The 55,681-nt window shown below is 63.8% G+C and carries 57 protein-coding genes and 1 riboswitch (1 of these 58 cut by a window edge); of the genes, 38 read left to right on the forward strand and 19 right to left on the reverse strand.

The window, feature by feature from the left end; all coding sequences use genetic code 11:
• A partial coding sequence (locus AB4Z38_RS15640; RefSeq protein ID WP_441430550.1) for an FAD-dependent monooxygenase occupies positions 1-485 on the reverse strand: 485 nt, incomplete at its 3' end.
• 197 nt (positions 486-682) lie between these two features.
• Here AB4Z38_RS15640 and AB4Z38_RS15645 point away from each other — a divergent pair.
• The 7 genes from AB4Z38_RS15645 (at position 683) to AB4Z38_RS15675 (ending at position 7,802) form a co-directional block, all read left to right on the forward strand.
• Positions 683-2,140: a fumarylacetoacetate hydrolase family protein gene (locus tag AB4Z38_RS15645; RefSeq protein WP_441430551.1), complete on the forward strand. Its 1,458-nt coding sequence runs from the start codon at positions 683-685 to the stop codon at positions 2,138-2,140.
• Positions 2,133-2,807, forward strand: coding sequence for a GntR family transcriptional regulator (locus AB4Z38_RS15650; RefSeq protein ID WP_441430552.1), 675 nt, complete (start codon positions 2,133-2,135; stop codon positions 2,805-2,807). The genes AB4Z38_RS15645 and AB4Z38_RS15650 overlap by 8 nt, the downstream gene beginning before the upstream one ends.
• A gap of 55 nt (positions 2,808-2,862) precedes the next feature.
• Positions 2,863-4,377, forward strand: coding sequence for a 5-carboxymethyl-2-hydroxymuconate semialdehyde dehydrogenase (gene hpaE / locus AB4Z38_RS15655; protein WP_441430553.1), 1,515 nt, complete (start codon positions 2,863-2,865; stop codon positions 4,375-4,377).
• A 118-nt stretch (positions 4,378-4,495) separates the two neighbouring features.
• The gene (gene hpaD, locus AB4Z38_RS15660; RefSeq protein ID WP_441430554.1) at positions 4,496-5,584 is read left to right on the forward strand and encodes a 3,4-dihydroxyphenylacetate 2,3-dioxygenase; all 1,089 of its coding nucleotides are present in this window, start codon (positions 4,496-4,498) and stop codon (positions 5,582-5,584) included.
• 53 nt (positions 5,585-5,637) lie between these two features.
• Complete coding sequence (gene hpaH / locus AB4Z38_RS15665) at positions 5,638-6,423, forward strand: 2-oxo-hept-4-ene-1,7-dioate hydratase (RefSeq protein WP_441430555.1); 786 nt, start codon at positions 5,638-5,640, stop codon at positions 6,421-6,423.
• Positions 6,408-7,256, forward strand: a complete 849-nt coding sequence (locus tag AB4Z38_RS15670; RefSeq protein ID WP_441430556.1) for an HpcH/HpaI aldolase family protein — start codon at positions 6,408-6,410, stop codon at positions 7,254-7,256. The genes hpaH and AB4Z38_RS15670 overlap by 16 nt, the downstream gene beginning before the upstream one ends.
• A gap of 117 nt (positions 7,257-7,373) precedes the next feature.
• Positions 7,374-7,802, forward strand: coding sequence for a hypothetical protein (locus AB4Z38_RS15675; RefSeq protein WP_441430557.1), 429 nt, complete (start codon positions 7,374-7,376; stop codon positions 7,800-7,802).
• Positions 7,803-7,817: 15 nt separating this feature from the next.
• On the opposite strand, the gene AB4Z38_RS15680 is transcribed toward AB4Z38_RS15675, so the two are convergent.
• Positions 7,818-8,354 (reverse strand): hypothetical protein, encoded by a 537-nt coding sequence (locus AB4Z38_RS15680; RefSeq protein WP_441430558.1) that lies wholly within the window; start codon positions 8,352-8,354, stop codon positions 7,818-7,820.
• Positions 8,355-8,649: 295 nt separating this feature from the next.
• Here AB4Z38_RS15680 and AB4Z38_RS15685 point away from each other — a divergent pair, with 295 nt between their 5' ends.
• Together AB4Z38_RS15685 and AB4Z38_RS15690 are read left to right on the forward strand one after the other, a co-directional pair.
• Positions 8,650-9,858, forward strand: a complete 1,209-nt coding sequence (locus tag AB4Z38_RS15685; RefSeq protein WP_441430559.1) for an aspartate transaminase — start codon at positions 8,650-8,652, stop codon at positions 9,856-9,858.
• 45 nt (positions 9,859-9,903) lie between these two features.
• Positions 9,904-10,578 (forward strand): 4-carboxy-4-hydroxy-2-oxoadipate aldolase/oxaloacetate decarboxylase, encoded by a 675-nt coding sequence (locus tag AB4Z38_RS15690; protein WP_441430560.1) that lies wholly within the window; start codon positions 9,904-9,906, stop codon positions 10,576-10,578.
• A gap of 184 nt (positions 10,579-10,762) precedes the next feature.
• On the opposite strand, the gene AB4Z38_RS15695 is transcribed toward AB4Z38_RS15690, so the two are convergent.
• Positions 10,763-10,984, reverse strand: a complete 222-nt coding sequence (locus AB4Z38_RS15695) for a hypothetical protein (protein ID WP_441430561.1) — start codon at positions 10,982-10,984, stop codon at positions 10,763-10,765.
• Between the two features lie 134 nt (positions 10,985-11,118).
• Positions 11,119-12,051: a LysR substrate-binding domain-containing protein gene (locus AB4Z38_RS15700; RefSeq protein WP_441430562.1), complete on the reverse strand. Its 933-nt coding sequence runs from the start codon at positions 12,049-12,051 to the stop codon at positions 11,119-11,121.
• A gap of 510 nt (positions 12,052-12,561) precedes the next feature.
• On the opposite strand from AB4Z38_RS15700, the gene AB4Z38_RS15705 reads away from it, so the two are divergent.
• Genes AB4Z38_RS15705 through AB4Z38_RS15725 form a run of 5 tightly spaced genes read left to right on the forward strand, consistent with a single transcriptional unit; the run spans position 12,562 to position 17,288 of the window.
• The gene (locus tag AB4Z38_RS15705; protein ID WP_441430563.1) at positions 12,562-13,350 is read left to right on the forward strand and encodes a LamB/YcsF family protein; all 789 of its coding nucleotides are present in this window, start codon (positions 12,562-12,564) and stop codon (positions 13,348-13,350) included.
• A 1-nt stretch (position 13,351) separates the two neighbouring features.
• Positions 13,352-14,074: a 5-oxoprolinase subunit B family protein gene (locus AB4Z38_RS15710; protein ID WP_441430564.1), complete on the forward strand. Its 723-nt coding sequence runs from the start codon at positions 13,352-13,354 to the stop codon at positions 14,072-14,074.
• Positions 14,071-15,084: a biotin-dependent carboxyltransferase family protein gene (locus tag AB4Z38_RS15715; RefSeq protein ID WP_441430565.1), complete on the forward strand. Its 1,014-nt coding sequence runs from the start codon at positions 14,071-14,073 to the stop codon at positions 15,082-15,084. Before AB4Z38_RS15710 ends, AB4Z38_RS15715 begins: the two co-directional genes overlap by 4 nt.
• 57 nt (positions 15,085-15,141) lie before the next feature.
• Positions 15,142-16,482 carry an MFS transporter gene (locus AB4Z38_RS15720; protein ID WP_441430566.1) on the forward strand — a complete coding sequence of 447 codons (1,341 nt, stop codon included), beginning with the start codon at positions 15,142-15,144 and terminating at the stop codon, positions 16,480-16,482.
• 56 nt (positions 16,483-16,538) lie between these two features.
• Complete coding sequence (locus tag AB4Z38_RS15725) at positions 16,539-17,288, forward strand: SDR family oxidoreductase (RefSeq protein WP_078107213.1); 750 nt, start codon at positions 16,539-16,541, stop codon at positions 17,286-17,288.
• Positions 17,289-17,496: 208 nt separating this feature from the next.
• Here AB4Z38_RS15725 and AB4Z38_RS15730 read toward each other — a convergent pair whose 3' ends face one another.
• A complete protein-coding gene (locus AB4Z38_RS15730) occupies positions 17,497-17,931 on the reverse strand; it encodes an acyl-CoA thioesterase (RefSeq protein ID WP_084784486.1) in 435 nt (144 codons plus the stop codon).
• 226 nt (positions 17,932-18,157) lie between these two features.
• On the opposite strand from AB4Z38_RS15730, the gene AB4Z38_RS15735 reads away from it, so the two are divergent.
• Positions 18,158-19,051 (forward strand): cytochrome c oxidase assembly protein, encoded by an 894-nt coding sequence (locus AB4Z38_RS15735; RefSeq protein ID WP_441430567.1) that lies wholly within the window; start codon positions 18,158-18,160, stop codon positions 19,049-19,051.
• 40 nt (positions 19,052-19,091) lie between these two features.
• On the opposite strand, the gene AB4Z38_RS15740 is transcribed toward AB4Z38_RS15735, so the two are convergent.
• From AB4Z38_RS15740 to purB, 3 genes are all read right to left on the reverse strand, one after another.
• Positions 19,092-19,595, reverse strand: a complete 504-nt coding sequence (locus AB4Z38_RS15740) for a GNAT family N-acetyltransferase (RefSeq protein ID WP_441430568.1) — start codon at positions 19,593-19,595, stop codon at positions 19,092-19,094.
• 124 nt (positions 19,596-19,719) lie between these two features.
• The gene (locus AB4Z38_RS15745) at positions 19,720-20,379 is read right to left on the reverse strand and encodes a histidine phosphatase family protein (RefSeq protein ID WP_441430569.1); all 660 of its coding nucleotides are present in this window, start codon (positions 20,377-20,379) and stop codon (positions 19,720-19,722) included.
• A 56-nt stretch (positions 20,380-20,435) separates the two neighbouring features.
• The gene (gene purB, locus AB4Z38_RS15750; protein WP_441430570.1) at positions 20,436-21,878 is read right to left on the reverse strand and encodes an adenylosuccinate lyase; all 1,443 of its coding nucleotides are present in this window, start codon (positions 21,876-21,878) and stop codon (positions 20,436-20,438) included.
• 192 nt (positions 21,879-22,070) lie between these two features.
• Between purB and AB4Z38_RS15755 the strand changes: the two genes are divergently transcribed.
• Positions 22,071-22,379: a hypothetical protein gene (locus AB4Z38_RS15755; RefSeq protein ID WP_441430571.1), complete on the forward strand. Its 309-nt coding sequence runs from the start codon at positions 22,071-22,073 to the stop codon at positions 22,377-22,379.
• A gap of 68 nt (positions 22,380-22,447) precedes the next feature.
• Positions 22,448-23,749: a hypothetical protein gene (locus tag AB4Z38_RS15760; protein ID WP_441430572.1), complete on the forward strand. Its 1,302-nt coding sequence runs from the start codon at positions 22,448-22,450 to the stop codon at positions 23,747-23,749.
• 33 nt (positions 23,750-23,782) lie between these two features.
• On the opposite strand, the gene AB4Z38_RS15765 is transcribed toward AB4Z38_RS15760, so the two are convergent.
• Complete coding sequence (locus AB4Z38_RS15765; RefSeq protein WP_059388735.1) at positions 23,783-24,208, reverse strand: phage holin family protein; 426 nt, start codon at positions 24,206-24,208, stop codon at positions 23,783-23,785.
• Positions 24,209-24,314: 106 nt separating this feature from the next.
• Here AB4Z38_RS15765 and AB4Z38_RS15770 point away from each other — a divergent pair, with 106 nt between their 5' ends.
• The 4 genes from AB4Z38_RS15770 (at position 24,315) to AB4Z38_RS15785 (ending at position 29,374) form a co-directional block, all read left to right on the forward strand.
• The gene (locus AB4Z38_RS15770) at positions 24,315-25,433 is read left to right on the forward strand and encodes a histidinol-phosphate transaminase (protein ID WP_441430573.1); all 1,119 of its coding nucleotides are present in this window, start codon (positions 24,315-24,317) and stop codon (positions 25,431-25,433) included.
• A gap of 144 nt (positions 25,434-25,577) precedes the next feature.
• Positions 25,578-26,786, forward strand: a complete 1,209-nt coding sequence (pdhA, locus tag AB4Z38_RS15775) for a pyruvate dehydrogenase (acetyl-transferring) E1 component subunit alpha (RefSeq protein WP_441430574.1) — start codon at positions 25,578-25,580, stop codon at positions 26,784-26,786.
• A complete protein-coding gene (locus tag AB4Z38_RS15780; RefSeq protein WP_284982589.1) occupies positions 26,786-27,766 on the forward strand; it encodes an alpha-ketoacid dehydrogenase subunit beta in 981 nt (326 codons plus the stop codon). Before pdhA ends, AB4Z38_RS15780 begins: the two co-directional genes overlap by 1 nt.
• Before the next feature lie 57 nt (positions 27,767-27,823).
• Complete coding sequence (locus AB4Z38_RS15785) at positions 27,824-29,374, forward strand: dihydrolipoamide acetyltransferase family protein (protein WP_441430575.1); 1,551 nt, start codon at positions 27,824-27,826, stop codon at positions 29,372-29,374.
• A 48-nt stretch (positions 29,375-29,422) separates the two neighbouring features.
• Here the strand turns inward: AB4Z38_RS15785 and AB4Z38_RS15790 are convergent, their stop codons facing one another.
• The 3 genes from AB4Z38_RS15790 to AB4Z38_RS15800 form a co-directional block, all read right to left on the reverse strand.
• A complete protein-coding gene (locus tag AB4Z38_RS15790; protein ID WP_441430576.1) occupies positions 29,423-29,761 on the reverse strand; it encodes a hypothetical protein in 339 nt (112 codons plus the stop codon).
• Positions 29,762-29,916: 155 nt separating this feature from the next.
• A complete protein-coding gene (locus AB4Z38_RS15795) occupies positions 29,917-30,345 on the reverse strand; it encodes a universal stress protein (RefSeq protein WP_441430577.1) in 429 nt (142 codons plus the stop codon).
• Positions 30,342-31,649: an aminotransferase-like domain-containing protein gene (locus tag AB4Z38_RS15800; protein ID WP_441430578.1), complete on the reverse strand. Its 1,308-nt coding sequence runs from the start codon at positions 31,647-31,649 to the stop codon at positions 30,342-30,344. Before AB4Z38_RS15800 ends, AB4Z38_RS15795 begins: the two co-directional genes overlap by 4 nt.
• A gap of 114 nt (positions 31,650-31,763) precedes the next feature.
• On the opposite strand from AB4Z38_RS15800, the gene AB4Z38_RS15805 reads away from it, so the two are divergent.
• Positions 31,764-32,591 carry an isocitrate lyase/PEP mutase family protein gene (locus AB4Z38_RS15805; protein WP_441430579.1) on the forward strand — a complete coding sequence of 276 codons (828 nt, stop codon included), beginning with the start codon at positions 31,764-31,766 and terminating at the stop codon, positions 32,589-32,591.
• Between the two features lie 9 nt (positions 32,592-32,600).
• On the opposite strand, the gene AB4Z38_RS15810 is transcribed toward AB4Z38_RS15805, so the two are convergent.
• The 3 genes from AB4Z38_RS15810 to AB4Z38_RS15820 form a co-directional block, all read right to left on the reverse strand.
• Positions 32,601-33,335 carry a GerMN domain-containing protein gene (locus tag AB4Z38_RS15810; protein ID WP_441430580.1) on the reverse strand — a complete coding sequence of 245 codons (735 nt, stop codon included), beginning with the start codon at positions 33,333-33,335 and terminating at the stop codon, positions 32,601-32,603.
• 140 nt (positions 33,336-33,475) lie between these two features.
• Complete coding sequence (locus AB4Z38_RS15815) at positions 33,476-33,874, reverse strand: DUF1801 domain-containing protein (protein ID WP_441430581.1); 399 nt, start codon at positions 33,872-33,874, stop codon at positions 33,476-33,478.
• Positions 33,875-33,964: 90 nt separating this feature from the next.
• Positions 33,965-34,531, reverse strand: a complete 567-nt coding sequence (locus tag AB4Z38_RS15820; RefSeq protein WP_441430582.1) for an NAD(P)H-dependent oxidoreductase — start codon at positions 34,529-34,531, stop codon at positions 33,965-33,967.
• Positions 34,532-34,654: 123 nt separating this feature from the next.
• Between AB4Z38_RS15820 and AB4Z38_RS15825 the strand changes: the two genes are divergently transcribed.
• The 5 genes from AB4Z38_RS15825 to AB4Z38_RS15845 all read left to right on the forward strand — a co-directional run bounded on the left by AB4Z38_RS15825 (position 34,655) and on the right by AB4Z38_RS15845 (position 38,676).
• Positions 34,655-35,266, forward strand: a complete 612-nt coding sequence (locus tag AB4Z38_RS15825) for a TetR/AcrR family transcriptional regulator (RefSeq protein ID WP_441430583.1) — start codon at positions 34,655-34,657, stop codon at positions 35,264-35,266.
• Positions 35,267-35,308: 42 nt separating this feature from the next.
• Positions 35,309-36,355, forward strand: coding sequence for a Gfo/Idh/MocA family protein (locus AB4Z38_RS15830; protein ID WP_441430584.1), 1,047 nt, complete (start codon positions 35,309-35,311; stop codon positions 36,353-36,355).
• 203 nt (positions 36,356-36,558) lie between these two features.
• On the forward strand, positions 36,559-37,230 hold the full coding sequence (locus tag AB4Z38_RS15835; protein WP_441430585.1) for a hypothetical protein: 672 nt from the start codon (positions 36,559-36,561) through the stop codon (positions 37,228-37,230).
• Positions 37,231-37,363: 133 nt separating this feature from the next.
• Positions 37,364-37,915 (forward strand): RNA polymerase sigma factor, encoded by a 552-nt coding sequence (locus tag AB4Z38_RS15840; RefSeq protein WP_441430625.1) that lies wholly within the window; start codon positions 37,364-37,366, stop codon positions 37,913-37,915.
• Positions 37,912-38,676: a hypothetical protein gene (locus AB4Z38_RS15845; protein ID WP_441430586.1), complete on the forward strand. Its 765-nt coding sequence runs from the start codon at positions 37,912-37,914 to the stop codon at positions 38,674-38,676. The genes AB4Z38_RS15840 and AB4Z38_RS15845 overlap by 4 nt, the downstream gene beginning before the upstream one ends.
• 73 nt (positions 38,677-38,749) lie before the next feature.
• On the opposite strand, the gene ald is transcribed toward AB4Z38_RS15845, so the two are convergent.
• Positions 38,750-39,868, reverse strand: coding sequence for an alanine dehydrogenase (ald, locus tag AB4Z38_RS15850; protein ID WP_441430587.1), 1,119 nt, complete (start codon positions 39,866-39,868; stop codon positions 38,750-38,752).
• 220 nt (positions 39,869-40,088) lie between these two features.
• On the opposite strand from ald, the gene AB4Z38_RS15855 reads away from it, so the two are divergent.
• Complete coding sequence (locus AB4Z38_RS15855; protein WP_441430588.1) at positions 40,089-41,303, forward strand: PucR family transcriptional regulator; 1,215 nt, start codon at positions 40,089-40,091, stop codon at positions 41,301-41,303.
• A gap of 159 nt (positions 41,304-41,462) precedes the next feature.
• Here AB4Z38_RS15855 and AB4Z38_RS15860 read toward each other — a convergent pair whose 3' ends face one another.
• A complete protein-coding gene (locus AB4Z38_RS15860; protein ID WP_441430589.1) occupies positions 41,463-42,542 on the reverse strand; it encodes a hypothetical protein in 1,080 nt (359 codons plus the stop codon).
• A gap of 2 nt (positions 42,543-42,544) precedes the next feature.
• Positions 42,545-42,695: riboswitch (cyclic di-AMP (ydaO/yuaA leader) on the reverse strand.
• A 117-nt stretch (positions 42,696-42,812) separates the two neighbouring features.
• On the reverse strand, positions 42,813-43,904 hold the full coding sequence (locus AB4Z38_RS15865; protein WP_441430590.1) for a flavin-containing monooxygenase: 1,092 nt from the start codon (positions 43,902-43,904) through the stop codon (positions 42,813-42,815).
• A 40-nt stretch (positions 43,905-43,944) separates the two neighbouring features.
• On the opposite strand from AB4Z38_RS15865, the gene AB4Z38_RS15870 reads away from it, so the two are divergent.
• On the forward strand, positions 43,945-44,565 hold the full coding sequence (locus AB4Z38_RS15870) for a TetR/AcrR family transcriptional regulator (RefSeq protein WP_441430591.1): 621 nt from the start codon (positions 43,945-43,947) through the stop codon (positions 44,563-44,565).
• Positions 44,566-44,572: 7 nt separating this feature from the next.
• On the opposite strand, the gene AB4Z38_RS15875 is transcribed toward AB4Z38_RS15870, so the two are convergent.
• Entirely contained in the window at positions 44,573-44,971 is a 399-nt protein-coding gene (locus AB4Z38_RS15875; protein ID WP_441430592.1) for a helix-turn-helix domain-containing protein, read from the reverse strand.
• A 60-nt stretch (positions 44,972-45,031) separates the two neighbouring features.
• Here AB4Z38_RS15875 and AB4Z38_RS15880 point away from each other — a divergent pair, with 60 nt between their 5' ends.
• The 9 genes from AB4Z38_RS15880 to AB4Z38_RS15920 all read left to right on the forward strand — a co-directional run.
• Positions 45,032-45,799 (forward strand): TetR/AcrR family transcriptional regulator, encoded by a 768-nt coding sequence (locus tag AB4Z38_RS15880; protein WP_441430593.1) that lies wholly within the window; start codon positions 45,032-45,034, stop codon positions 45,797-45,799.
• Positions 45,800-45,907: 108 nt separating this feature from the next.
• Positions 45,908-47,173 carry an acyl-CoA dehydrogenase family protein gene (locus AB4Z38_RS15885; RefSeq protein ID WP_441430594.1) on the forward strand — a complete coding sequence of 422 codons (1,266 nt, stop codon included), beginning with the start codon at positions 45,908-45,910 and terminating at the stop codon, positions 47,171-47,173.
• Positions 47,174-47,416: 243 nt separating this feature from the next.
• Positions 47,417-48,493 carry a LacI family DNA-binding transcriptional regulator gene (locus tag AB4Z38_RS15890; RefSeq protein WP_441430595.1) on the forward strand — a complete coding sequence of 359 codons (1,077 nt, stop codon included), beginning with the start codon at positions 47,417-47,419 and terminating at the stop codon, positions 48,491-48,493.
• Positions 48,494-48,566: 73 nt separating this feature from the next.
• Positions 48,567-50,243, forward strand: a complete 1,677-nt coding sequence (locus AB4Z38_RS15895; RefSeq protein ID WP_441430596.1) for an ABC transporter substrate-binding protein — start codon at positions 48,567-48,569, stop codon at positions 50,241-50,243.
• A gap of 127 nt (positions 50,244-50,370) precedes the next feature.
• A complete protein-coding gene (locus AB4Z38_RS15900) occupies positions 50,371-51,348 on the forward strand; it encodes an ABC transporter permease (RefSeq protein ID WP_441430597.1) in 978 nt (325 codons plus the stop codon).
• A 9-nt stretch (positions 51,349-51,357) separates the two neighbouring features.
• Positions 51,358-52,410, forward strand: coding sequence for an ABC transporter permease (locus AB4Z38_RS15905; protein ID WP_441430598.1), 1,053 nt, complete (start codon positions 51,358-51,360; stop codon positions 52,408-52,410).
• Positions 52,407-53,345: an ABC transporter ATP-binding protein gene (locus AB4Z38_RS15910; protein WP_441430599.1), complete on the forward strand. Its 939-nt coding sequence runs from the start codon at positions 52,407-52,409 to the stop codon at positions 53,343-53,345. The genes AB4Z38_RS15905 and AB4Z38_RS15910 overlap by 4 nt, the downstream gene beginning before the upstream one ends.
• A complete protein-coding gene (locus AB4Z38_RS15915; RefSeq protein WP_441430600.1) occupies positions 53,342-54,403 on the forward strand; it encodes an ABC transporter ATP-binding protein in 1,062 nt (353 codons plus the stop codon). Before AB4Z38_RS15910 ends, AB4Z38_RS15915 begins: the two co-directional genes overlap by 4 nt.
• Positions 54,400-55,681 carry the 5' portion of a glycoside hydrolase family 32 protein gene (locus AB4Z38_RS15920; protein ID WP_441430601.1) on the forward strand. It continues 293 nt past the right edge of the window, so the window shows 1,282 of its 1,575 coding nt (coding positions 1-1,282); it begins with the start codon at positions 54,400-54,402; the stop codon falls past the right edge of the window. Before AB4Z38_RS15915 ends, AB4Z38_RS15920 begins: the two co-directional genes overlap by 4 nt.

Below are 55,681 nucleotides of genomic sequence, written 5' to 3' on the forward strand. Positions count from 1 at the left end.
TCGGGGGTCATGCGGGTAGGGGAGTTCGCCATGAACTCGGCGAAGTAGTCCAGGACGCGGGCCTGGTTGACGATGAGGTGCGGGAATTCGCTGATGTTACCCGTTGGATCGTCGAGGGCGCGGGCGGTCCGGATGATGCGTGACGGATCCGCGGGGTCCGGCTTCCAGAACGCCATCTCCGTGATGCGGTACGCCTCGGCAATGATCCGCTCGGCGAATCCGAAGGCCTGGAAGGTCTCCACGCTCCGGGCCTGGATCCCGTCGGCCTGGCCGATCGCGAGCCTCCCGCCGCGGCGCTCCACGATCCGGGTTGTGACGCCCGGGAACTGGGACAGCTGCGCGGCGGCGAGCATTCCGGCGGGCCCGCTGCCGACAATGAGCACGTCGACCTCGTCAGGAAGATCCGCGGGCCGGTCGATCCCGACGCCGGCAGTCGGCTGGACTCGCGGGTCACCGGATACGTAACCGTGGTGGTGGAACTGCACGGGCTTTCCTCACTTCTTTGTGTGGTTGTTCAAATATAGAACTGTGAATTCTCTATTTGAACTCTGAATTGGATTCCAACTGTACGGCAGGGGTGACATGGCTACAAGGTCACGGCACTGAAAACCGGGGGTTGACGTCCCGAAACTCCCGGGTCATAGTTATCGTATACGATTTCGTACTCGATGAGGAGTAAATCTTGGAACAGGTCACCGACCACATCCTGGCCGCGGCCCGCAAGGTCATCGCGGTGCATATCAACTACCCCAGCCGGGCGGCCCAGCGCGGCCGTACGCCGGAGCAGCCGTCGTACTTCCTGAAGCCATCGTCGTCCCTTGCGCTCAGTGGCTCGACGGTAGAGCGTCCGGCCGGCTGTGAACTCCTCGGATACGAGGGCGAGATCGCGCTGGTCATCGGCAAGCCGGCCCGCCGCGTAGGTATAGAAGACGCCTGGAGCCACGTCGAGTGGGTGACCGCCAGCAACGACCTCGGCGTCTACGACCTCCGCTACGCGGACAAGGGCTCCAACCTCCGGTCCAAGGGCGGCGACGGCTTCACCCCGGTGGGCCCGGCGCTCATCCCGGCCGCCGATGTCGACCCCTCCCGGCTGCGCATCCGCGCCTGGCACAACGGCGAACTCGTCCAGGACGACACCACCGAAGACCTGCTGTTCCCCTTCGCGCGGCTCGTTGCCGATCTCTCCCAGCTCCTGACGCTAGAAACCGGCGACATGATCCTGACCGGCACCCCGGCCGGCGCCTCCGTCGCCCAGCCAGGCGACGTCGTCGAGGTTGAAGTGACCGGAGGCGGGCTCAGCTCGGGTCGTCTCACCACCACCGTGACCGAGGGTACGACGGCGTTCGCGGACTTCGGTGCCCGGCCCAAGACCGATGACACCCAGCGGGAGGAAGCATACGGTTCCCGCGAAGCGGCCGGCCTGACCGCCGTCGCGCCCGTACTCACGCCCGAGCTGAAGAAGAAACTCGAGTCCGTCGCGACCGCCACCTTGTCCAGCCAGTTGCGCAAGCGCGGGCTGAACAACGTGAGCATCGACGGACTGCAGGCCACCCGCCCGGACCGCCGCGTCGTCGGGGTCGCCCGGACCCTGCGCTATGTGCCCAACCGGGAGGACTTGTTCAAGACCCACGGCGGCGGCTTCAACGCGCAGAAACGCGCCATTGACTCCGTCAACGAGGGCGAGATCCTGGTCATGGAAGCCCGCGGCGAAAAGGGCACCGGGACGGTGGGGGACATCCTGGCGTTGCGTGCCCAGATGCGCGGTGCGGCGGCCATCATCACCGACGGCGGCGTCCGCGACTATTCCGCGGTGGCAGGACTGGACATGCCCACCTACTTCGCCAACCCGCACCCCGCCGTGCTGGGCCGGCGCCACATCCCGTGGGACACGGACATCACCATCGCCTGCGGAGGGGCCACGGTCCAGCCCGGGGACATCATCGTGGCCGACTCGGACGGCATCCTGGTGATCCCGCCGGCCATCGCCGAAGAACTCGCGGATGAGTGCATCGAGCAGGAGAAGGAAGAATCCTTCATCTTCGAAATGGTCAAGCAGGGCAACAGCGTGGACGGTTTGTATCCGATGAACGCGCAGTGGCGTGCCCGATACGAGCAGTGGGAAGGAGCCCAAGGTGACTGAAACCGCCGTCGGGAGCAAATCCGAGCAGGCCTATACGGCCGTGAAGGCTCGCATCGTGGAGGGCACCTACACGCCGGGTTACCGGCTGGTGCTGGCCAAGATCGCCGAGGACCTCGGTGTGAGCGTGGTTCCGGTCCGGGAGGCGATCCGCCGCCTGGAGGCCGAAGGGCTCGTGAAGTTCGAGCGCAACGTCGGCGCCACCGTGTCCGGAATCGACCCGACCGAGTACCTGTACACGATGCAGACCCTGAGCATCATCGAGGGCGCGGCGACGGCGTTGTCCGCACCGCTGATCGGCGCCGTGGACATTGCCCGGGCCCGTGCGGTGAACGCCGAGATGCGCGACTGCCTGGAGCATTTCGACCCGGTCCGCTTCACGGCGCTGAACCAGGATTTCCACAGCGTGCTCTTTGAACACTGTCCCAATCCGCACATCCTGGACCTCGTGCACCGGGGCTGGAACCGGCTCGCCTCGATCAGGGCCTCGACGTTCCGCTTCGTCCCCGGCCGTGCGCAGGAATCCGTCAAGGAGCACGAGGCCCTGCTTCAGCTCATTGAAAGCAACGCCGACGCCGACACCATCGAACAAGCCGCCCGCCGCCACCGCAGCGCCACGCTCGACGCGTACCTCGCACAAAGCAACGCGGGGTCACTTAGCGCCCATTAAACGGCCCAACATGGGCTGTAAGTGACCCCGCGTTGCAACTAGTAAAGGAAAAGTAATGACGTTCACTGCACCAGAAACCACCACCCATTACGTCCCGAAGGACCTTCCCACCCACATCCAGCACTTCATCAACGGCCGGTTCGTGGACTCGGTCAGCGGGAAGACCTTCGACGTCCTGGACCCGGTCTCCAACGGTAACTACGCCACCGCCGCGGCCGGGCAGAAGGAAGACATCGACCTTGCCGTCGCCGCGGCCCGCGAGGCGTTCGTTAACGGTCCGTGGCCGAAGATGAAGCCGCGCGAACGTGCCCGCGTGCTGAACAGGATCGCCGACGCCGTCGAAGCCCAGGAAGAGCGCCTCGCCGAGCTCGAAACCTTCGATACAGGCCTGCCGATCACCCAGGCCAAGGGCCAGGCGTTGCGTGCGGCGGAGAACTTCCGCTTCTTCGCGGACCTGATCGTGGCCCAGTTCGACGACGCCATGAAGGTCCCGGGTTCGCAGATCAATTACGTGAACCGCAAGCCGATCGGCGTCGCGGGCCTGATCACCCCCTGGAACACCCCGTTCATGCTTGAGTCCTGGAAACTCGCCCCAGCCCTGGCCACCGGCAACACCGTGGTCCTCAAGCCTGCCGAGTTCACCCCGCTCTCGGCCTCCCTCTGGGCGCAGATCTTCAAGGACGCCGGCCTGCCGGACGGCGTGTTCAACCTGGTCAACGGCCTCGGCGAGGAAGCCGGCGACGCCCTTGTGAAGCACCCGGACGTGCCGCTGATCTCCTTCACCGGCGAGACCACCACGGGCCAGACGATCTTCCGCAACGCCGCCGCAAACCTCAAGGGCCTGTCCATGGAGCTGGGCGGCAAGTCGCCGTGCGTCGTATTCGCCGACGCCGACCTCGAGGCCGCGATCGACTCGGCCCTGTTCGGGGTCTTCTCCCTCAACGGGGAACGCTGCACCGCCGGCTCGCGCATCCTCGTCGAACGCGCCATCTACGACGAGTTCTGCGAAAAGTACGCGGCCCGCGCGAAGAAGATCGTCGTCGGCGACCCGCACGACCCCAAGACCCAGGTCGGCGCCCTCGTCCACCCCGAGCACTACGAAAAAGTGGCCTCGTACGTGGAGATCGGCAAGACCGAAGGCCGGCTGCTGGCCGGCGGCGGACGCCCTGAACACCTGCCCGCAGGGAATTACATCGCGCCGACCGTGTTCGCCGACGTCGCGCCCGACGCGCGGATCTTCCAGGAGGAAATCTTCGGACCCGTCGTCGCGATCACCCCCTTCGAGAACGACGACGAAGCCCTCGCCCTCGCGAACAACACCAAATACGGCCTGGCGGCCTACATCTGGACCCAGAACCTCACCCGCGCCCACAACTTCGCCCAGAACGTCGAGGCCGGCATGGTGTGGCTCAACAGCCACAATGTCCGCGACCTCCGCACCCCCTTCGGCGGCGTCAAGGCTTCCGGCCTGGGCCACGAAGGCGGCTACCGCTCCATCGATTTCTACACCGACCAGCAGGCCGTGCACATCACCCTCGGCGCTGTCCACACCCCCAAATTCGGCGCCTAGGCCCGGGTAGCCCAACTAGCCCGCACTTGTTGTCGTTTCGAGGCTCCAAAACGACACTTACTGCGAGTCAGTTGGGTACCGAGCACCAAAGACCCCCTTTCAAAGAAGAGAGAACCCCATGACCAACTTCGTCCCCACCCCCACCGTCCCCGCGCCGGATATCGTCCGCTGCGCCTACCTCGAACTCGTGGTCACGGACCTCGCCAAGTCCCGCGAGTTCTACGTGGACCTACTCGGCCTGCACGTCACCGAGGAAGACGAGGACACCATCTACCTGCGTTCCTTCGAGGAGTTCATCCACCACAACCTCGTCCTGCGCAAGGGACCTGTCGCCGCAGCAGCCGCATTCGCCTACCGGGTGAAGTCCCCGGCCGAGGTCGACGCCGCCGAGGCCTACTACCGGGAGCTCGGCTGCCGGGTTGAGCGCCGCAAAGACGGCTTCACCAAGGGGGTCGGCGACTCCGTCCGCGTCGAGGACCCGTTGGGCTTCCCCTACGAGTTCTTCTACGACGTCGAACACGTCGAACGCCTCACCCAGCGCTACGACCTGTACTCGGCCGGCGAACTGGTCCGCCTGGACCACTTCAACCAGGTCACCCCCGACGTTCCCCGGGGCCGGAAGTACCTCGAGGACCTCGGCTTCCGCGTCTCGGAAGACATCAAGGATTCCGACGGCGTCACCTACGCCGCGTGGATGCACCGCAAGCAGACCGTGCACGACACCGCCCTGACCGGCGGCAACGGACCGCGCCTGCACCACATCGCGTTCTCGACGCATGAGAAGCACAACATCATCCAGATCTGCGACAAGATGGGCGCCCTGCGCATCAGCGACCGGATCGAACGCGGCCCCGGCCGGCACGGCGTCTCCAACGCCTTCTACCTCTACATCCTGGACCCGGACGGGCACCGCATCGAGATCTACACCCAGGACTACTACACAGGCGATCCGGACAACCCCACCGTCACCTGGGACGTCCACGACAACCAGCGCCGCGACTGGTGGGGCAACCCCGTGGTCCCGTCCTGGTACACCGAGGCCTCGCTCGTCCTGGACCTGGACGGCAACCCGCAGCCGGTCATCGTCCGCGAGGAAAAGAGCGAAATGGCGGTCACCGTCGGTGCCGACGGCTTCTCCTACACCCGCCAGCCCGACGGCGGCCCCGCTGGCGAAAAGATGGGTTTCAAGGTCGGCTCGCAGCTCTAGGCCTACAGCCCTCAACGTATGCTGACCGCAGGATGGCCGAATGGAGTGTGGAGATGCTTGACCCGAAGACGATAGAAACCATCGCGGACGAACTGCTGGAAGCCGGCCGGAGCCGGACCCCGGTTCCGCGCCTGACTGCCCGGTATCCGGGCATGACGGTGGAGGATTCCTACGCCGTGCAGCAGTTGTGGCGGCGCCGGAACGAGGACGCGGGCAGAAAGCTGGTGGGCCGCAAGATCGGGCTGACGTCCAAGGCCATGCAGGACGCCACCGGTATCACCGAACCCGACTATGGCGCCATCTTTGACGACATGGTCCTGGAAACGGGCTGCTCCGTACCGTGGGACCAGTTCACCCACCCGAGGGTGGAGGTCGAGCTGGCCTTCGTCCTGAAGGATGGGCTCAAAGGTCCCGGCTGCACGATCTTCGACGTCCTGAACGCCACCGACTACGTGGTCCCGGCCCTCGAGATCCTCGATTCCAGGATCGAGATGGAGGGCCGGACCATCGTGGACACCATTTCGGACAACGCGGCCATGGGCGCCATGGTGGTGGGCGGACGCCCGGTCCGCCCGGACGCCGTCGACCTCCGTTGGGTATCGGCGATCCTGTACAAGAACCAGACCGTGGAGGAGACCGGCGTCGCCGCCGGCGTCCTGGACCACCCGGCCAACGGCGTCCATTGGCTCGTTAACAAGATCGCCCCGCACGGTGACGGGCTGAAGGCCGGGGAGATCATCCTCGCCGGCTCCTTCACGCGCCCGCTCTGGGTGTACAAAGGCGATACCGTCCACGCCGACTACGGACCGTTGGGAGTTGTCACATGCCGGTTCGAGTAGATCCAGACCGCACGTTCCGCGACGCCTTGCGGAACCAAACCGGCCCTGCCGGCCGGCCCCTCGTCGGGATGTGGGTGTGTTCGGGCAGCCCGCTCATCGCCGAACTGTGCGCAGGGGCCGGGCTGGACTGGCTCCTGATCGACGCCGAACACAGCCCCAACGGCCTTGAATCCATCCTCGCCCAGCTCCAGGCAGTCCGCGGCTATCCCGTCCAAGCCGTCGTCCGTCCGCCTGCCAATGACACTGTGCTCTTGAAGCAATACCTGGACCTGGGAGTGCAGGACCTGCTCATCCCCATGGTCAACTCCACCGTGGAAGCACAGGCCGCCGTCGCAGCCGTGCGATACCCGCCGCATGGCGTGCGCGGCGTCGGCTCGGCCCTGGCCCGCGCCTCGCGCTGGAACCGCATCCCGGACTACCTCGCCCGGGCCGCCGAGACCATCAGCGTCACGGTCCAGATCGAAACCGAGGCCGCCGTCGCCGCCGTGGAAGAGATCCTGGCGGTCGACGGCGTCGACGCCATCTTCGTCGGGCCCTCCGACCTCGCGGCGTCCATGGGCCTGCTCGGCGAGCAGGAACACCCGAAGGTGCGCGCCGCCGTCGAACACTGCCTCACCGCGGCGAAGACCGCGGGCAAGCCCGCCGGTGTCAACGCCTTCAACGAAGCCACGGCGCGGGCGTATATGGACGCCGGGGCGTCGTTCGTGCTGGTCGGCGCGGATGTCGCGCTCCTTGCCCGCGGCACGGAAGCCCTCGCGGACAAGTTCATCCCGACAGCCCCCGACGGCGGAGCGCCCTTTGGCGGGACAGGTGGCACGCCGTCGAGCTACTGAACTAGGTAGGTAGTCAGTACTCTTCCGGAGGTCCTTCGACGGAGCTACATTGGATATCCCGAGGCCGCTTGGGGGCGGTCGAGGAGGGGGTCGTCCGCAATTTCAATGGAGCATGCCGTGGTCCCGCAACCAGATCTCAATCCTCAACAAACTGCAGCCATTGCCCAACCGCCGGCTGCAAGGCGTTCAGGCCCCGTCGAGTACGACCTTCGGGCGGTTTACGTCCCGCAGTGGGGGCCGTTCCTGGATGATGAGGGACGCGAATTCTTCGTCACTGCCGTCGAATTCTGGGAGCACGCGACGGTGGTCAGCCTGTGCTGGAAACGCAGGCCCATGGCAGGGCAGGGAAGCCCGCCGCTGGTTGCCACGGATGAGCACGACCGGGTCCTGGGCGTGAAACGCATCTGGAACGTTGGTGCGCGATCGATCCAACATTTTGAACCGATTTCAACGTCAGCCCGCGCATTGACAGTGCTCATCGCCAGGAAAACAGGAACACAGGAACTGTTTAGCTGCAGGACGCCTCCGGCAAAGAAAGAACCCTGAAGAGAGCACGGCGGCCTACGCGGGCCGTCGGATCCGCCGGGTGGCCTTGCGGATGTGGTCCGGCGTAAGGCCGGTCAGCGATGCAAGTTTGATGTCGTCGCACGCCCGGCTGCGGAGGGCCATAACGATCAGTGCCTCCCTGCGCTCCTCGATGCGTCCCCTATGTTCTTCGGCCGTGTGGAGCTCAGCACTCTTGGCCTTCAAAGCGTCGAGATGGGCGCTCCGCGAAAGACCGCTCGGATGAAGGTCGCCATAGGCTAGCCCGATGGTCCGGACGGCACGCATGTTCTCCCGGGTCACTGCGGAGACGACCGCGACGCTGAGCCCATCTTCAAGGGCTTGGGCGATCATCTCATTGCGGGCAGCGGTCAGGGCCCTGATGGCGCTTGTTGCTTGAGTTAAGAGTTGCTTATGGGCCGTGAGCGAATGGATGAGCTTGTCATGTTCACCTGTGGCCGGTACGCGGTCCGCACTCGCCACTGGCGCCTTGGCACGGTAGGTGTACCTGCCGGTGGCTGACGGGCCCCGAAAGGAGCCGGATTGGGCTGGCATTGGATCCCCTTCGGACGCTTCGCTAACTCTTCTGGTCTATGAAATCTAGGCGGCGTTCGCAGAGCCGCGGAAATACCAATACCGCGTGAACCCATAAGGAAAGTGCATAGAAGATTCCCCTATGGGAATGAATTGTGCCTAAACAGCGAAAAATTTCCCGTATGGATCAGGCGGTCATAAGTGTCTCTTATTGATCCACGCACATTAGGTCTTATCCACAGCGCCCGGCAGTGCCTAGTCTCGAAATTGGGGATTCGACACCCGAATCCTGAGTTTCACGATTCTGGAGAAGACAATGTCCGAGTACCTGCCGGCGTCGAGGGTCACACGCATCAAGTCCTCAGCGAGCGTTGCGGCCGCCGCCCGCGTCCGTGAACTACGAGCCGAAGGCATCCCGATCATCGACCTGACCGTCGGCGAGCCGGACTTCGACACCCCCGACCACATCAAGGCGGCCGCCATCGAAGCGATCAACGCCGGCGAGACCAAATACACCTCGGTGACGGGAACGCCCGAGCTGCAGACCGCCATCCTCCGCCGGGTTGAAAGCCACACCGGCGTGCACTACGCAGCGAACCAGCTGACCATCGGCGGCGGTGCCAAGCAAGTCCTCTACGTTGCACTCATGGCATCGCTCAACGAGGGCGACGAGGTCATCGTCCCGGCACCGTACTGGGTGTCCTACCCGGACATGGTCCTCGCCAACGACGGCACGCCTGTGATCGTCCCTTGCGGAGAAGACGCCGGCTTCAAGCTCACGCCTGCCGCCCTGAAGGAAGCCATTACTCCCAAGACCAAGTGGCTCATCCTCAACGCTCCGTCCAACCCGACGGGGGCCGTGTACTCACGCGAAGAACTGCAGGCGCTGGGCGCCGTGCTTGAGGAATTCCCGCACGTCTACATCCTCACCGACGAAATCTACGACGAAATCCACTTCGGCGACGGCCGGGTAACGAGCCTCGTCACGGCGGTTCCTTCGCTGCGCGACCGCATCCTGCTGGTCAACGGCGTCTCCAAGGCCTACGCCATGACCGGTTGGCGCCTTGGCTACGGCGTGGGCCCCGCGCCTTTGATCGCGGCCATGAACAAGCTGCAGTCGCAGACGTCCTCCTGCCCGTCGTCGGTCAGCCAGGCAGCCGCGGCAGCCGCGCTGAACGGTGACCAGTCGTTCGTCCGGGACAGCGTGGAGGTGTACCGCAAGCGCCGGGACGTCGCCGTCGAAGGACTCAACGCCATTGACGGACTGTCCGTCGCGCCGGCCGACGGTGCCTTCTATGCGTACGTGAACTGCAGCGGCGTTATCGGCAAGACCGCTCCGGACGGCACCGTCATCGAAAACGACCAGGACTTCACCCTGTACCTCCTCAACGCGGCCGCGGTTGCCGTCATCCAGGGCTCGGCATATGGCCTTGGCCCCTACTTCAGGATCTCCTTCGCCACATCGCTGGAGACCATCAACGCCGGCGTCGACTCGATCCGCAAGGCAGTCGGCGCCCTCAACTAAGCCCCACGGGCACCCCAGAAGCCAGCCAAGAGAAAGATTCAGGAAATGATCCACGTAAAGACCAAATTCCAGAGGCCGGACGCCGACGTCGTCAGCCGCCTCGCGGCGTTCTCCTCCGCGACCATCCACGAAGCCCAGGGCCGCCGCGGCGCCCTGAGCTCGAAGATCAAGCCGATCGACCGCTCCATGTCGTTCTGCGGCCCGGCCGTGACCGTGGCCTGTGCCCCGCAGGACAACCTCATGCTGCAGGTCGCCATCCACTACGCCCAGGCAGGCGACGTGGTCCTGGTCGGTGCGCAGGAATTTTCCGACGCCGGAACCTTCGGCGACGTCTTGGGCAATGCCATGAAAGCCAAAGGCATTGCGGCGATGGTGACGGATTCCGGCGTGCGGGACACCCAGGACCTCATCGAACTGGGCCTCCCGGTGTTCTCGGGCAGCGTGTGTATCAAGGGCACAGTCAAGGAAACCCTTGGGCCGATCAACCACCCGATTGTCTTCGGCGATGAGATCATCTACCCCGGCGATATCCTCCGCGGTGACGCTGACGGCGTCGTGGTAGTGCGCCGTGAGGAAGCCGAGGAGGTCATTGCGCTCTCCCAGGCCCGGGACGATGCCGAACGCGAGCTCATCAAGGCCTACCACGCGGGAGGCACCACCATTGAGTTGTGCGGGCTGACGGAGAAGCTGAAGGCCAAGGGGCTCCTGGTCGAAGACTGATTGTCTCGCTGGGGCCGGTCACCGAATACGGTGGCCGGCCTTTCGCGCGCCTTTCCGGGCACGAAGAAGGCGCCTTGCCTGGGGCAAGGCGCCTTGAGTTGTGCGGCGGAGCTTGAGTGGTGCGGTGGAGAGGAAAACCGACGACGGCGGCTTGCCGGGCAGCGGTATGGCGTGGCGAGCCGAGTCAGTCGAGCCCGGGGTGTCCTGGCCGGGCATCGACCAGATACCATTCGATGCTGTGTCCGGCGTGGGCCGGCATGAGGCTTCCTTCGAAGACGAAGAGGGGTTCGCCCACGCCGCCCACAGGACGCCAGAAACCGTTCCTTGGGCAGTGGAATCCGGTCCGTGCACTGATCGCTCCGAGGGTTGGATTCGAAACCCACCGGGTCTGGCTGATCTTTTTCACCGCTGTTCCTTTGATTGGGTCCACGGAATCCGCGAGCCGCTTTCGAATTACTTGCTAATTCGATAATAGGAAATAAAAACGCCGGTGAATAAGACCAAAGACGTCTGTCCGGATAAGGCAATTTTATGGATGGGTCATGCCTCGGATGGATCGGCCGCGTACTTGCTGATCAACTGTTGCTGGAGCATCTCCTTGACCAGGATGAGCACGGCAGAGGCGGCCTCGGACAAAGGCTCATGGTCGGGGGTGCACAAGGCAATCTTGCTCTGCAGGGCCGGTTCGACGATCCGTAATACCTTGAAGTTCTCATCAGGGAAGAGCGCATCAGCGGCCGATTTCGGCAGGACAGTGGCCCCGAGGTTTGCGCGGATGAGCCGAACAAGCGACGGCACCGATTCCACTTCGCCTACGAGCCGCAGGGGCAATCCTTGGTCAGCCAGTCCCTTCTCGATGATCTGGCGCAAGGTGTGGTTCTTTTCGGGGAGGAACAATCCAAGGCTGCTCGCTTCTTCAAGCGTGACCGTTGTTCGACCGTGGGCGACGTCGACGTCTTCGTGGGTCACCAAGTGCAGGTCTTCCACAATCATGGTGGTGAACTGCACTCCGCGGATCTTCCCTGGTTCATAGATCAACGCCATGTCGAGGCGGCCGTTCTTGATCGCCTCGCTCAATACGCCGCCGAAGATCTCCGTCAGGTGCACCACAATGTCCGGGTAACGCCGGCCAACCTCGCGGATAATCTGCGGCGTCAGGCTGGAGGCCATGCTGTACGGTGCAATCGCGATGGACACCCTGCCGGACGGCGCGGCCCCGGATGTCGCTACGTCCTGCCGAGCTTGTTCGACGAGCCGCAGGATGGTCTGGGCGTGGCGATAGAGGGTGTGTCCCGCGGCGGTTGGCTCCACTCCTTGCTTACTGCGGATCAGCAGGCGTTGCTTCAAATCGCTTTCCAGCGCCGACACCTGCTGGCTAAGGGCAGGTTGGGCGACGTGGAGCGCGGCGGCAGCCTTGGTGATGCTCCCCGAATCGACGATCTTTACAAAGTATGAGAGCTTCCGCGTGTCCATGGGTCTGCCTTCCTCTAGACCCTCATCGGGGCCTGGATGCCATAAGGAAATTCTATGTAGGGACACACAATCCGTCTTTGTGTGACCTGTCTCTCAACGACTAATTTGAGATCCACATCCCGATGGTGGCGTTTCCCAATCCTTACCGGCAGTTCGTTGACTCCCATCAACCAATTATCCCGATACCCAAATATAGACGCATTCGGTGAACCGCCGTCGTCGGCCTTCAACAAGGAGGACGACGACGGCGGTTCGGCGGCTTGCGGTCCCTGCCAGCAGCATGTGTGCCGTAGGTCATAACCGGGAGCTATCCCGTGATAGCGAATAGGTCTTTGTGCCCGAAGTTCGTCGGTGCGAGACTTCTATCACCAAAGAATTACCGACAGTTCCTCTGATTGAAGAATTTTAGCCGAACAATTTCAATCGAACCGGCAACTGAATTCTTCCGATATTTCAGCAGTTCGTATGGAATAGCCGGACCCCAATGCAGAACCACGGAAAGAGAACCACGTGAACCCGATAATTGATCTTGTAGCGGATCTCGGAGAGGGATTCGGTGCCTACACGATAGGCAGCGACACCGATCTTCTGGAGATCGTTTCAAGCGCCAATATCGCATGCGGGTTCCACGCAGGCGATCCCGACATCATGGACGCCACCGTTGCTGAATGCGTTCGCCGCGGGGTGGGTATTGGGGCCCATCCGAGCTTCCCGGACCTGCGTGGTTTCGGTCGCAGGGACATGGGCCTGACTGCCAATGAAGTGCGCGCGGATGTCCTGTACCAGCTGGGGGCCCTGAATGGCTTCGCTGCCTTCCACGGAACCAAGGTGACCCACATTGCGCCGCACGGCCGGCTGGGAAATCTCGTAGCCGTCCGTGCGGACTACGCCGAGGCCGTGGCCGAGGCCGCCGCACGCGTAGACAACGAACTCATCGTGGTCGCGCAGGAGGGCGAGTTGGCCAAGGCGGCACGTTCCGCTGGCCTGGACGTGGCCATTGTGGGCATCGTCGATCGTGCTTACCAGGAAGACGGGACGCTGGTCCCGCGCAGCCAGCCCGGCGCGGTACTGCACGATCCCTCGGCCATTGTCGAGCGAACCGTCCGCATGGTGTGCGAGGGCAAGATCCGGTGCGCCAACGGCACTGACATCGACATTTCCGCAGACACTGTCCTGCTTCACGGGGACAATCCCGGAGCCGTCGAACTCGCCCGGCTCATCCGCTCGAAGCTCATTTCGGCCGGCGTCCGTATCGCTCCGCTGACCCAAGTCATGGATGCCAAGAGGAAGGCGGCCTGACATGTCCGTTCTCACAGCGGCTCCCACCGAGATCTACGAATCCGGAGACTCCGCATTGCGCGTCGTCGCCCTTGCCGAAGCAAGCGAGGACAACTGGCTCACGGTCCACCGTCTTGCTGACTGGCTGGAGAGCTGTGGCGCCGAGGGCCTTCACGGCGCGGTACCCACCTACGATTCCGTGCTGGTGGAATTCGACCCCGTCCTGGTATCGGCCCGCCAAATGCGCGCGTTCGTCAAGCTGGGACTCCTCGAAATGGGTCGTTCCGCCGGCACCGCAGCAGCACCCCGTGAGTTTGATGTTCCGGTGGCTTACGGGGGCGAATACGGTCCCGACCTGGAGAAAGTAGCCGAATACCAGGGCATCTCCATCGAGGAAGTGATCCGCGTGCACACCGAGAAGACCTACACCGTCCGCTGCCTGGGTGCACCGGCTGGCTCGCCCATGATGGACGGTCCCGCGTTCCCCAAGCCCGTGCCGCGCCTCAAGGATCCGCGGCTTAGCGTCCCGGCGGGTGCAGTGGCCGTGGCAGGACGCCAAGCGGTCATCGCACCCGCGTCCGCGCCGGGTGGCTGGTGCGTCATCGGCCAGACCCCGTTGACCGTCCTGAACATTCGTCGCGAACCACTCGTCCCCTACAAGCCAGGAGACATTCTCCGTTTCCGTCGCATCGAGGCCGGAGATTTCGACTCATACGTCGGCAAGGAACTGGAACCAAGGCCATGAACGGGCATATTCTCATCCAGCAACCCGGTAACGCCGTGGTCACAGACCTTGGCCGGTTCCGCGGACCTCGCTTTGGACTTCCGGTCAACGGCGCCTTGGACCAGTACTCAGCCCGGGCCGCCAACATCCTGGCCGGCAATCTGGACAACGATCCGCTCGTGGAGATCACGGCCCTCGACTTCAGGATGAAAGCGCAGTCCGACATCCTGATCGCAATCACGGGGGCTCCTCTGACACTCACCGTCGGTGGGCGTCCGTGCAGCCAGTGGGAACCGGTTTCGGTCCGTGCAGGCGAGACGGTGGCCATCCGGGGAATCAACCGGGGCCTCCGCGCCTACCTGGCCATCCACGGTTCGGTAGAGGTCCCTGCGTTGCTGGGCAGTTGTGCCCCAGACACCGTTGTGGGCTTCGGCCTGCAGCTCAAGGAAGGAGCCACGCTCCTGACCCGCCGCAGCGTGGGCCCTGTTCGCCAACCGTACTTCGACCTACCGCTCTTCCGGCTAGGTCTTGAACGGCCGAACATGGGACAGGAGCTGATGGTCGATGTGACCGACGGTCCGGATGTCGCCGAGTTTGGCGATTCCGCCGAGTTGCTCTTCACATCTGAATACGCGGTGAGTGGCCGGAGCAACCACATCGGCCTCAGGCTCGGCGGCCGACTTCCGGAAAGAACCTCAAGCGGTGAAGTGCTGTCGCGCGGGGTCCCGGTGGGCGCCGTCGAAGTTCCCTCACGGGAAGAACTGCTGGTACTGCATCGGGGACGCGGCGTTACCGCCGGATATCCAGTCCTCGCCGTCGTCACCAGTATTGGCCTGGACGTCCTTGCCCAAGGCCGCCCGGGCGACAAGGTCCGCTTCAGGAAAACAACAGTGGCAGAGGCAACTGCCGCCCATCGGCGCTCGCGGGCGCAACTTGAAACCCTCCGCGAATCCGTCAATACCGTCTTCGGACTCCTTGGCATTGGATGCCGACCCCAGTGGCAGGACCTACCAGTTGCAGCATGCAGCTAAAGGCCTGTCGCCAATACAAGTAGCAGTTGCTACGCTCAACATCAAGAAGGAAATGTCATGACCGCAAACACCAACGCTGCGCAAGTGCAGCATGAACGGCTCACGGGCCGTCAAACGCGCAAGGTTGTCACCGCAGGCTGCGTTGGCATCTTCGTGGAACTCTATGACAACGGTATCTTCGCCTTCATGGCCGGAACGCTTGCCTTGGTGTTCCTTGCCCCTGGCAACCCGGACAACGCCCTTTTGTTCGTATTCGCCGGCTACGCAGTCTCGTTCTTCGTCCGGCCCCTAGGCGCAGTTGTTTGTGGCTACTTGGGCGACCGGATAGGCAGGCAAAAGCTACTGGTCTTCGTCATTCTGCTGATCAGCGTGGCCACCGCCGGTATCGGAGTCCTGCCGACGTACGCGGCTATCGGCATCGCGGCGCCCATACTGCTTGTCCTCTTGCGGCTCCTGCAGGGCTTCTCGGTCGGTGGCGAAGCCGCCGGCGCGATGACCTTCCTCGCTGAGCACGCCCCCGAGGGCAAGCGCGGCATCATCACCTCCTACGCCCAGATCGCTTCGTTCGCTGCACTGCTCACCGGCACCCTCGTGGCATTCTCCATGTCACCGTGGCTCACCCAGGCCGCGATCGACGGCGGCGGCTTCGGCGCCTTCGCATGGCGCATCCCTTTCCTGGTCGCCATTCCGATGGGCGTCATCGGTTGGTACATCCGCAAGGCCATCGCGGACACCCCCAACTTCACAAAGCTCAAGGAAGAGGGCGGCCTCTCCAAGAACCCGCTCAAGGAAGCCTTCCAGTCCGCTGAGCACCGCCGGGCCATGGTTCTGGCCCTCTTCATCCCGCTCATGAACGGCTCCGGCTACTACGTCCTGTTCTCCTACATGCCTACGTTCCTCAAGGGTAAGCAGCTCAACTTCACTATCGGCGAGGCACTGTTCATCACCGCCTGCAGCCTGGTTGTCATCTGCATCGCCATACCTTTCATGGGTGCCCTGTCCGACCGTATCGGCCGCAAGAAGGTCATCGCCGGATCCGCCATCGCAATGACCATCCTGGGCATCCCCTCCTACGCCCTGATCGCAACGGGAAACATGGGCCTAGCTATCCTTGGCGCCTCGATCATGGCTATTGTCTTCGCTGGCCACACGGCCGTCATCCACATCTTGATCGTTGAGCTGTTCCCGACCCGGGTCCGGTACTCCGCTTACGGCCTCGGCTACAACATCTCCTCCGCGCTCTTCGGCGGAACGGCCCCGTTGCTGATGACCTGGCTTATCAGCAGTACCGGCAACATCTATATGCCCGCCTTCTACGCAGTCATCACGGCCCTCGGCACGCTTGCAGCCGTGAGCACGGTCAAGGACCGGGCCCACGAACCCCTGCGCGACGCTTAAGCGCCGCTGACCTCCGGCACACTTCGTGCCTTCCATTTCCACTCTTTGGAGAACCGATGTCTTTTTCCGACTACAACACCGCCCTCGTCACCGGAGCGTCAACCGGCATGGGTGCCGCGATCACGGAGCGCCTAGCCAAAAGAGGCCTGACCGTTCACGCCGTGGCCCGCAACGAGGAACGCCTCAGCGAACTGGCCGATCGTACGGGCGCCATCCCGCACGTAGTTGACTTGACCGACACAGCGGCCCTGACCGCCGTCGTGAGCGAACTGAAGGTCGACGTCCTGGTCAACTGCGCCGGAGTTTCCCGTCCCGGAAACCTCCTGGACTCGTCCGAGCAGGACATCGACGAGCTCATCGACGTCAACCTTCGCGGCCTGCTTCAGCTCACGAGGCTGGTCCTGCCGGGCATGGTGGAACGCGATCTTGGCCACATCATCAACATCAGCTCGATCGCCGGGGTCTACAACTTCTATGGCCACACGGTCTACCACGCCACGAAGGCAGCCGTGCACCAGATCTCACGCCAGCTCAGGAACGACACGGTCGGCAAGCGCATCCGCGTGACCGAGATCTGCCCGGGCCGGGTGGAAACCGAGATCTTCGGCCGGAACATGGGCGGGACGCCTGAAGCTATGGAAGAAGCGTGGAAGACCTACTACGAAGGCTACGAGTCGCTGACCACTGACGACATCGTCAACGCCCTCGACTACGCCATCGAAACCCCGCGCCACGTGAATGTGGGCATGCTGGAACTCATGCCGACGTTCCAGGTCCCCGGCGGTCTCACCTTCGATAGGCGCTGACCCCCGCCTTACTGAGGCGCCGCGCCCGTCCTGGGCGCCCCAAAGTTCCGGCGACACCACTCCCGTCACCGGAAATACAAGCTGGCGGCCGCGAATTTCGCGGCCGCCAGCACCCGTTTCCGGGGAAAAGCTTTTAGGCGGCTCCGTCTTGGGCGGGCCCGACGCCGGGCAGGGCCCGCCGCTTTAGGAGGGGCCCGACGTCGGGCGCTCAGTCCTCGTGGAGCGCTTGCGTCAAGTGGTGCGTGGGGATGCGGTCACGGTCATAGGTGATTTCCGTGTAGCCGTGCGGTTCCGGCCGGCCGTCGTGCCCGAGGTTGACGAACACGATTTCCTCGATCGTCAGGATGCTGTCGCGGGTGATCATGTTGCGCACTTCCGCTCGCATGGTCAGTGACGTCCGGCCGAAGCGGACTGCGGTCAGGCCCATCTCCACTAGATCGCCCTGAACGGCCGAGCTGACAAAGTTGATTTCGGAGATGTACTTGGTGACGGCGCGGCCATTTCCAAGCTGGAGGATTGCGTAAATTGCCGCTTCCTCGTCGATCCATTTCAGCAGGCTTCCACCGAACAGCGTGCCGTTGGCGTTGAGGTCCTCCGGACGTATCCACTTGCGGGTCCGGAACGTGATGTCAGCCTTTTCCATAATGCGAGATTAGCCGAGGCCGGGCGCCCGCGTCTCCTGCGGTGTGCCATGCTTGGCGCGACTCCGTAACATGGATACGGTGCACCCGGTTCAGGGCACAACACGACACGCCGAATCGCGCACCATGCGGCACGCCGGGAAAGCGCTGGAGGAACACCATGAAGATCGACAAAACCCATCGCAGTGCCGGGCTGAGCACCCGGCCTTCCGACGTGGACCACTGAACATGCCACCGTTGAACGCCGTGTTGGGCGCATGGTCAATGAACTGGCCTGCCCTGGTCATTCTTATTGCCACAGCCGCCCTGTATTCAAAGGGCCTGATGGCTGCCAAGCGTCGGGATATCCGCTGGCCTCTGTGGAACTCGTTTGCCTTCTTCGCCCTTGGCCTGGGTAGTTTCGCGGCCCTCAGCTTTGGATTCCCGGGAACGTACAGCCACGAGCTGCGGTGGGCGTTCACCCTCAAAGTGACGTCCTACCTGTTTGTGGTCCCGCTGTTGATTGGCCTGGGCAAGCCGTTAACCCTTGCAAGGCAGACCCTTGGCCCCATGGGCGCTGCGAGGCTGGAAGCTGTACTCGGGCACCGGCTCGTTCGCATGCTCAGCAACACGCTCGTGGCGGCGCTTCTGGGACTCACCATGTTCACGGTGTTCCTGACCCCGTTTTTCTACGTGCTCCGGACCAACCCCGCCGCCGACGTCATCCTGACGCTGCTGGTGCCCGTCATGGGACTCCTCATGACCGTACCGATCATGGAAGACGGTGCAGGTCGCACCTCATCGCTCATCGTCGTCGAGTTCATCTTTGTATTCATTGAGCTGCTCGCCGATGCGGTGCCGGGAGTCCTGATGCGGCTCAGTCCGGGAATTCTCGACGGCGCCACGTCAGTCTTGGGCAATCAACCAGGCTGGTTCCCCTTGCCGCTACGGGACCAGCAACTCGCGGGAGACCTGATGTGGTTCCTCGCGGAGATCGTGGATCTTCCCCTCATCATCTTGATGTTCGTCCGGTTCTCCCGGAGCGACAAGCACGAGGCCAAGAGCTTCGACGACCTGAGCGATGAAGAAATCGAAGCACTGAATCGGGCCCATCTGGGTCAGGGCGGACGCAGCCTGGATTGATCGGTGGGCCAGCCTGGCTGGAGCGGAGGCCAGCCTGTCCTTAGGCCATCGCCGTGTGCGAGGCGCTGTGCGAATCGATCGGCTTGGCGTAGCACTGCGAGTGGCTGACACCAATATAGGGGCCGAAGTTGGGCACTGCGGCGAAGCCGGCGCTTTCGTAGAAGCTGCGGCCGTCCGATTGGGCCGAACCCGCTTCCGCTGTGATCATGCTGAAACCGTGGGCATGTGCCTGCGCTTCCAACGCTGCAAGGATTGAGCTGGCCACTCCTGAGCCCCTCGCGTACGGGACGACGTATAGACGCTTGATTTCCGCGGTTTCGGCATCCAGAATCCTTAGCCCTCCGCAACCCAGGGGCTGGCCGGAGCACTTTTCGTAGGCAACGACGAAAACGGCCGTGTCCGCTTCCGACGGCGCGGGTCCTGGCTCGTGGTCTGAGTTGCCGAAACGTGCGTCCAGTTCCGCTTGCTGCGCCGCGCGGAGGTCTGCACCCACCGGGTTAGACCAGGTGACCTGTCTGATGTTGAGCCGCGGATTGGTCTGCATCGGAACCTCTTTCGCCGGAGGGGGTTATGCCTATCAAGCCTAAGAAGCGGGGGTTACCGCGGTGTTTCCTGCGCGTAAGCGTCCGGAGAAATACCGGGGCGTTGGGGTTGACCTCAAGCAGCCGTCATTCGATGGCGTCGCCGGTGGGATCTTCGACCGTCCGGTCGGCCAAGGCAAGTCCGCCCACCGGGCTCTGGTCCCAGTGCAGCAGGTGCCAGCCGCCCTCCGGGTCGCCTTCGAGCACCACGATTCCGGTGTTCTGCAGCTGGTGGGTGGCCGCGAACTCGCGGCCGACATCCACGGCACGGCGACCTGCCCAGCAGCGGATCGCGGCACCGTGGCTGACCACGACGGCGGTTTCGTCGCCTGCCGCTGCCACCTTGGCAATGGCAGTGTCGTAGCGCGCGAAGAACTCGTGGCCATCACCCGCGCCCGGCATGCGGAGGTCGAGTTCACCGTCGGTCCAGGCGAAAACGGTGCTCATGTACCGGTGGTGCGATTCGTGGTCGGTGAGCTTCTCCAAGGCCCCGGCCTCAATCTCCTGAAGGCCGTGCAATACGGTGGCCTCGAGCCCTAGCGCTTTTGCAAGCGGGGCGGCGGTCAGCTGGGTGCGGACCAGCGTGGATGCATAGATGGCCGTGATGTCCTCGTTGGCAAGAGACCCCGGGAGCGCAGCGGCCTGACGTTCGCCGAGTTCAGTCAGTCCCGGACCGGGAAACGCCGTGTCCAATTGCCCCAGGACGTTTCCGGGGGTCTGCCCGTGGCGGATAAGCAAGAGCCTCATGCTGACACAGTTCCTTACATCGATTCGGAAACGCCGGGTCCATGCAGCGTAGCGTTCTACTTCAGGTGGTCCACCAACTGGTCCGCGATACCGGTGTACTTGCCCGGAGTAAGTGCCAGGAGGCGTGCCTCGGCTTCGGAAGACAATCCCAGGCCCGAAACGAACTCCTGCATGCGGACCGCATCGACGCGCTGACCGCGGGTGAGATCCTTGAGTCGCTCGTACGGGTTCTCCATTCCCTCGACACCGGCGATGGCTTCGGCCCGCATGACCATCTGGATCGCCTCGCCGAGGACTTCCCAGTTGGTGTCGAGGTCGGCTGCCAGTACTTCCTCGGCAACGTCAAGAGCCTTCAGTCCCTTGGCAACATTCGAGATTGCAAGGAGCGAGTGTCCGAATGCGACGCCGATGTTGCGTTGCGAGGAAGAATCAGTGAGGTCTCGCTGCCAACGGGAGGTAACCAGTGTCGCGCCCAGAGTGTCCAACAGTCCGTTGGAAATCTCCAGGTTGGCTTCTGCGTTTTCGAAGCGGATCGGATTGACCTTGTGCGGCATGGTGGAGGAGCCGGTGGCGCCGGCAACCGGGATCTGGCGGAAGTAGCCAATCGAGATGTAGCTCCAGACGTCTGTGCAGACGTTGTGCAGAATGCGGTTGAAGCGGGCGACGTCGGCATAGAGTTCGGCCTGCCAGTCGTGGCTCTCGATCTGCGTGGTCAACGGGTTCCACGTCAGTCCCAGGCCTTCAACGAAGGACTGGGCCACGGCCTCCCAATCGGCGCCGGGAACGGAAGCGACATGTGCGGCATAAGTGCCGGTAGCGCCGTTGATCTTGCCCAGGTACTGGGTCTTGGAAACGCGGTCCAGCTGGCGGCTCAGGCGGTGCGTGATCACTGCCAGTTCCTTGCCAAGAGTGGTGGGAGTGGCCGGCTGGCCGTGCGTGCGGGAAAGCATCGGGACGGCGCGGTTCTCCTCGGCCATCGCTTCGATCTGCTTCACCAAGGCGCTGGCAGCAGGGAGCCAGACATCTTCCACGGCACCCTTGACGCCCAAGGCGTAGGAAAGGTTATTGATGTCTTCCGATGTGCAGCCGAAGTGCACCATCGCGGTCAGGTTCTCGATACCGATCTCGGGGAGGCGGCGGCCGATGTAGTACTCAACGGCCTTGACGTCGTGGACCGTGACGGCTTCGATTTCAGCGAGTTCCGCGACCGAAGCGGAGTCGAACTCGGTGACGATGGCGCGCAGCTTCTCCTGCTGTTCGGTGCTCAGGGGCCCGGCGCCGGGAAGTACGTTGTTGCTGGTCAGGTGGATGAGCCATTCGACCTCGACGGCCACGCGGTCGCGGTTGAGAGCGGCCTCTGACAAATAGTCGACCAGCGGAGCGACGGCGGACTGGTACCGGCCGTCCAGCGGGCCCAGGGCGATCGGCTCCGGCGACGCGGCGAGAGCCAGGCGTCCGGAGGGCGTACGGGTAACAGCGGCGGCGACGGTTTCAGGCATGGGGCAATTCTTTCATGAACTCGGCTCGCGCCATCAAGCCGGACTTCACTATGTGCATAACATCGCGGCCTCCTCTTCCTGGTCGTGTTTCCGGCAGGTTATCCACATAGCCGGCCACGGCGGTTCCGCGCCACCGGAGCACAACGTAGTGTCGCTGCCACAACATCAATGGACATGGAGGAGGACAACGTCTTGAGCGGCATTCTTATAGCGGCCGGAGGAACGGATCTGGATTCGCAGCAATGTATTTCACGAAGCGCGGAGATCCAGAAGCTCGGATGGCGGATGAGCGTCTGCGCCGACCAAGCCGACGCCGTTCTTGCCAAGCTGGCGCAGTTGCAACTCGAGCAATGGGAGTCGCCGGCCGGCCGTGCGTACCGGACCACGCTGGCTTTGCAGGCCGCCTCCCTTCGAAGGGGGCGTGATGCCTTGAGCGAGGCCGCTGCAGCGACCCTCCGCCATGCCCAGAATGTGGAATCGAAACCCCAGTCCGGCTTCTGATGGCCGAAGTCGCTCCTATCGGTGCGGGCGGAACTCCCCACCCTCGAACACCCGGGCCGGATGGCACATTGCGGATACGTGGCGGAGTCGGCGGAATCCGCTTCCAATTCGAAGAGTTGCTTGCTGGCGCTGCCGCGCTTGACGGACTCGTGCTCCAACTGCAGGCCATCGAAGTGGAAGCTGAAGCGGTGAGGGTGGCTCTCTTCCCGTACCAGGCCTCGTCCTACACGAGTGGAAGCAATGCCATCTCCGCGGTCGGCGGGAGCGGCCGGGATATTGGGCGGGTCCGCGAACAGCTTCAGCGGATTCGGAACGATGTCAGGGCAAGCCACCGTGAATACGAGTTTGCCGAATCACACGCGGCGATCAGGCTGCGGATGGGCATGGGAATGCCAGTCCTCACGACTGGTCCGAATCCCCTGGACTTTGGCTGGAGGGGCGCCACAGAAGGAGCCGTCCGGGATCTGACCCGGATATTGGCGCTGATGATGGGGCTACCTCCGGCAGTGGCGAACCTCTCAGGGGCGATCGTCGGACCTACTGATGTGGGCGCCGTCCTGAGAGCGATCGCGGGGGTCCCCGCATTGGCTTTTCTCAGGCCACGTCCCATTTCGCTCAGCCGGGGCGAGACGGCCACCAAGAGCGTGGACCTGTCGGCAGCCGGAATGCTCAGGGAACTGGATCACGTCGATGGCAGCTCAGATGGTGAAATAGAAGTGGTGCAGGTAGATAATGACGGAGCACGGGCATGGGCGGTCTTGATTCCGGGCACCCAGCCGGGCATTCCGCCCGGAGGCAGCAATCCACTGGACGAAGCCGGGATTGCCGAAGCGCTGGGTTACAACTCGACGGAAACCAGCAAGGCCATCCGTCAGGCGTTGCTCGAGGCAGGCGCCGCAGCCGGCGAAACGGTGGTGGCCGTCGGCCACAGCCAAGGGGGAATCCATGCCATGAACTTGAGCAAGGACAAAGCGTTCCTCGCCGAGTATGACCTCAAGTTTGTGGTGACAGCGGGATCACCCGTCGGCGGGATCACCCCGGAAGCCGGCGTCGGAAGCCTGCACTTGGAGCACGAACAGGATTGGGTTCCCGGTGCGGAAGGCAAAGCGAATCCGGACACCAAGGACAGAGTTACGGTGACCATGACCAATCCGGTGATCCTGGAACCCGGCGAAGACGAAGGCATCGGGCCGGCTCACAAGCTCTCACGCTACGAGGAAGGGGCAAAGCTGGTGCAGCTCAGTTCCGATCCTTCATTGGCCGCTTCCACAGCAACTCTGGGCGGGATATTGGGCGTTGGTGGAGTGGTCAAAGTGACCCGGTTCAAGCTGACCCGCGAACCACCCCCGGCTCCGCGGGGAGGACGATGAGGAAAGCCGGGCAACCTGCTGGCCTAAGGCTCCTTACCGCCTGCCGCCTGGAATCCAGCTGGCGACCATGGAGATCAGGCTGATGATGATCGCCGCGAGAACAGCGGTCCAGAAGAAACGGTCGATGGTGAGGTGTACCGGCGTGTAGCTACTGAGCCACGCTGTCAAGGACAACATGGCCGCGTTGATGACGATCGTGAACAGGCCGAGGGTGAGGATCGTGATCGGAAGGGAGAGCAGCTTGACCAGAGGCCGCACAAAGGCATTGACGATGCCAAAAATGAGCCCTATGAAGAGATAGGCAAGAACCACGCCCAAAGTGTCGCCGCCTTGGGTGACCCCCGCATTGCTCACTGCGTTGGTGGTTGCTGAAGTGGAGATATCCATCCCCGGCAGAATCCAGCTGGCAACCCAGAGGGCCAGCCCGTTGATCAGGACACGCACAATGAATGAACCCATACGCCCATGCTTTCACATGCGCTGGGTTTCACATGCGCCGGTTTTCGCATGCACTGACCAGAGGGCTTGCCAGCATGGCCCGAAGCCCTGCAAGTAGGCTGGTGCCATGAATTCTTCTGACAACGCACCGGAGGGCGTGCGTCCCCGCCCGGTTGTGGACAGGCTCCCCAAATATGCTGCAGGCAAGCCTCCCGTGGCGATAGAGGGCCTGACCAGTTACAAACTGTCGTCCAATGAAAACCCGCTACCCCCGATTCCCGCCGTGCTCCAGGCCATCGCTGATCAGTCGGACATCAACCGGTACCCGGACCCTTTGTCCACCAAGCTGCGCACGGCGCTCGCTGACTTCCTGGGAATCCCCGGTGACGACGTCGTCACCGGAGCCGGAAGCCTCGGGGCCCTGAACCAGATCCTTGCCACCTTCGCCGGACAGAACCACGACGGCAAGGCTGATGAGGTTATTTATGCCTGGCGTTCCTTCGAGGCCTACCCGATCTGCGTAGGGCTGGCCGGTGCTGACAGCGTCCAGATACCGTTGCTTTCCGACGGACGCCACGATCTCGAAGCCATGGCGGCCGCTGTGACCGTCCGCACCAAGGTGATTCTGCTTTGCACGCCAAACAACCCGACGGGTCCCATCCTCACCGCCGAGGAAACCGAACGGTTCATCCAATCCGTGCCGGCGGGCGTCGTTGTTGTTATCGACGAGGCCTACCAGGAGTTCGTCAGGGACGAGAACGCCGTTGACGGTATCAAGTTGTACCGCAAGTACCCGAATGTCGTGGTGCTCCGCACCTTTTCCAAGGCTCACGGCCTTGCGGGGCTGCGCGTTGGATACAGCGTTTCCGGCCCGGATCTCACCCAGCACCTGCGGGTCACTGCCACGCCGTTTGCCGTCTCGCAGATTGCCGAACGCGCCGCCATTACTTCGTTGGAGAATTTCGACCAAGTTGTGGAAAGGGTACAAAGCCTGGTTGACGAGCGGGATCGGGTTACCGCAGGGCTCCGGGAGTTGGGATGGTTCGTGCCCGAGGCTCAAGGCAACTTCGTGTGGCTGAATCTTGGGGAGAATAGCGCCGAATTTGCCGGACTTGCAGGCGAGCGGGCGTTGTCTGTGCGGGCCTTCGGCAACGAAGGCGTCCGGGTCAGCATCGGAGAAGTCGAGGCCAATACCCGATTCCTGGAACTCTGTGCGTCCTATACAAAAGCGCCGCAGCCTTCCTAGCGGTTAACAAATGCCCCTGCGTCCCTTACTGCGGATAAAGTAAGGGACGAAAGCCAAGATATGCCGATTCCGGAATGCATTCCGGAATCGGCATATATCAGCGAATATTGCTCAGCATCGGGCTGCGGCAGGCAAGGAGACGGAATGGGCGCAACTCAATTGCCCACCCCCGGGATCAACGGAACGGGACTGGATCAGCAGTCTCCGGCGGGAGGCGCTTCAAGCGATCCCGCTGCCGAGATGATCCAGCTGCTGGGGCCGGACGGCAAGCTAGGGACAGATCCCGTCTTCTCGGACTACGCCAAGCGCCTTGATCCTGAGCAGCTCCGGGGCTTCTACGCCGACATGGCCAAGGTCCGCCGCTTCGACCAGGAGGCCACGGCCCTTCAGCGCCAAGGCGAGCTGGCTCTTTGGGTTCCCCTCACCGGCCAGGAGGCCGCCCAGATCGGTTCCGGACGGGCCACCCAACGGCAGGACTACATCTTCCCCACATACCGGGAACATGGCGTTGCATTGACCCGTGATGTGGATCTGGCGGAACTCCTGAAGCTCTTCCGAGGAATTTCGAATGGTGGTTGGGATCCCACCGAAAACAACTTCCATCTCTATACGCTCGTGCTTGCGGCGCAGACGCTGCATTCCGTTGGTTACGCCATGGGAATCCAGCGGGACCAGAAGCTCGCGGAAGCCAACGGTTCCAATGACCCGAAGGCTGCTGTTGTGGCCTACTTCGGCGACGGTGCCAGCTCCGAAGGCGACGTCCACGAATCCATGGTCTTCGCGGCGTCCTACAACGCTCCCGTGGTGTTCTTCTGCCAGAACAACCATTGGGCCATCTCGGTCCCCACCGAGGTCCAAACCAAGGTTCCCCTGTTCAACCGGGCCAAGGGATACGGCTTCCCGGGCATCCGGGTGGACGGCAACGACGTCATCGCAGTCCATGCGGTCACCGAGTGGGCGCTTGAACACGCACGCGAAGGCCGCGGTCCGGTGCTTATTGAGGCATATACCTATCGCGTTGGTGCCCACACCACGGCGGACGACCCTACCAAGTACCGCGAATCCGCCGAAGAAACCGCATGGCGCGGCAAGGATCCCTTGGATCGCCTCGAGAAGTACCTTCGTAGCGAGGGCCTGGCCGACGAAGCTTTCTTTGAGCAAGTCAAGGTTGACGGCGACAAACTCGCTGCCCATGTCCGTAGCACCACGCAAAGTCTGCAGGGCCCGAACTTCCGCGAGTCATTCGCGGGGGTCTATGCCGAGCCGCACCCGCTGGTGGCCGAGGAACTTGCTTGGTTCGAGGAATACTCCGCCGGATTCGAAGGCGACGAGGAAGAGGGGACAGGCAACTGATGACCACCATGACCATTGCCAAGGCCATCAACGAAGGCCTGCGTGCCTCGCTCACCAATAATCCGAAGTCCTTGCTCATGGGCGAAGACATCGGGCCGCTGGGCGGCGTTTATCGTGTGACCGATGGACTCATCAGGGAGTTCGGTGCAGACCGGGTAGTTGATACCCCGCTGGCAGAGTCCGGCATCGTCGGCACAGCCATAGGCCTGGCCTTGCGCGGCTACCGTCCGATCTGCGAAATCCAGTTCGATGGTTTTGTGTTCCCCGGCTTCAACCAGATCACCACGCAGCTGGCCAAAATGCATTCGCGCAGCGGCGGCAAGCTGACGGTTCCCGTGGTCATCCGCATTCCCTATGGTGGCGGCATCGGTTCGATCGAACATCACTCGGAATCGCCGGAAGCGCTGTTCGCCCACACGGCCGGCCTTCGCATCATCACCCCGTCCAATGCCCACGATGCCTACTGGATGATCCAGCAGGCTGTTGACTGCACGGACCCGGTCATCTTCTTCGAGCCCAAGCGCCGCTACTGGCTCAAGGGCGAGGTGGACACCGAAAACCCCGGACCGGCGTCGGACCCGTTCCAGGCGCACGTACTGCGTGAAGGCTCCGACGCCACGATCGTGGCTTACGGGCCGCTGGTACCGGTCGCGCTGGCCGCCGCGGCGGCGGCGGAAGAGGACGGGCGCAGTATCGAGGTGATCGACCTACGCTCGATTTCCCCCATCGACTTCGACACCGTCACCGCTTCCGTCAAGAAGACCGGCCGTTTGATCGTCGCGCACGAAGCCCCGACGTTCGGGGGGATCGGCGGCGAGATCGCTGCACGGATCAGCGAGCGTGCCTTCCTGCACCTTGAGGCTCCGGTTATCCGCGTGGGCGGTTTCCACATGCCGTATCCCGTGGCGAAGGTTGAAGAGGACTACTTGCCGGACATCGACAAGATCCTCGAAGCCCTGGACCGTTCCCTGGCGTACTAGCCGCCCCTGATTGCACCCGCCGCCCAGCGGACGGGCCAGCCGAGATCGAGGACCCAAGTGACTGTTAAGAAATTCAACCTGCCGGATGTCGGCGAAGGCCTGACCGAGGCGGAAATCGTCTCCTGGAAGGTCAAGCCCGGCGATACCGTGGCCATCAACGACGTCATCTGCGAGATCGAGACGGCGAAGTCCCTCGTGGAATTGCCGTCTCCGTATGCCGGTACCGTGGCGGAATTGCTCGTCGCCGAAGGCATCACGGTTGAAGTCGGAACCGCTATCATCGGCATTTCCGACAATGCGCTTGGAGAACCAGAGACCGCCCCGGCGCCGCCCTCGCCCACGGCCGCACCGGCACCCTCCGCTGAGCCTGCCGCCGAACAGCTCGTCGAGACCCTGATGTACGGCAAGTTGCCCGACGACGCCGGAACGTCCGACGGCGGTCCGGCCGGCGGTCCGCTGGTTGGCTCCGGTCCGAAGGCCGACGCCGTCAAGCGCCGCCCGCGTAAGCGCCCGGAAGGCACTACTGCTGTACCCGCGGCCGCGGCCGCGGCGAGCACGGCACCCGCAGCCGTCGTCGAGCCCGTCGTCGAGCCCACTGCTCCGGCCCTGCCCCCCGCTGCCGAACAGCAGCCAGCGACCGCAAGTCAGGGAGCCGCAAACCAGGCACCGGGTCTCACAGGCCTTGGTGCAACGGTCAGCGGCCTCGTCAACCGGGTGTTGGCCAAGCCTCCCGTGCGCAAGATCGCCCGCGAACTTGGGATTGACCTGGCCGATGTCGTTCCCACGGGAGCCCGCGGCGAAGTGACCCGCGAGGACTTGGTCAGCTACCAGTCGCAGCGAGACGCCGAGGTGGACCAAGCAGACACGTTCTGGGGTGCGTCCAAGAAGCCGCAGGATCAGCGAGTGGAACGGATCCCCGTCAAGGGCGTCCGCAAGGCCACCGCCAAAGCCATGGTGGAGTCGGCCTTCACGGCGCCGCATGTGAGTATCTTCGTTGACGTGGATGCCAGCCGCACGATGGAATTCGTCAAGCGGCTCAAGGCCTCCAGGGACTTCGAGGGCATCAAGGTATCGCCGCTGCTGATCCTCTCCAAGGCCGTGATTTGGGCCGCCGCACGCAACCCGAGCGTTAACGCGACCTGGGTAGAGAACGCCGACGGCAAAGGCGGAGCGGAGATCCACGTCAAGCACTACATGAACCTCGGTATTGCCGCAGCAACCCCGCGCGGGCTCATGGTGCCGAACATCAAGGATGCCCAGGACCTTTCCCTCAAGGAACTGGCCCTCGCGCTCAACGAGCTCGCCGGCACGGCACGCGCTGGGAAGACCCAGCCTGCGCAGATGCAGGGCGGCTCCCTGACCATCACGAACGTCGGCGCCCTCGGCATCGACACCGGAACGCCCATCATCAACCCCGGCGAGGTGGCAATCGTCGCGTTCGGCACCATCAAGCAAAAGCCCTGGGTGCTCGACGGCGAGGTCATCCCTCGCTGGATCACAACGCTCGGCGGTTCGTTCGATCACCGGGTGGTGGACGGGGACCTCTCTGCCCGCTTCATGGCCGACGTCGCGTCCATCCTTGAGGAGCCGGCTCTGCTGCTTGACTGAGCAGAGCGGCGTTGGGGGACTTTGGCGGGTCCTGCGCGGTTGGCTGAGCTAGTAGGACGTGTAGCTGATCGCAAGGTCGCGCAGTTGCTGGTCGCTCATGCTGCCGATCATTCCAAATGACAGGACCATGGCCAGGGCTCCGACGGCGAGCATCGCGGAAGTAACCACGAGCAACAATTTCCAGTCGGAACGAAGGATGCTGCGGAACGTCTCCGGCATCTGGAGCAGCGGCGAGATCATGTTCGGAGCGCTGTCCACTGAGCCGTCGTCGAGAAGCGCCACGATGCGGTCATTTGCCCGGTCGAAGCGCATGGAGCTGATGTGGTTGCCATGGCGGGCGAGCAGAATGTCGTGTCCGACGCGTTGGCGCGGCTGCAGAGTAAGCAAAAGGGATCCCCTACGGGTTGTTGTGATGGGCGGCTCGCGCCCTTGGGGGCCACTCCAATTTTATCGGCGGCATCCTAGCGGCACGGCCAAAATCGGGGTGAGACCGCCCACCACAACGCGTGATCCCCGTCAAAGTCGCGGGGTCGGACAGTCCCTTACGATTCGTCCGTCTTGGCAATGTAGACGTCGCACGGCGCGTTGTGCGCCACCGTGTTCGCGACACTGCCGAGAACCCTGGCCAGTCCCTGCATGCGGCGGTTGCCGACCACGATCACTTGGGCACCCACCCGTTCTGCTTCCTTGACCAAGGCCTCTCCGGCTTTGCCGAAGACTGCTCCATAGCTTGTGGTCAACTGATCGGAGGCGAGTTCCGCGGCCACTTTGCTGGCTACCTTCTCCGCGGCGTCGGCGTCGGAGAGAATCCACTTGTCGCCGCCGCTTTCGACGACCTCTACGTGGGCGCCTTCAAACGCGGTGATGACGCGCAGTTCCGCGCCCAGTGCGGTCGCCAAATTCTTTGCCGAATCGGCGGCCCGCCTTGCCGTTACGCTGCCGTCGACTCCAACGAGGACTATTCCGCTCATATCTCTGCTCCTTTGCTGATGACATCAATGGCTTCCTGCAAAACCGGCGCCAATCGGCGGACGCCTTCGGCGATGGACTCCGGTGGCACTGCGCTGAAAGCCAACCTCAGTTTGTTGGATGGTTCGTCAGAGTGCGTGAACGCCGCGCCGGGGATGAACACGACCCCTGCCTCGATCGCCTTCTTGAGCAGCGGATACGTGTCGACGCCCTCGGGCAAGGTGACCCAGACGAAGAAGCCACCCTCGGGCTTGGTCCAGCTGAGGCCGGAAGGCATGTGCTCTTCCAACGCCACCAGCAGGGCTTTGCAGCGTTCCTCGTACAGGGCCCGGTAAGTGTCAATCTGCCCGCGCCAGTCGTAGTCCCGAAGATATGCCGAGATGATCATCTGGTTGAGGGTGGGAGGGCACAGCGTCACGGCTTCAGAGGCCAGGTAGAACCGCCGCTGCAAGTGCTCGGGTACTAGTGCCCATCCGATTCGCAGTCCAGGGGCAAAGATCTTGGAGAACGAGCCCATGTAGATGACGTCATGCTCGTTCGCGGCCCGCATCGGTTCCAACGGGTTGCCGTCGAAGCGCAAAAGGCCGTAGGGGTTGTCCTCCAGCACCAGAATATTCGCACTGCGGCATATATCGACGATTCGCTGACGCCTCGCCGGAGCAAGTGTGATGCCGGACGGGTTGTTGAAGTTGGGGATCGTGTAGAGGAACTTGATGGACTTGCCCTCGGCGTGAAGCGCCGCGATCTTGGCTTCCAGGAGCTCCGGGACCAGGCCGTCGTCGTCCATGTCCACTGTCTCGACCTGGACTTGGTACGCCTCGAAGGTGTTCAGTGCGCCCACGTAGGTGGGGTTTTCCACAAGGACGACGTCACCGGGGTTGCAGAAGACCTTCGTGGCCACGTCCTGGGCCGACTGGGAACCCGCGGTGATCACCACGTTCTCCGGCCGGGCGTCCAGGATGCCTTCCGCGGCCATGATCTCGCAGATCTGGGTACGCAGTTCCTCGGTGCCCTGTCCGCCCCCGTACTGCAGCGCCGTCATGCCTTCTTCCGCGATGATGCGGGCGGCGGTTTGGCCGAGCTTCTCTAGGGGCAGGGACTGCAGGTAGGGGTTTCCGCCGGCGAGGGACACGAGTCCCGGCCGCATTGAGATGTCGAAGACGTCACGCACAGCGGACTGCTTGATGTTGGCGGCGCGCTCCGAGAAAAGTTCCTCGTGGCGGTGGGCGGCAGTTGCTGCTCGCTCTATTGCGTCGATTGCTTCCGCGGGCAACTCGGGCCCGGCATCCAATGTTTCGTGGGTCACAGTGAAAGGATACTCCCCGGAGTTGCCAACTGAGCAACGGATGTTTCATCCTAATTTCGAGATTCGCGGTGCGAAGCGCTTTACGTCCGGACACAGGAAGGCTGGAATAGAGCCATGACGACGCATCCTGAACTCGAATCCAAAGCCCTTCGCTTCCACGAGCTCCATGCCGCGCCTCATGCGCCGTTGGTGCTGGTGAATGCGTGGGATGCGGCATCTGCGCGGATGGTCGAGGAAGCGGGCGCGACGGCGGTGGCCACCTCCAGCTCGGCTATCTCCTGGAGCCTGGGGTACCAGGACGGGGACCACCTTCCGCGGCAACTCGCGATGGAAGCGCTGGCGCGGATAGCAAAATCCACCCGCCTGCCCGTGACTGCGGACATCGAGACTGGCTACGGGCGTACCGATGAAGAACTCCAGGCCACGGTTCGAGCGGTGCTGGACGTGGGCGCCGTCGGGATCAACATCGAGGATTCGGCGGAGCAGCCGCTGAGCGAGATCGCGGAACAGTCCAGGCGCATCGCCCTGATCAAACAGGCTGCCGAGGATGCGGGCGTCGGACTGTTCATCAATGCGCGTACGGACACTTTTTGGTCTGGAAAGTTTCCGGATACCGCATATGAGGAAACGCTGCGCCGTGCGGATGCTTATCAGCGGGCCGGGGCGGACGGAATCTTCGTGCCGGGGTTGACGGATCTCCATATTCTGCACGAACTTTCCCGGCGGATCAGCGTACCGCTCAATGCGCTGGCCGGCTTGGGTTCGCCGTCGCCCGGAGAATTGCACGACGTCGGCGTGCGGCGAATCAGTATTGGCGGCAGCACTGCGAGGGCCGCCTACGCGAAGGTCTCCAGGCTGGCGATGGAAGTTCTTGGCGACGGAAACTGGTCGGGCCTCGCCGGAACGCGGAGCTATGCGGACATGGACGCGCTATTCGAGTGACCAGCCATCTCAGTGCAAACCCAGGACGTCCGCCAGGATATTCCCGTCGATGTAGATCGCTGCCTGGGATGCTCCCGTAGCCGCCACCGCGGTCTGCGCCAGCTGGGTTTCGATCCGCGGGTTGTCGCACGCGCCTCCAGGGCGAAGTGACCCGCTCAGGTTCACGACGGCGGTGGTGCCGTCGAGGTAGCCCGAAACGTATCGCAGCGCGGAGCCCGAGAGCGCGTTGTACAAACCTGCCCGGGACGCGGTGCCGTCGGGGGCGAGCAGTTGCCCCATCGCCATGGCCAGCGGGTCGCTGCCCGGCGGGGTGGTGATGTGGACAGCCACGAGACTGTCGCCGCAGCCGAACCGCACGCCGCGGCTTCCGCCGTCGCCGATTGCCACGAAATACACGAAGGACCCAGTCGATTCTCCGGCGGTCGGGAGGGGCGCAGGAACCGGCCCGGCTTCGGGTGCCTGCGGGTTCGCCGTAGTTGGGAGCGATGCCGCGGGTGGGGGGTTCATATACGGGGGAGGTGCCGGGAGGGGCATGGGAATCGGCCCGGCTACGGGCTCTTGCGTCGCCTGGACGAAGCCGGGTGAGACCGGTTGTGCGGAGCGTGACCCGCCCGGATCGCCGACGGGGGAAGCGCAGCCAGCCAAGCAGAGCAGGAGGGATAGGCACAGCGCGGCGACCGCCGTCGTCGTGCATTCCACGCCGCGTCCGACCCACATGAAAGCCCCCGCGCTTGCCCTGATCACCCTTGGTGCCTCTATCTCAACGTTACGGCCGGCCGATCGGGTGTGGGCCGCTCCGTCCATGACGGTTCGGCCTCAGCTCAGTCACGGAATGGTAGCGGTGGTGCGGTGACCGCTTGCTTCCGTTTCGAAGGGCGTTCCGGCTAGTCCGTTCCGTTGATCTTCCGCCAGCCGCCGGCGCGGTTGTTCGCCGCGATCTGCCGCAGCATGGTGGTGAGAGGTGTGCGCGGAATCGGCTCGTGCTCGTGGAAGGTGATCATGCGGGCGGTCTTGTTGCCGTGCCCCGATGTGATGATGTTGTCCGGGTCGGGAACGATCGCGCCGTCGTAAAGGAACAGGTTCACGTGGTCCTTGGCTGCGAGCAGAGCGCAGACGTTACCGTCGAGGACGAAGTAAGGCTGTGTGCGGCGCTTGATGGTTTCGACGATTTCAGGCTCGGCTTCGTGGATGAGGTCGCGTAGTTGCTCGGCAATGGCGCGTTGCCAGTCCGGGAGGGCCTCGAGGTAGGCATCGACGTCGGGGTGGCGGTTGTAGTCGGCCATGCCGCCATCGTATCGACAAAAAATGCCCCCGCCCACGCCTCAATGGCGGGACGGGGGCATTCTGGCTGCACGCGGGGCGAACCGAGGGAACTAGGCTGCTGCTTCTTCTTCCTGGACAGCGGTCAGGGGCTCAAAGATGCCCTTGATCTGCTCAACAACTTCGGCGTCGTCCTTGGGGTGCAGTTCGGCGAAGCGGATCATGGAGCCCGGAACGGCGAGCTTGACGTCTTCAAGGACCTTGGCGCCGGCGATGCCGGCTGCCTTGCGGGCCTCGTCCTGTGCCCAGACGCCACCGAACTGGCCAAAGGCGGTACCGACGACGGCGGTCGGCTTGCCCGCGAGGGCGCCGGCGCCGTAGGGGCGGGACAGCCAGTCGATGGCGTTCTTGAGGGAAGCGGTCAGGGTGCCGTTGTGTTCGGGCGTCACAAACAGGAGGGTGTCAGCTTCGGCTGCTGCTGCACGCAAAGCTGCGGCTTCGGCCGGAACCTGGCCTTCGACGTCGATGTCTTCGTTGTAGAACGGGATGTTGCCGAGGGAGCCGTGGATCTGTACTTCGACGTTTTCCGGGGCGTTCAGCTGGATGGCTTCGGCGAGCTTGCGGTTGTGGGAATCGGCGCGGAGGCTGCCAACAAGGGCGAGAACGGTGTTCTTGGACATGGGAACTCCTTGGGTCTGGCCGCGGACGGTGCCGCAGGCGCTCGGTTTTGGAGGCTTTTGCTGCCTTCGTAGATTCTAAACGGACTGCAGTCCGCTTAATATTCCCAAGGCTAGAATGTTTTTGTGAGCCTCATCCCCATCCGGCCCGGATCGCCTTTCGGGACGCAGCCGGAGCGCAGCGACGCCGCGCGTAACCGCGAACGGCTCCTTCAAGCTGCCAGGGATCTCGTGGCCGAACATGGCGTCGACGCCGTCACCATGGACATGCTCGCGTGCAGGGCCGACGTCGGGAAGGGAACGGTTTTCCGCCGTTTCGGCAGCAGGGCAGGACTCATGATGACCCTCCTGAGCGATGCCGAAGCGGAATTCCAGCGTGAGTTCATCTTCGGTCCGCCGCCACTGGGCCCCGGAGCGCCCCCACGTGAACGCCTCATTGCCTTCGGCGAAGCGCGCATCAAATATGTCGAAGAATACGGCGAGCTGGCGCGTGCAGCGGCGGAACATTCCCCGCAAAACCGGCACGACGCCCCGCCGGTGGTGTTGTGGCACCGGCACATCGAGATGCTGCTGCGGGAAGCGGGCCTGGACCGCGACCCTTGGCTCTTGGCTCTTTCCCTCGGCGCCACGCTGGATCCCGAGCGCATGCTCCATTCCCTTCGCGCTCACGGAGTCGCGCCGGAGCGTCTGGCGGCGTCGTGGCGCGAGCTCGTTACGCGCCTGTTGCAAGACTGCTGACAAAACCTTCGCCGGGCTGCCTTGGCCCGGTAGCGTAGCGGCATGACCCTCACACCGATCCGCACCGCCGTCGTCGGCTATGGCCTTTCCGGCAGCGTCTTTCACACGCCGTTCATCGCAGCCAATCCTGCGTATTCCCTCGACGTCATCGCTACTTCGGACTCGGGCCGCAAAGCCCAAGCCCAGGCACGGTATCCCGGCACGAGGATCGTGGACACTCCGGAAGACGTCCTGGCCCTTGCCGGCGAGCTGGACCTCGTGGTGCTCGGCACACCGCCCGCGACCCATCACCCGCTCGCGAAGGCCGCGCTGGAAGCCGGGCTCGACGTCGTCGTGGACAAGCCATTCGCCGTAAGCAGCGCGCAGGGGCAGGAGCTGATCGAGCTGGCCGCGAGGTTGGGCCGCGTGCTTACCGTTTACCAAAACCGCCGCTGGGACGGCGACGCCCTCACGGTGAAGAAGCTGCTCGAGGCCGGGACGCTGGGCGAGGTCATGCGCTGCGAAGCGTCAATGGAGCGGTGGGCGCCCGAAATCAGCAAGGCGTGGAAGGCCGGCGCCACGGCCGACGACGGCGGTGGGCTGCTCTTCGACCTGGGAACCCACCTGCTGGACCTGGCTATCCAGATGTTCGGTCCCGCCGAAGTCATCCATGCCGAAATCCTGGCGCGACGGCCGCAAGAAAAAGCCGACGACGACGTCTTCCTGGTCCTGAAACATGCTTCCGGTGTGACCAGCCACGTCGCCATGAACGTCAACAGCCAGCTTCACGCTCCGCGCTTCCGCGTCCTGGGCAGCAAGGGCGGCTTCGTGAAGTTCGGGATCGATCCACAGGAACCGTTCATCCTGGCGGGCGGGCTGCCCACAGACGGCGCCTACGGCGTCGACGATCCGCACCACTATGGCACCCTGGAAATCGACGGCGTACGGACCACGGTACCCACTGAGCGCGGCGCCTACCAGGAGTTCTACCGGATCCTTGGCGAGAAGATCGCCGACGGCGGTGCCGCCTCCGCTTTGCCGCTCCCCGTGGATCCGGCCGGGCCGGTCGAGGTACTCAGGCTGATTGAGCAGGCCAGGGCCCTCGCCTGACCGGCGCGAACTGGCACCAAATGACCCCAAAACGCTTGGGAAGGGTCATCTACTGCCAGTTCGCCTGAAAGTTTTTTGGATCGGGCGTAACTTCGCCGGGACCCTCAGCGATGTAAGGGGAGTGTGGACAACGTCCGCACTGATCATCCAGTAGCGACAAAGCCGCTGCCGGAGCAGTCCCAAAACGTTTGTCGGAGGGTTTCATGTCCTTGTTCACTGTCCTTGCCACCAGCAAAATCGCCGCCGGCGTCCTTGCCGCCGGAGCTGTAGCGGTTGGCGGAACCGGCGTCGCAGCCTTCAACGGAGCACTTCCCAACGATCTGCAGAGGAGCGCCCACGAACTGCTCGGAGCCCCGGCCCCGGTAGCGACCAATGCAGCCGAGTCCGCACAGTCCAAGGCGGCTGAGGCGTCCCAGACGGCCACGTCCAAGGCCACTGACGCCGCTGCCGACGCAAAGTCCAAGGCCACTGACGCCGTTGACGACGCAAAGTCCAAGGCCGCCGCAGCAGCCGCATCGGCCAAGGCCACCTCACCGGAGGCATTCGGCCTCTGCACCGCGCTCCTCAACGGCGGCCTGAAGGCCGACGCCAAGGTGCCCGGCTACTCCTCACTGGTTGTTGCCGCTGGCGGCGAAGCCAACGTCAACGCACACTGCGCAACTGTAGTGACCGAAGGCAAGGCTGCCGGCCTGAATGCTGACGGATCCGCTTCCGCCAAGGCCGACGCCGATGGAAGCGCCGCACTGCCTGCCGTACCGGCTGTTCCCGCAGTGCCGTCCGCACCGGCCGTCCCTGCAGTACCGGCCGTCCCGGCTGTGCCGTCCCACGTGCCGACCGCACCTGTGCACGTGCCGTCCGATTCTGTCAGCCCGTAACACTGCGGCTACGCTTGAACGGCGGGGCTCCTTGGCTAAATGACAAGGAGCCCCGCGACGCAACAGACTGCAGCAGTGGTCATTTCCCAGGCCAGGGACGATGACCGCGCTGCGTGGGATGGAGGGGTCGCGGGTGCTGGACCCTTTGGCTGATGAATATTTGCAGGCGGACGAGGAAGATCCCGCACTGTTCTTCACAGCTGCCTACAACGAGTTTTCCGGACCGGTGTTTGGATACCTTCGCGCCCGCGGCGTAGATGATCCGGAAGCAGTTACCCAGGACGTGTTCCTGGCTCTCTATCCCAAACTGGATTCCCTTCGAGGGGGTCTCCAGGGGGCTAAAACCCTACTCTTCTCCATAGCGCACGCGCGAATGGTGGATCACTATCGCAAGCGGGAACGCACCCCTGATTCCGCGCCCTATGAATCCGATCTGGATTCGCGACGCGCACCTTCGGCCGAGGACCAGGCATTCGGGCACGGGGAAGGCCTGGGCGTAACCGAGCTACTGGCCGACCTCAACCCCGACTACCGGGAGGTCTTGGCACTACGGGTCGTGGCGGACCTGTCGTTGGAAGAAACAGCGGCCATCATGGGCAAGTCCCAAGGAGCCGTGAAGCAGTTGCAGCGCAGGGCATTGAGTGCACTGAGAGAACGTGCACTACTAAGGAATGGCACATCATGAGCGAAAAATCCGCATCTTTCGGCGAGCAAGGCATTGACCGCCTGCTTGCTGAAGCCGGGCTCGACGAAGCATACGAGATCCGGACCGAGCTGCTGGAACTGCGCGCCCTTGCGAGCACCCGGCCGCAGCCCTCGGTGGCTGTGCAAGCCTTGATGGCACCAGCCCGCGGGGCGATCGCGCCGGTTGAAGCTGTTACCGCTGTTACCGCTGTGGAGACTGTTGCGCCAGTTGGGGCGGCTTCCCGCGCAGCGGCTGCGCCTGTTGATGAACTTGCCGCTCGTCGCCGTAAAAAGGGCCGCTTGACCTTCGCCGCCGTTGCCGTTGCGGCTTCCCTTGCCGCCGGAGCTACCGCTGCAGCTGCGTCCGACGGCGGCATTCCGGGAACGATCGAACACTTGGGCTCCGTGGTTGGATCGGTCGTTTCCCAGCTCACCCCTGGATCGGGCGGCAACGCTCCGCGACAGCAGGGAACACGCCCGGAGCCGGTTCCGATGCCCACCCGTGGAACGAGCGATCCCGTATCGCCGTCTCCGGGGTCCTCCAACCCCGACGCCCAAAACAACGCGCATCCATCGCCGCACGCCACTCCCGGCACTACCTCACCCGGGTCCGAGTCGGATCCGCGTAATGGATTGCACGACATCGCCAAGGGCCGTCCGGGACCTATCACGATCCCGACGCCGGTGGTCCCGACGCCCACACTCCCGTTGCCCCAGCCGGTTCCCTCCGACATCCTCCCGGGCAACCCGGTCAAGCCGTAAAGGGTGATCGATTGCTCCGTAACTGTCGTTCTGAAGGCTCAAAGCGACAGTTACGGAGCAGTCGATGGAGAAGTTAAGCGGAAACCAGGTTGTGCCAGTCGGCGACGAGGGGCAGGTTGTGCGCCTCGGAGACCGAGCGGTGCGTGACCTTGCCCGCGGCGATGTTGAGGCCGGCTGCCAGAGCGGGGTCGCGGTCGAATGCAGCCCTGACGCCCAGGTTGGCCAGTGACACGGCGTAGCGCAGGGTGACGTTGGTCAGAGCGTAGGTGGAGGTGTTGGGGACGGCGCCCGGCATGTTGGCGACGCAGTAGAAGATCGTGTTGTGGACCTTGTACGTGGGTTCCTGGTGTGTGGTGGGGTGCGTGTCCTCGAAGCAGCCGCCCTGGTCCACGGCGATATCCACCAGCACGGAGCCGGGCTTCATCCGGGAAACCAGCTCGTTGGTGACGAGCTTGGGGGCCTTGGCGCCCGGGATCAACACGGAACCGATGACGAGGTCGGCGTCGACTACTGACTTGTCGATCTCGTACGCGTTGGAAGCGACCGTCTTCAGGCGGCCCTGGTAGAGGGCATCCAGTTCGCGGAGGCGGTTGATGTTGATGTCCATGATGGTGACATCGGCGCCCAGGCCAAGGGCCATGGCGGCGGCGTTGGTACCGGCAACACCGGCGCCGAGGACAACGACCTTGGCCGGGCGGACGCCCGGGACGCCGCCCAGCAGCACGCCCTTGCCGCCGGCCGGAGCCATGAGGGAGGAAGCGCCGACGACGACCGACAGGCGGCCGGCGACCTCGGACATCGGTGCAAGCAGGGGCAGGCTGCGGCCGTCCTGGACGGTTTCGTAGGCGATGGCCGTGACGCCGGAGTTGATGAGTTCCTGGGTCAGCTCGGGCTCGGCGGCAAGGTGCAGGTAGGTGAAGAGGATCAGGCCCTTGCGGAAGCGGTGGTACTCGGCCTTGATGGGTTCCTTGACCTTCATGACCATGTCAGCGCGTGCCCAGACGTCGTCGGCTTCGGCCACGATCTCCGCGCCGGCAACCGCGTATTCCTCGTCCGTGATTCCGGAGCCCAGGCCTGCGCCCCGTTCCACCAGGACGGTGTGGCCGTGGGTGCGGAACTCGTGAACGCCCGCGGCTGTGATGGCAACGCGGAATTCGTTGTTCTTGATCTCTTTGGGGACACCGATGATCATTTTGGGCTCCATGTTCGAAAGGCTTCAACGGCCTTTTTCTCTGCGGGGGACTGTGATTCCAGAATAAATCCGCTGTGAGCCAGGCGACAGGAAAGGCGATCGCCGCCGCGGCTGACTTCCCTGGAATTCCGGGGTTTTTACCGCTCGCGACTCGACATTTGTCGATATTGAGAGCGTCAGGTGTCGCCTGATGTTCGTGGGGCAACGTAGTGTTTTCCCCATGCAGCAAGACGTGGAGAAAATCGTCGAGGACGTCGCACTCAAATTGGGCCGCGGACTCTCCCTGGAAGACCTCGACGGCGTGCTGCTCGCCTACAGTTCCAACCAGTCCCACGCCGACCGTGTGCGGGTGAACTTCCTCCTGAGCAAACGGGTCCCAGTGGACGTCAGCGCGTGGCAGCTCTCGCACGGCATCGCCACCGCGGTGCGTCCCGTCGTCGTGCCCGCCAACGAGGAACTCGGGATGGTGGGACGCGTCTGCGTCCCGCTGCTGGTGCGCGGATTCCGCGTGGGGTACCTCTGGGTCCAGCAGGACCTTGACGAGCAGACCGCGACGGCGATACTCGCCGAGTTGCCGGGCGTCCGGGACGAGTTGGACCTCCTCGCGGGGTTGCTGCTCGATTCCAATACTGCCGAATCGGAGTTCCGGCGCCGCCGTGAGCAGGAATTCCTGGCTGCATGCCAAGGCGAGTCCAATGCGGTGGCGGCCGTGGCGGGATGGAAGGAGATCCAAGGCCGAGGACCGTGGCAGCTGGTTACCGTGCTCGACGCGGAGGACAGTGGCGGCGTCTCGGATCCGATCGCGGCGACCCTGACGCACCGTTCCGCCGCGCTGCAGGCAACTATCGGGGTCGATTCCGTGCTTTTCAGCGCTGGCACCGAGACGCACTCGGTCATGTTGTTCCGCGAAACGGGCGGACGGGCAGAGCATGCCCAAGTCCTGGTTCATTATCAGCTGGAACTCGCCAAGCGCGCCGGCCGGAAGGTGGACCGCGTCATACTCGGCATCAGCGAGCCGTTTTCAGTCATCCGCCAGATGGGCCGGGCCTACCGACAGTCGAAGCTCGCGGCCCAGGCTGCCGCCGTCGATCCTCCACTCGGCGAGCTCGTGGACAGCCGCTCGGCCGGGATCTACCAGTTGTTCGAACGGCTACAGGCTCCCGGTGGCTGGGACGATTCGATCTCGGCGCATTTCCAAGAGATCGAGGATGCCGACCGCAACGGCGAGCTGCTGCCCGTGCTCGAATTGCTTTACGACAGCGACGGCTCCGTGCAGGACGTGGCCACGAAGCTCCACCTGCACCGCAGCAGCATCTACAACCGGCTCGCCAGGGTCCGCCAGCTCATCGGTGCAGATCCGCTGAATGGCGCGACGCGGCTCGAACTCCATGCAACGCTCAAAGCGCGCCGCTGGGCGGGCCGCCCGCGGATTTGAAGCCGCTGGTACCGGAAGCCGCGCTGGTTTACTTGTTGAGCTGCCTCAGCTGAAGGCTGCAGCGCCAACGGTCCGGGCGGTGCTGAATGATCTGCGCCCGGTTGCTTTGGCAGCATCGCCCATGCCACTCGACTGAAGATGTTCGATGCTGTCCCATCCTCACTGCAGGGCCTTGGTTGCTGCGTCCAAAATCGACCCAAGATCAACGCCCGACTGCGTGGGTTGTGGCGTGGGAGTAGGGCTGGCCGGGTTCCGCGGCTTCCAAGAACCTGTGGGCGCAGGCGAGGGCGTGCCGGTCGGATCCGGCGTCGGGGTGGGGTTCGTCGGCCCGGTCGGATCCGGGCTGGGCGCCGGTGCAGGCTGGGCCGGAACCGGATTGGAAGGAACAGGCGCAGGGGTGAGGCTTGGGGGCAGTGCTGACGGGATGGCAGGAACCTGGACGGAGATCGATGGCGCCGAGACGCTCGACGGTTCGACGGCGGCGGGTCCTTGCGGCGAATGTTGCGCCGGGTCCGTGGAGGTCTGGCCGGACTTGGCGCTTGGGGTAGCTGCCGAAGGTGATGCTGCGGGGCTGGGTGAAGTACTTGCCGTCGTGGAAGGGGCGCCGGATTGCGTGGAGTCTTGGCTGTCCGCGCTGGCAGCGTCCTGGGCGCGGGATTCCTGGCCGAAGAAGGGCAACTCAAGGGCTTGGCCCAGGGAACCGGCGGTCAACAAGATGCCTAGGGCTCCTGCAACCACTGCCATTCGGTTGCTCATCGTCCGGATGCTGGCGGCCTTCTTGAGGACTGCGTGTGGTTCACGGCTGAAGGACGAACCAGAAAAGGTCACCGGACCGACGCTGGCCCGGGGTGCCGCGTGAGGTGCTGTTGTGGCTGCCTCCTCGGTTTTGGCCGGCTCAGCCGTCTCGGCAGCCACCGTCGGAGTAGCCACTGCCGGAATGGCGGCTGTCGCGGGTTCTGCTGTCGGGGCAGCCACGGTCGCGGCACCCACTATCGGAATGGCCGCGGTTTCGCTGGCTTGGGAAGCTCTCTTCCGTTCGGCTGCGCGGGCGGCCGCGCGCGTGGTGGGCACCGCCGTCGTCGGGGTTGCCGTGGTGGCGGGGTCCGCTGTCGAAATCAAAGGTTCAGAAGCCGATGCAGCAATGAACGGTTCGCTGTCTTTGGCCCGACGACGTCCGGTTGGTTTGATGCGCTCGCGCGCCACTTGGGCACGGCGAGGCTGATCCATGATTGGGGACATGGTGATTGCCTCTCAACGCCTTCGAGGTTAGCTGTCGGGTTCGGACGAGGCCGTCCGGCCGCACATGGCGGCTTCACCCCAAGGGCCTGTGGAGAAGTAGGCCCGGAGACTCTGGGTCCCCCGTCTCTGCCGCGGGTCTGGCGGATTCCGGGTTGCGGCAGAGCTCGGCGTCAATCCGGAAGCGGCCCAGTTGGGGATTGGGTCGCACCTCGACGGTACAACAGCCGGCATGCAAAAGTCACATTTGAATAACGGGCGGGATGACCGGTTTTACCGGGTCCGCCCGGCGATGAGTCCTGCGACGTGTTCGGCGTCGCGGCCGACCCCGCCCACGAGACCCGAAGTCAGCCCGTATTGGAACGGCATACCCACGAAGAACAGTCCCGGCAGTTGTTCCACGGCACCCCGACAGGTGAGCGGCCAGCCGTCCTCATCCGCGGGAAGTCCTCGGATCCAGCCGAAGTCCGGTCGGTAACCGGTAGCCCAGATCACCGTGGACACCGGGATCGCGTGGCCTTCATCAGTCAGGGGTTGGCCCTCGCGGGCGCCCGCCAGGCGTGGCAGGCGGGCGACTCCCGCGGCGTCGAGCTCTCGCGTAGAGGTCCGGATCAGCGGCGCGCCGTGCTGGGTGAACCCGACTGCGACTTTACGGCCGATAGGGGTGGATCTGTTCAGCACGTTGTGGATGAAGAGCCACCAAAGCCCGCCGGCGTATCGCGTTACGGGGCCCGGAATGTGGAACGGAGGGGTTCCGGCAATGTAAGTGCGGTGGGTAGGTGCGAGCTCCAAGGCGATTTCGACGCCGGAGGTGCCGGAGCCGACCACCAGGACATCTCCGGGCGGAACCGAGTCCGGGTTGGTGTATTCGGCTCCGTGAAGTTGGTGGATGCCGGGATCCAGCTCCTGTGCGAACGCCGGAATCCTTGGCTGTGCGTTCGGGCCCGTGGCAACAACAACGTTCTTGGCCAGGATCGACCCGGAGCCCGACTGTACTCGGAACCGGCCGTCCTCCCGCTCGATGCCGACGACGTGGGCACCATGACGTACCGGGAGTTCCCGGCTCCTGGCGTACTCCTCGAGGTATTCGGCCATGGCGTCTTTGCCGGGAAAGCTGCCTCGGGCGGCGGGAAACGGCATGCCGGGAAGGGAATCGTGCTGCGCCGGGGTGAAGAGCCGCAAGGAATCCCACCGGTTCCGCCACACGTCGCCGACGCGGGTCTGCGAGTCCAGGATGAGGAAGTCTTGCCGGTGCTTCTGGAGGTGGAATCCGGTGGCGAGCCCTGCCTGCCCGGCGCCCACAACTATGGTGTCCACTGGCTTATTGCTGTCCATCGCGAAGCCTCCTGAGGTGTTCGAGGTCATTAGAATAGCATTCCAGTCACTAGAATGATATTCTTTTTGCGTGGAAATCCGACACAATGACAGGCGGTTAGCCCAAGCTGTCGCAACCAAGGCCGCCGTCGTGGAGGCCGCTCGGCAGCTGTTTCTGAGCAGGGGATACGTGGCCACGACTATCGGGGCCGTTGCGGAGCAAGCAGGCGTGGCTATCCAGACCATCTACAACTCCGTGGGTAACAAGGCTGCGCTGCTCTCGGCCGTGGTTGACGCGACGGCCGCGGGCCCGGATGCTCCCCGCCCGGTCCCGGAGACTATGCGCGAGCGGACTGCCGCAGCCGCCGACGCCGCGGCGGTCCTAGCGTTGTTGGCCGACTGGTTCGCCGAGGTACATCCGAGAAGCAGCCAATTGTTCAGCGTCATGAGGCAGGCCTCCGCCGTCGACGCCGAAGCGGCAAAGGTGGAGCGGGACCGGGCCGAAATCCGGCTGCGGAACTATGCGGAGGCAGCGGCTGCGCTCAGGCGGCGCGGGGCATTGACTTCCGGAATGAGCGACGAGCAAGCTGCTGCCGTGATTTGGTCGGTGGGTCATCCGGACACCTACCGGTCGCTCGTGTTGGATTTCGCTTGGGGACTGGAGCGCTACCGGGATTGGGTCCACGCGGCGCTCAAAGCGGCCCTCGCCTAGCGTTCCGCTACTCGCTGGTGGTTTCCTCGTTGCCCGCGCCCGTCTTCTTCTGGTTTTCCAGCCATGCCATGATGTCCGCGAGCCTGATGCGGCGGTGTGTGCCGCGGTATTCCACCGGAATTTCGCCACGGTCGGTCATGTTTCGCAGGTAGGTGTGCGAGATTCCCGCGAGTTCGGCCGCCCTCGACGTCGTGAGCATTTCCTCTACGCTGCTGACGGTCACCGCTTCGCCTCGGCCCAGCCTGCCAAGGAGGTCGACGACGGCGTCCCTCGCCTCATCCGGCAAGCGGTGGACCGTGCCGTCGACGAAAACGGTGATGTCGTTGCTGTCCTGGAGTGAGCGCGCCAGGTTCCGGGCGTCGTCCGCGGGCAGGCCAGGCGTCACACGGGGAGCTATCAATGCCATGGCAGAAGCCTAGCCTCGCATAAGGCTGTGCGGTGACGCCGTCGTGTTAGATTCACGCCTATGGTCAACTACCCCGCCAATCCGGATCCAGGCCCTGCCGTGGCCGCGGCAATCGAGCTACTGGTGCGGCAAGGCTACGACGCGACCTCCGTGGACGACCTCGCCGATGCCGCCGGGATCAGCCGAAGCACGTTTTTCCGCAAGTTCGGCTCCAAAGAGGACATCGTTTTCGCCGACCACGACCGTATCCTGGCGCGGGTCCAGGAGTTCCTTGCGGGAACGACGGCAGATCCGTTACGTGCCGTCGTGGAGGCGGCGCTCTTGGTTTTCGGCCACCACGTGGGCAACCGCAAAACCTCCCTCGCCCGCTACGAACTTCTGCATCAAGTGCCTACCCTTCGTGATCGTGAACTGGTCATGACGCATCGCTATCAGCGGGCTTTCCGGAATCATCTCCTTTCCGCACTGCCGGAAGGCGAAGGCCGGGGGGTCACTGCCGTGGCCTTTGCCGCAGCGGTAGTTGCGGTTCACAACAGTGTCCTGCGCCAATGGCTGCGGGCGATTGCTGCTGGCGAACGCGTCGGGGGCGTCGAGCGCGGCGAGCGTGATGCGCGGGAAGCCGAAGCCCAAGAGTCGGCCGCCCGGCTCGGGCGTGAATTGGGCGCTTTGGCCGATACTTTTTCCCGGGTTTCAGCCGGCGAGGGGAGTAGTGTGCCAGCCGGAGCGCCTTCCGAGGAAGGCGGCCGTCCCGCCGTCGTAGTTGCTGTCCTTGATCCGGCAGCCGGTACGGAACAGATCCTTCAAGCGGTCCGGGACGCCCTGGCTTAGCCCTTGATCCAGCAAAATCCTCAGCTGACATCGAGTTCCTTGACATGAAACTGAGTGTCAGCGCATGCTAGGAGTCGCAGATCGCAACCCCAGAGCGAGGATTCCCCTATGACGACGACGTCCGATAGCTATTCCGAAGAACTGGATGCCGTTTTCCCGGCCGGGGCTGGTTTCCCGGCCGGAACTATGGAGCCCGAGTACATTCTGAACGAATCCCTGGACCCGGACCCGGCCTCAGTCTTCAGGGACGTCAGCCGCGAAGACCGCGCTTACTGGGACCGTGCGCGGACGTTTGTCCAGGACGAGGTGCTCCCGGTCATCGCGGGGTACTGGGAGCGCGCGGAGTACCCGCTGCACTTAGTGAAGCGCCTGGGCGAACTTGATCTGCTTCGCGACGGAATCAACATCGACGGATTCCCGGCAATGAGTAAAACCGCCGCCGGACTGGTCATGATGGAACTGAGCCGCGGGGACGGCTCCATCGGCACGGTGGTCGCGGTCCAGGGTGGATTGGCTCTGCGGTCCGTGGCCGAATGCGGTTCCGCTGAGCAGCAGGCCCACTGGCTTCCAGCACTTGCCCGGGCCGAGGAATACGGTGCCTTCGCCTTGACCGAGCCGGCGCACGGCTCCGATTCGGTGGGACTCGAGACGACTGCGACGGCCGTCGAGGGTGGTTATGTGCTCAACGGTGAAAAGAAATGGATCGGCAACGGCTCGATCGGCGGCCTGACCGTCGTCTGGGCTCGTGGTGACCACGGGCAAGTTCACGGATACCTTGTCCCGCAGGATTCGCCCGGATACACCGCCACGACCATTGAGGGCAAGCTGTCACTCCGGGCCATCTGGCAGGCACACATACGCCTCGAGAATGTCTTCGTCCCGGCGGAGAACGTGCTCCCGGGTGCCCGGAGTTTCAAGGACACGGCACGGGTGCTCCTGGCGACCAGGCTGGGAGTGGCCTGGTCCGCCGTCGGGCACGCCACTGCCTGTTACGAAACCGCGGTGCAGTACGCCGCCCAACGCCGGCAGTTCGGCCGCCCGCTGGCCGCTTCGCAGATCGTGCAGGAGCGTCTTGCCCGCATGCACTCCGAGCTCGCCACCATGCAGCTCATGGTCATGCAGATGACCAAGCTGGACGAAGAGGGTGTGCTGGCTCCCGCGCAGGCGGCGCTCGCGAAGTTCACGTGCACGCGCACTGCCCGCGGCATCGCCTCGAACGCGCGCGACCTGCTCGGAGGCAACGGGATCTTGTTGGCCAACCGCGTGGCCCGGCACTTCGCCGATATCGAAGGTATCCACACATATGAAGGCACGGAGACTGTCCAGGCGTTGATTATCGGACGCTCGATTACGGGCATCTCCGCATTCGCCTAAGCGGCGCCACTCCGCCCCCTGGCCGGGACCCCGGGGTCCCCCTGAGACGCTCGCTCACCTATGACGCCAAAATCCCGAACGCTCGCTCGGATACGCCAAAGGTGAGCGAGGGTGGGGACATGGATCGCTGACAGATAACCGTTGACAGCTGCGAGTAACGCGCGTAACCTAAATCACACGTTCCAAGTAACGCGCGTTACCAGTAGTTTCTACTAGTTGTCCCCCAAGCATCCGGAGCATTCAATGGCGAAGAGCAACCCCACTGGCAAGCCCGCAGGCAAACTGCGGCAGCGGGGCGTGACCATGACTGATGTCGCCAACTACGCGGGAGTTTCCCGCACGGCGGTTTCCTTCGTCTTGAGCAACCGGGAGAATGCCAGCATCTCCGGGGAAACCCGGAACCGCATCAACGAAGCCGTACATACGCTGGGGTACCGTCCCAACGCCGGAGCCCGCGCGTTGGCTTCCCAGCGCAGCGATTGGTACGGCATCGTCACTGAAATCGTCACGGCACCGTTCGCCGTCGACATCATCAAAGGTGCTCAGGACCAGGCTTGGCTAGATCGTCGCTTCCTGCTCATCGCCCCCTCCGACCAGGCCGATGCCGTAGGTCCGAACCAGGGCCTTGAAGATGCCGCCATCGAAAAACTGTTGGAACAGCGGGTGGAAGGGCTCCTCTACGCGGCCACATACCACCGCGGAGTGCATGTTCCGAAAAGCGCCGGCGAGGTTCCCACCGTCCTCATCAACTGTTTCGACGCCGACGGCATTCTCCCTTCGATCGTCCCGGACGAACGCGCTGGCGGCCGTCTCGCCGTCGAACGCTTGCTCCGAGCAGGCCACACAAGGATCGGCGTCATCAACCTGGACCCGGACATTCCCGCCGCGGTCGGGCGCTTGCAAGGCTGCCGCGATGCCCTAGCGGACGCCGGGTTGGAACTGGACCCGGAACTCGTCGTCTCAGGGCATGCGACGGCGGATGGCGGCTACGAGGCCGCCTGCGAAATTCTTGACAGATATCCGGCCGGGGCAGGCAGGCCAACAGCACTGTTCTGCCTCAACGACCGGATGGCGATGGGCGCCTATGACGCCATCAAGGAACGGGGACTGACCATCCCCGGAGACATCGCCGTGATCGGCTTCGACAACCAGGAACTGATTGCGGCCTACCTCAGGCCCAAGCTCACCACGGTTGCGTTGCCCTTCGAAAAAATGGGCGCCCTGGGAGTCCAGACGCTCGCAGCTCTCACAGCAGGACAGCCGATCGCTGCCGACCAGCAACTGGTCGACTGTCCGCTGCTAGAACGTTCTTCAGTCTGACCGCGAAATCACTACTGAAGAACAAAACCCCAACCCACCGTTCAGTAATGAAAGATAGGAAGAGACAACCATCATGACACAATCCCGGTTCTTGAGGTCTGCGCGGATCACCGCGGCCGGCCTGGCGGTGGGGGCGCTGCTCCTCACCGGCTGTGCAGCCAACAGCGGCATTTCGTCTGGCGGCTCCGCGGCTTCCAACGCGAACGCTCTCCTCACCATTCCCCGTGAGGACATGAGCACTTTCGACCGTAACTTCAACCCCTTCGCCCCCACTGTGAACCCCATGGTCCAGCAGGCCATCTACGAGCCTCTGCTGGTCTTCAACCCGGCCAAAGGCAACACCGTCCCCTGGCTGGGCGTCTCCTGGGACGCTGCCAAGGACGGCAAGTCCGTCACCTTCACCCTGCGTGACGGCGTGAAGTGGTCCGACGGGCAGCCTTTCGTCGCCGATGACGTGGCCTACACCTTCCAGCTGCAGAAGAAGCTCAAGGGCGGCTTCGAGTACCTCGATTCCGTCACTCCGGTGGGCACGGACAAAGTGACATTCACCTTCAACAAGCCCTGGGCCCCCGCGCTCTATGAGATCGGGCAGCTCCCCATCCTCCCCAAGCACATCTGGTCGTCCATTGCCGATCCGGCGAAGGACACCAACGCCAACCCCGTGGGAACCGGCCCCTACACCCAGGTGGACAGCTTCCAGTCCCAGTCCTTCGTGCTGAAGAAGAACCCGAACTACTGGCAGCCTGACAAGCAGAAGATCGCCGGCGTCAAGATGCTGGCAATGTCCGGAAACGATGCCGCCAACCTGGCCAGCGTCAACGGTGATGTGGACTGGTCCACCCAGTTCATTCCGAACATCGAGAAGACCTTCATCGCCAAGGACAAGGACCACCGCCACTTCTGGTTCCCGCCGACGGGCGCCATGATCAACTGGCAGTTGAACACCAGCAAGGCGCCGTTCAATGACGCGACGGTGCGCAAGGCCCTGAGCATGGCGGTTGACCGTGACCAGGTCACCAAGATCGGCATGAGCGGATACGCCACTCCGGCCGACTGCACAGGCCTCTCCGGCAACTACGCGAGCTGGAAGAACGCCGATGTGGCGAACAACTGCACTTGGACCAAGCTGAACGTCGACGAAGCGAACAAGATGCTCGACGCCGCCGGTTACCCCAAAGGCGCGGACGGCAAGCGCACCCTCAAGGACGGCAAGCCCTTCGAGTTCAAGATCTCCGTGGGCGCCAGCTCTTCCGACTGGCTCTCCGTGGCCAACGTGATCTCCCAGAACCTCCAGGCCATCGGCGTCACCGCTAAGGTGGACTCCCCTGACTGGGCCTCCGTCGTCTCCGGCTACGAGCAGGGAACGTTCGACACCGGCATCGTCTGGAGCGCGAACGACCCCAGCCCGTTCAAGTACTTCAGCTCCACCATGGGCACCTCCACCGTCAAGCCGGTGGGCGCCAAGGCCACCGAGAACTACCACCGTTTCGGCGATCCAAAAGCCGACGATCTCCTGCAACAGTTCGCTGCTGCAGGTGACGAAGCCGCGCAGAAGCAGATCGCGAACCAGCTTCAGACGGAATACAACGCGGTGGCCCCGACGGTTCCGCTGTTCTCCGGCCCCGAATGGGGTGACTACACGGACGTTCGCTTCACGGGATGGCCCACCCAGGACAACCCCTACGCAACGCTCTCTGACCGCTCCCCCACCACGGTCCTGGTCCTGACCAGTCTGGAACCGCGCAAGTAGCCGGCGCCAGTTCTCGGCCGGTGGCCGCCGTTGCCATATTCCGGTTCCCACCGGCCGAGAACCTTTTCATCCTTCCCGACCGGGACCACTGTCGTCCCGGACCCCGACTTTCCCGAACGGAGCAACCGTGCGCTTCATCCTGCGCCGCCTGGGCTTCTACCTGATCGCCTTCTGGGCCTCCATCACCCTGAACTTCCTGCTCCCGCGTTTCATGCCGGGAGACCCCGTCTCACGCATGTTCGCCCGTACCCAAGGCAAGATGCAGCCCGAACAGCTCGAAGCCCTGCGCAAGATGCTCGGCGTCGATGCGCGGCCGCTCTGGGAACAGTACGTCGATTACATGCACAACATCCTGACCGGCCAGATGGGTGTCTCCATCTCGCGTTTCCCCACCCCGGTCACCGAGGTTATCGCAAGCCAGATCGGCTGGACCCTGGTGCTGGGCGGAACCGCCCTGGTGTTCGCCGCCATCATCGGCAACCTTCTCGGCATCCTGGCCGCCTGGCGCCGCGGGGGCGCGATTGACTCCGCACTGCCGCCGCTCCTGATCTTCATTGGGTCCTTCCCGTACTTCTGGCTGGCCATGGGAGCCCTGTACTTGTTCGGAGTGACCCTCGGTTGGGCACCGTTGCGGCACGCCTTCAGCGACGGCTTGGATCCGGCGTTCACCTGGGAGTTCATCGGCGACGTCGGTGCCCACCTTGTCCTTCCGGCGTTGACGATCGTCCTCGTGTCGGTCGGCGGCTGGATGCTCGGCATGCGCAACACCATGATCGCCACCAACGCCGAGGACTACATCACCATGGCCGAAGCGAAGGGCCTGCGCCCCGGACGCATCATGTTCCGCTACGCCGCCCGCAACGCCATGCTCCCCTCGGTGACGAGCTTCGGCATGAGCCTGGGCTTTGTGGTGGGCGGCGCGCTCCTGACCGAGGTGGTGTTCGCCTACCCGGGCGTCGGCTACCAGCTCCTCAACGCCGTCCAGGGCCTCGACTACCCGCTCATGCAGGGCTTGTTCCTGACCATCACTGCCGCTGTGCTCCTGGCCAACTTCCTGGTGGATGTCCTCTACGTCCGCCTCGACCCGCGTGTGCGCAGCAACTAGGAGAACGCGATGACACACTCCATCACCACGCCCGCCTCCGCAGGGGAACAGAAACCGGCGCCCGACGACGGCGGGCAGCTTCCCGCGGACGTCACCCCCGGCTCTACCTCGGACAGCGCGACCCCTCCGGGCAACGCCACCCCGCCACCCGCCGTCGGGCTTTCCCATCGTGTACGGAAAACGAAGCAGAGCTTCGTCCACGGGCTCCTGACCAACAAGAAGGCCATGGTGGGCGCGGCCATCCTCTTCGCGTTCATCGCCTTGGCCCTGCTGGCTCCCGTGCTATTCCCGGGCGATCCGTCCCGCATCACGGATATGGCTTCTTTGGAGCCGTCGGCTGAACACTGGCTCGGCACCACTGCCAAGGGCCAGGACGTCATGGCCTTGACCATCCACGGCTCCCGCAGCTCGCTCTTCGTAGGACTCACCGTGGGCCTCGCCTCGACGTTTGTGGGCATCCTGGTGGGACTGGCTTCCGCGTATTTCGGCAAGGTCATCGACGAAGCACTGTCCTTGGTCACCAACGTTTTTCTGCTCCTGCCGGGGCTGCCTCTGCTGGTCATCCTGGCTGCGTTCCTCCCGCCGGGACTGGGCACGGTGATCCTGGTGCTGGTCGTGACCGGTTGGGCTGGATCCGCCCGGGTGCTGCGCTCACAGGCCTTGTCCATCCGTTCCAAGGATTTCGTGGCTGCCGCCGTGGTTTCCGGCGAACGGGCCGGTTGGATCATGTTCCGGGAAATCCTGCCGAACATGGCCTCGATTGTCATGGGAACCCTGCTCGGCTGCGTCATTTACGGCATCGGTGCCCAAGCCGGTCTTGAGTTCCTGGGCCTTGGCGATGTCAGCACCGTCTCCTGGGGAACCAACCTTTACTGGGCCGGCAACGAGGGCGCGCTCTTGACCGGGAGTTGGTGGGTGTTTGTGCCCTCCGGCCTTTGCATTGCGCTGGTGGCTTTTGCTTTGGCGCTCATCAATTACGCGGTGGATGAAGTGACAAACCCTCGACTGAGAAAAATAGCGTTGCGGAAAATAGCCACTCCCGGAAGGAGCGCCGCACAATGACCATCTCCCAAATCTCCTTCGGCTCCCATGAGCCCGTCCTGGAAGTCCGGGATCTGACGGTGAAATACATCGGCGATACCCGCTCCACCACCGCAGTGGACCGTGTTTCTTTCAGCATCGGCACGGGCGAGGTCTTCGGACTGGCAGGTGAATCCGGTTGTGGGAAGTCCACCATCGCCAACTCGATCATGCGCCTGCTCAAAGACCCCGCGAAGATTGCCGGGGGCAGCATCAAGTTCGGCGGCAGGGACGTCCTGGCCATGAGCCCCGAGGAACTGCGCCGCTTCCGCTGGCAGGACGTAGCCATGGTGTTCCAATCGGCCATGAACTCCCTCAATCCAGTGCTGACCGTCGGCGAGCAGATCGTGGACATCTACACCACGCATGCAGGCTACTCCCGGAAAGAATCACTCCGCCGGGCGTCCCAGTTGTTGGAGCTGGTGCGGATCGACCCCGCCCGCTTGAAGTCCTACCCGCACCAGCTTTCCGGCGGCATGCGCCAACGCGCTGTGATTGCCATGGCGGTGGCCCTCAAGCCTTCGTTGTTGATCCTCGATGAGCCCACCACCGCCCTGGACGTGGTGGTGCAGCAGGAAATCATGGCTCAGATCAAGGAACTGCAGCACGAGCTTGGCTTCTCGGTCCTGTTCATTACCCACGACATGTCCCTCATGGTGGAGCTCTCGCACCGCATGGCCGTCATGTACGGCGGCCGGATCGTGGAAACAGCCAGGGCCAAAGAAATCCACGCCGCCCCGCAACACCCGTACACGCAGGCACTCATGGGCGCTTTTCCGCCGCTCACCGGCCCGCGCGTTCCCCTTGCAGGCCTGCCCGACGGCGTGAAGTTCACCAACATCCCGGACCTCGCCGAGCTTTCCCCTGGCCATTTTGTGGCACCGTTCGCGCCCATGCTGGAAGGAGCAACGCGATGAGCAACTCTGTTTTGTCCCGCATGTCATCTCATGCCGCGGAGAGTACGACGCCGGCCCTCGAGGTCCGCGACCTCAGCAAGACCTTTCCGCTGGGAGGGTTCCTCTCGCATCGCTCAGTCAGGGCCCTCAGCAACGTGGACCTCACCTTGGAACGCGCTGAGATTGTTGCCCTCGTGGGCGAATCCGGTTCCGGCAAGAGCACTTTGGCGCGCTGTATCGCCCGGCTTGAGAAGCCGAGTACGGGGCAGGTCCTGCTTGACGGCGTCGACGTCCTCAAGCGCGACCGTTTCCAAGCGTCCCGCGAGTACCGCTCACAGCTTCAAATGGTCTTTCAAGATCCCTTTGGATCGCTCAACCCGGTTCACAGGGTGGAACACTTCCTGCGGCGTTCTCTCGCGATCCACGGCAAAGCCGGCAGCGAAGCACACACCCGGGCCCGCCTCGAGAAACTCATGACTACCGTGGGCCTGCAAGTGGACATGCTCAACTCCTACCCCCACGAGCTCTCGGGCGGCCAGCGCCAGCGCGTCGCGATCGCTCGGGCGCTCGCCGTGGAACCGCAGGTCATCCTGGCCGACGAACCCACTTCCATGCTGGATGTCTCCGTGCGGATCGGGATCCTCAACCTGATGCGCAAACTCCGCGATGATCAAGGCATCTCAATGCTCTACATCACGCACGACCTCGCCTCTGCCCGCTACCTCGCGGACCGGATTGCGGTCATGTTCGCTGGCGAGCTCGTCGAGGAGGGCGAATCGTTGGAGTTGCTGGCCAACCCCGCGCACCCCTACACGCAACTGCTGGTTTCCGCGGTCCCCGACCCCGCACGGGCGGGCTCTTACGATCCGGTCCGCAGAGCCGGGTTGAGGCAGGCAGTCATGGCGTCGACGTCGTGCGCGTTCGACGGCGACGCCGAACAGCCGTGCTCCGCCGGGCATCCGGTCCGCCACCGCGTAGGAGGAGTCGACAACCAGCATTGGGTGCGCTGCCATCTTTACCGGCCCCGGGCAGGCGCCGCGAGCAACGCCCTCACCACAGAATCGCAGGCTTCAGCATGACCGAATTGTTCCACCCTTTCGCCACGGTTCCGCAGGACGAGCTCGTGGCCCGTGCCGGGGCCGATCCGCTCAGGCCCCGCTTCCATTTCGTTTCCCCGGCGGGTTGGCTCAACGACCCCAATGGGGTGACCCAGTGGAGCGGGACGTACCACCTCTTCTACCAATACAACCCCACGGGTGCCTTCCACCACCGCATCCATTGGGGCCACGCCACCAGCACGGACTTGGTGAACTGGATCGACGAGCCGGTGGCGCTCTCGCCGTCGGAAGGCCCGGATGCCGACGGTTGCTGGTCGGGCGTGCTGGTGAACGACGCCGGTACACCTACCTTGGTGTACTCCGGGCGGCACGGGGATCGCGAACTTCCCTGCGTGGCAATGGGTTCTCCGGACCTCCGTACCTGGACGAAAGCGCCGGAAAACCCGGTCATCGCGGCCCCGCCGGCCGGCGTCGAGATCACGGCCTACCGGGACCACTGCGTGTGGCGCGAGGGAACGGTGTGGCGCCAGTTGGTGGGCTCGGGCATTCGAGGGCGCGGCGGCACGGCGTTCCTCTATGAGTCCGAGGACCTGCGCTCGTGGAACTACGTCGGGCCCTTGCTTATCGGGGACGCATCCACGGGTGACCCGGGGGCTGCTGATTGGCAGGGCACCATGTGGGAATGCGTGGACTTGTTCCGGTCGGGTTCGGGGACATTGGGTTCTCCGAGCGAGCGGGCGGCGCCGGATGTGCTCGTCTTCTCTGCCTGGAACGACGGCGATACCCGGCACCCGTTGTACTGGACGGGCCGCTACGCCGGAGATTCCTTCGAGCCGGCCAAGTTGCACAGGCTCGACTATGGCGGACGCTACTTCTACGCACCGCAGTCCTTTGTGGACGAGTCCGGCCGCCGCGTGATGTTCGGCTGGATGCAGGAAGGACGTAGCGACGCAGCCATGGCCGAGGCCGGGTGGTCCGGCGTCATGAGCTTGCCCCGCCTGACGACTGCCGCGCCGGATGGCACGCTGAATTTTGCGCCGATGCCGGAGATTGAGCAGCTGCGTTATGGACATGTCCAATTGCAACCGCGTGTGCTGGTGGGCCCGGAGACCGCCGGGTCAGTTCCTGGTTCCGGGAGTGCCGTGCCCGGGATCGCCGGTAACCAACTGGATCTCGAACTCGAACTACAGCTCGCTCCCGGTGCCGTCGTGCGCCTGGGCTTACTCGGTTCGGAAGATGAACACGGCAACGTGATCGAAGAAACGATCGTGGAGTTGGCGTTGCCCGTGGATTCTCCGG

This window comes from Arthrobacter sp. 2RAF6 (assembly GCF_052115205.1).
GTDB lineage: Bacteria > Actinomycetota > Actinomycetes > Actinomycetales > Micrococcaceae > Arthrobacter.

Excerpts from the sequence above, each read along its gene's own strand:
- hpaE (WP_441430553.1), top strand. The coding sequence starts at position 2,863 with ATGACGTTCACTGCACCAGAAACCACCACCCATTACGTCCCGAAGGAC.
- hpaD (WP_441430554.1), top strand. The coding sequence starts at position 4,496 with ATGACCAACTTCGTCCCCACCCCCACCGTCCCCGCGCCGGATATCGTC.
- hpaH (WP_441430555.1), top strand. The coding sequence starts at position 5,638 with ATGCTTGACCCGAAGACGATAGAAACCATCGCGGACGAACTGCTGGAA.
- AB4Z38_RS15670 (WP_441430556.1), top strand. The coding sequence starts at position 6,408 with ATGCCGGTTCGAGTAGATCCAGACCGCACGTTCCGCGACGCCTTGCGG.
- AB4Z38_RS15680 (WP_441430558.1), bottom strand. The coding sequence starts at position 8,354 with ATGCCAGCCCAATCCGGCTCCTTTCGGGGCCCGTCAGCCACCGGCAGG.
- AB4Z38_RS15685 (WP_441430559.1), top strand. The coding sequence starts at position 8,650 with ATGTCCGAGTACCTGCCGGCGTCGAGGGTCACACGCATCAAGTCCTCA.
- AB4Z38_RS15690 (WP_441430560.1), top strand. The coding sequence starts at position 9,904 with ATGATCCACGTAAAGACCAAATTCCAGAGGCCGGACGCCGACGTCGTC.
- AB4Z38_RS15700 (WP_441430562.1), bottom strand. The coding sequence starts at position 12,051 with ATGGACACGCGGAAGCTCTCATACTTTGTAAAGATCGTCGATTCGGGG.
- AB4Z38_RS15710 (WP_441430564.1), top strand. The coding sequence starts at position 13,352 with ATGTCCGTTCTCACAGCGGCTCCCACCGAGATCTACGAATCCGGAGAC.
- AB4Z38_RS15715 (WP_441430565.1), top strand. The coding sequence starts at position 14,071 with ATGAACGGGCATATTCTCATCCAGCAACCCGGTAACGCCGTGGTCACA.
- AB4Z38_RS15720 (WP_441430566.1), top strand. The coding sequence starts at position 15,142 with ATGACCGCAAACACCAACGCTGCGCAAGTGCAGCATGAACGGCTCACG.
- AB4Z38_RS15725 (WP_078107213.1), top strand. The coding sequence starts at position 16,539 with ATGTCTTTTTCCGACTACAACACCGCCCTCGTCACCGGAGCGTCAACC.
- AB4Z38_RS15730 (WP_084784486.1), bottom strand. The coding sequence starts at position 17,931 with ATGGAAAAGGCTGACATCACGTTCCGGACCCGCAAGTGGATACGTCCG.
- AB4Z38_RS15735 (WP_441430567.1), top strand. The coding sequence starts at position 18,158 with ATGCCACCGTTGAACGCCGTGTTGGGCGCATGGTCAATGAACTGGCCT.
- AB4Z38_RS15740 (WP_441430568.1), bottom strand. The coding sequence starts at position 19,595 with ATGCAGACCAATCCGCGGCTCAACATCAGACAGGTCACCTGGTCTAAC.
- AB4Z38_RS15745 (WP_441430569.1), bottom strand. The coding sequence starts at position 20,379 with ATGAGGCTCTTGCTTATCCGCCACGGGCAGACCCCCGGAAACGTCCTG.
- purB (WP_441430570.1), bottom strand. The coding sequence starts at position 21,878 with ATGCCTGAAACCGTCGCCGCCGCTGTTACCCGTACGCCCTCCGGACGC.
- AB4Z38_RS15765 (WP_059388735.1), bottom strand. The coding sequence starts at position 24,208 with ATGGGTTCATTCATTGTGCGTGTCCTGATCAACGGGCTGGCCCTCTGG.
- AB4Z38_RS15770 (WP_441430573.1), top strand. The coding sequence starts at position 24,315 with ATGAATTCTTCTGACAACGCACCGGAGGGCGTGCGTCCCCGCCCGGTT.
- pdhA (WP_441430574.1), top strand. The coding sequence starts at position 25,578 with ATGGGCGCAACTCAATTGCCCACCCCCGGGATCAACGGAACGGGACTG.
- AB4Z38_RS15780 (WP_284982589.1), top strand. The coding sequence starts at position 26,786 with ATGACCACCATGACCATTGCCAAGGCCATCAACGAAGGCCTGCGTGCC.
- AB4Z38_RS15795 (WP_441430577.1), bottom strand. The coding sequence starts at position 30,345 with ATGAGCGGAATAGTCCTCGTTGGAGTCGACGGCAGCGTAACGGCAAGG.
- AB4Z38_RS15805 (WP_441430579.1), top strand. The coding sequence starts at position 31,764 with ATGACGACGCATCCTGAACTCGAATCCAAAGCCCTTCGCTTCCACGAG.
- AB4Z38_RS15815 (WP_441430581.1), bottom strand. The coding sequence starts at position 33,874 with ATGGCCGACTACAACCGCCACCCCGACGTCGATGCCTACCTCGAGGCC.
- AB4Z38_RS15820 (WP_441430582.1), bottom strand. The coding sequence starts at position 34,531 with ATGTCCAAGAACACCGTTCTCGCCCTTGTTGGCAGCCTCCGCGCCGAT.
- AB4Z38_RS15830 (WP_441430584.1), top strand. The coding sequence starts at position 35,309 with ATGACCCTCACACCGATCCGCACCGCCGTCGTCGGCTATGGCCTTTCC.
- AB4Z38_RS15835 (WP_441430585.1), top strand. The coding sequence starts at position 36,559 with ATGTCCTTGTTCACTGTCCTTGCCACCAGCAAAATCGCCGCCGGCGTC.
- AB4Z38_RS15845 (WP_441430586.1), top strand. The coding sequence starts at position 37,912 with ATGAGCGAAAAATCCGCATCTTTCGGCGAGCAAGGCATTGACCGCCTG.
- ald (WP_441430587.1), bottom strand. The coding sequence starts at position 39,868 with ATGATCATCGGTGTCCCCAAAGAGATCAAGAACAACGAATTCCGCGTT.
- AB4Z38_RS15855 (WP_441430588.1), top strand. The coding sequence starts at position 40,089 with ATGCAGCAAGACGTGGAGAAAATCGTCGAGGACGTCGCACTCAAATTG.
- AB4Z38_RS15860 (WP_441430589.1), bottom strand. The coding sequence starts at position 42,542 with ATGTCCCCAATCATGGATCAGCCTCGCCGTGCCCAAGTGGCGCGCGAG.
- AB4Z38_RS15865 (WP_441430590.1), bottom strand. The coding sequence starts at position 43,904 with ATGACCTCGAACACCTCAGGAGGCTTCGCGATGGACAGCAATAAGCCA.
- AB4Z38_RS15875 (WP_441430592.1), bottom strand. The coding sequence starts at position 44,971 with ATGGCATTGATAGCTCCCCGTGTGACGCCTGGCCTGCCCGCGGACGAC.
- AB4Z38_RS15880 (WP_441430593.1), top strand. The coding sequence starts at position 45,032 with ATGGTCAACTACCCCGCCAATCCGGATCCAGGCCCTGCCGTGGCCGCG.
- AB4Z38_RS15885 (WP_441430594.1), top strand. The coding sequence starts at position 45,908 with ATGACGACGACGTCCGATAGCTATTCCGAAGAACTGGATGCCGTTTTC.
- AB4Z38_RS15890 (WP_441430595.1), top strand. The coding sequence starts at position 47,417 with ATGGCGAAGAGCAACCCCACTGGCAAGCCCGCAGGCAAACTGCGGCAG.
- AB4Z38_RS15895 (WP_441430596.1), top strand. The coding sequence starts at position 48,567 with ATGACACAATCCCGGTTCTTGAGGTCTGCGCGGATCACCGCGGCCGGC.
- AB4Z38_RS15905 (WP_441430598.1), top strand. The coding sequence starts at position 51,358 with ATGACACACTCCATCACCACGCCCGCCTCCGCAGGGGAACAGAAACCG.
- AB4Z38_RS15910 (WP_441430599.1), top strand. The coding sequence starts at position 52,407 with ATGACCATCTCCCAAATCTCCTTCGGCTCCCATGAGCCCGTCCTGGAA.
- AB4Z38_RS15915 (WP_441430600.1), top strand. The coding sequence starts at position 53,342 with ATGAGCAACTCTGTTTTGTCCCGCATGTCATCTCATGCCGCGGAGAGT.